The organism is Candidatus Pelagibacter communis (genome assembly GCF_001179945.1).
Classification (GTDB): Bacteria; Pseudomonadota; Alphaproteobacteria; order Pelagibacterales; family Pelagibacteraceae; genus Pelagilacustribacter; species Pelagilacustribacter ubique_A.
In genome coordinates, this window is sequence record NZ_CVSG01000012.1 from 1 (window position 1) to 48,534 (window position 48,534).

Annotated in this window: 47 protein-coding genes; 8 read left to right on the forward strand and 39 right to left on the reverse strand. The window is 32.4% G+C overall.

Annotated features, from left to right (window positions below; genetic code table 11):
• Window positions 1-269: 269 nt before the first annotated feature.
• From AMN78_RS00450 to AMN78_RS00470, 5 genes are read left to right on the forward strand one after another with little or no spacing between them, the layout of a single operon-like run.
• Window positions 270-509, forward strand: coding sequence for a hypothetical protein (locus tag AMN78_RS00450; protein WP_075533671.1), 240 nt, complete (start codon window positions 270-272; stop codon window positions 507-509).
• Between the two features lie 3 nt (window positions 510-512).
• Window positions 513-1,052 carry a nicotinate (nicotinamide) nucleotide adenylyltransferase gene (gene nadD / locus AMN78_RS00455; RefSeq protein WP_075533672.1) on the forward strand — a complete coding sequence of 180 codons (540 nt, stop codon included), beginning with the start codon at window positions 513-515 and terminating at the stop codon, window positions 1,050-1,052.
• A complete protein-coding gene (gene rsfS, locus AMN78_RS00460; protein WP_075533673.1) occupies window positions 1,052-1,399 on the forward strand; it encodes a ribosome silencing factor in 348 nt (115 codons plus the stop codon). Before nadD ends, rsfS begins: the two co-directional genes overlap by 1 nt.
• Complete coding sequence (locus AMN78_RS00465; RefSeq protein ID WP_075533674.1) at window positions 1,396-2,532, forward strand: S41 family peptidase; 1,137 nt, start codon at window positions 1,396-1,398, stop codon at window positions 2,530-2,532. The genes rsfS and AMN78_RS00465 overlap by 4 nt, the downstream gene beginning before the upstream one ends.
• Window positions 2,533-2,535: 3 nt before the next feature.
• Entirely contained in the window at window positions 2,536-3,006 is a 471-nt protein-coding gene (locus AMN78_RS00470) for an RNA pyrophosphohydrolase (RefSeq protein ID WP_075533675.1), read from the forward strand.
• Here the strand turns inward: AMN78_RS00470 and atpC are convergent.
• The 12 genes from atpC to AMN78_RS00530 all read right to left on the reverse strand — a co-directional run bounded on the left by atpC (window position 2,996) and on the right by AMN78_RS00530 (window position 19,114).
• Window positions 2,996-3,385: an ATP synthase F1 subunit epsilon gene (atpC, locus tag AMN78_RS00475; protein ID WP_075533676.1), complete on the reverse strand. Its 390-nt coding sequence runs from the start codon at window positions 3,383-3,385 to the stop codon at window positions 2,996-2,998. The genes AMN78_RS00470 and atpC overlap by 11 nt on opposite strands.
• The gene (gene atpD / locus AMN78_RS00480; protein ID WP_075533677.1) at window positions 3,385-4,803 is read right to left on the reverse strand and encodes a F0F1 ATP synthase subunit beta; all 1,419 of its coding nucleotides are present in this window, start codon (window positions 4,801-4,803) and stop codon (window positions 3,385-3,387) included. Before atpD ends, atpC begins: the two co-directional genes overlap by 1 nt.
• A 2-nt stretch (window positions 4,804-4,805) precedes the next feature.
• Entirely contained in the window at window positions 4,806-5,684 is an 879-nt protein-coding gene (locus tag AMN78_RS00485) for a F0F1 ATP synthase subunit gamma (RefSeq protein ID WP_075533678.1), read from the reverse strand.
• Complete coding sequence (gene atpA / locus AMN78_RS00490) at window positions 5,684-7,207, reverse strand: F0F1 ATP synthase subunit alpha (protein WP_075533679.1); 1,524 nt, start codon at window positions 7,205-7,207, stop codon at window positions 5,684-5,686. Before atpA ends, AMN78_RS00485 begins: the two co-directional genes overlap by 1 nt.
• A 1-nt stretch (window position 7,208) precedes the next feature.
• Window positions 7,209-7,766 (reverse strand): ATP synthase F1 subunit delta, encoded by a 558-nt coding sequence (gene atpH / locus AMN78_RS00495; protein WP_075533680.1) that lies wholly within the window; start codon window positions 7,764-7,766, stop codon window positions 7,209-7,211.
• A 78-nt stretch (window positions 7,767-7,844) separates the two neighbouring features.
• Window positions 7,845-9,794 carry a replication restart helicase PriA gene (gene priA / locus AMN78_RS00500; protein ID WP_075533681.1) on the reverse strand — a complete coding sequence of 650 codons (1,950 nt, stop codon included), beginning with the start codon at window positions 9,792-9,794 and terminating at the stop codon, window positions 7,845-7,847.
• 28 nt (window positions 9,795-9,822) lie between these two features.
• Window positions 9,823-11,223, reverse strand: coding sequence for a dihydrolipoyl dehydrogenase (gene lpdA / locus AMN78_RS00505; RefSeq protein WP_075533682.1), 1,401 nt, complete (start codon window positions 11,221-11,223; stop codon window positions 9,823-9,825).
• A 1-nt stretch (window position 11,224) separates the two neighbouring features.
• Window positions 11,225-12,571 carry a 2-oxoglutarate dehydrogenase complex dihydrolipoyllysine-residue succinyltransferase gene (odhB, locus tag AMN78_RS00510; RefSeq protein WP_075533683.1) on the reverse strand — a complete coding sequence of 449 codons (1,347 nt, stop codon included), beginning with the start codon at window positions 12,569-12,571 and terminating at the stop codon, window positions 11,225-11,227.
• On the reverse strand, window positions 12,572-15,463 hold the full coding sequence (locus AMN78_RS00515) for a 2-oxoglutarate dehydrogenase E1 component (protein WP_075533684.1): 2,892 nt from the start codon (window positions 15,461-15,463) through the stop codon (window positions 12,572-12,574).
• 32 nt (window positions 15,464-15,495) lie between these two features.
• Window positions 15,496-16,371, reverse strand: coding sequence for a succinate--CoA ligase subunit alpha (gene sucD, locus AMN78_RS00520; protein WP_075533685.1), 876 nt, complete (start codon window positions 16,369-16,371; stop codon window positions 15,496-15,498).
• On the reverse strand, window positions 16,372-17,535 hold the full coding sequence (gene sucC / locus AMN78_RS00525; RefSeq protein WP_075533686.1) for an ADP-forming succinate--CoA ligase subunit beta: 1,164 nt from the start codon (window positions 17,533-17,535) through the stop codon (window positions 16,372-16,374).
• Window position 17,536: 1 nt separating this feature from the next.
• The gene (locus tag AMN78_RS00530) at window positions 17,537-19,114 is read right to left on the reverse strand and encodes a hypothetical protein (protein WP_075533687.1); all 1,578 of its coding nucleotides are present in this window, start codon (window positions 19,112-19,114) and stop codon (window positions 17,537-17,539) included.
• 113 nt (window positions 19,115-19,227) lie between these two features.
• Between AMN78_RS00530 and AMN78_RS00535 the strand changes: the two genes are divergently transcribed.
• Window positions 19,228-19,986: a class I SAM-dependent methyltransferase gene (locus AMN78_RS00535; RefSeq protein WP_075533688.1), complete on the forward strand. Its 759-nt coding sequence runs from the start codon at window positions 19,228-19,230 to the stop codon at window positions 19,984-19,986.
• Here the strand turns inward: AMN78_RS00535 and mdh are convergent, their stop codons facing one another.
• Genes mdh through ffh form a run of 14 tightly spaced genes read right to left on the reverse strand, consistent with a single transcriptional unit; the run spans window position 19,987 to window position 32,976 of the window.
• Window positions 19,987-20,943, reverse strand: a complete 957-nt coding sequence (mdh, locus tag AMN78_RS00540; RefSeq protein WP_075533689.1) for a malate dehydrogenase — start codon at window positions 20,941-20,943, stop codon at window positions 19,987-19,989. It lies immediately after the preceding gene.
• Window positions 20,944-20,953: 10 nt separating this feature from the next.
• Window positions 20,954-22,447 (reverse strand): CoA-acylating methylmalonate-semialdehyde dehydrogenase, encoded by a 1,494-nt coding sequence (locus AMN78_RS00545; RefSeq protein ID WP_075533690.1) that lies wholly within the window; start codon window positions 22,445-22,447, stop codon window positions 20,954-20,956.
• A 23-nt stretch (window positions 22,448-22,470) separates the two neighbouring features.
• Window positions 22,471-23,247, reverse strand: coding sequence for a succinate dehydrogenase iron-sulfur subunit (locus tag AMN78_RS00550; RefSeq protein WP_075533691.1), 777 nt, complete (start codon window positions 23,245-23,247; stop codon window positions 22,471-22,473).
• A gap of 3 nt (window positions 23,248-23,250) precedes the next feature.
• Entirely contained in the window at window positions 23,251-25,026 is a 1,776-nt protein-coding gene (gene sdhA, locus AMN78_RS00555) for a succinate dehydrogenase flavoprotein subunit (protein WP_075533692.1), read from the reverse strand.
• Window positions 25,023-25,352 carry a succinate dehydrogenase, hydrophobic membrane anchor protein gene (gene sdhD, locus AMN78_RS00560; RefSeq protein WP_075533693.1) on the reverse strand — a complete coding sequence of 110 codons (330 nt, stop codon included), beginning with the start codon at window positions 25,350-25,352 and terminating at the stop codon, window positions 25,023-25,025. The genes sdhA and sdhD overlap by 4 nt, the downstream gene beginning before the upstream one ends.
• On the reverse strand, window positions 25,352-25,735 hold the full coding sequence (sdhC, locus tag AMN78_RS00565) for a succinate dehydrogenase, cytochrome b556 subunit (RefSeq protein WP_075533716.1): 384 nt from the start codon (window positions 25,733-25,735) through the stop codon (window positions 25,352-25,354). The genes sdhD and sdhC overlap by 1 nt, the downstream gene beginning before the upstream one ends.
• 20 nt (window positions 25,736-25,755) lie before the next feature.
• Complete coding sequence (locus tag AMN78_RS00570) at window positions 25,756-26,748, reverse strand: aspartate-semialdehyde dehydrogenase (RefSeq protein ID WP_075533694.1); 993 nt, start codon at window positions 26,746-26,748, stop codon at window positions 25,756-25,758.
• 11 nt (window positions 26,749-26,759) lie between these two features.
• Complete coding sequence (gene leuB / locus AMN78_RS00575) at window positions 26,760-27,866, reverse strand: 3-isopropylmalate dehydrogenase (protein ID WP_075533695.1); 1,107 nt, start codon at window positions 27,864-27,866, stop codon at window positions 26,760-26,762.
• Window positions 27,859-28,467, reverse strand: coding sequence for a 3-isopropylmalate dehydratase small subunit (gene leuD / locus AMN78_RS00580; RefSeq protein ID WP_075533696.1), 609 nt, complete (start codon window positions 28,465-28,467; stop codon window positions 27,859-27,861). Before leuD ends, leuB begins: the two co-directional genes overlap by 8 nt.
• Entirely contained in the window at window positions 28,467-29,867 is a 1,401-nt protein-coding gene (gene leuC / locus AMN78_RS00585) for a 3-isopropylmalate dehydratase large subunit (protein ID WP_075533697.1), read from the reverse strand. The genes leuD and leuC overlap by 1 nt, the downstream gene beginning before the upstream one ends.
• Window positions 29,868-29,873: 6 nt before the next feature.
• Window positions 29,874-30,383, reverse strand: a complete 510-nt coding sequence (gene rplS / locus AMN78_RS00590) for a 50S ribosomal protein L19 (RefSeq protein WP_075533698.1) — start codon at window positions 30,381-30,383, stop codon at window positions 29,874-29,876.
• Window positions 30,370-31,071 carry a tRNA (guanosine(37)-N1)-methyltransferase TrmD gene (trmD, locus tag AMN78_RS00595; RefSeq protein WP_075533699.1) on the reverse strand — a complete coding sequence of 234 codons (702 nt, stop codon included), beginning with the start codon at window positions 31,069-31,071 and terminating at the stop codon, window positions 30,370-30,372. The genes rplS and trmD overlap by 14 nt, the downstream gene beginning before the upstream one ends.
• 17 nt (window positions 31,072-31,088) lie before the next feature.
• Complete coding sequence (rpsP, locus tag AMN78_RS00600) at window positions 31,089-31,613, reverse strand: 30S ribosomal protein S16 (RefSeq protein WP_075533700.1); 525 nt, start codon at window positions 31,611-31,613, stop codon at window positions 31,089-31,091.
• 10 nt (window positions 31,614-31,623) lie between these two features.
• On the reverse strand, window positions 31,624-32,976 hold the full coding sequence (gene ffh, locus AMN78_RS00605) for a signal recognition particle protein (protein ID WP_075533717.1): 1,353 nt from the start codon (window positions 32,974-32,976) through the stop codon (window positions 31,624-31,626).
• Between the two features lie 167 nt (window positions 32,977-33,143).
• On the opposite strand from ffh, the gene dapF reads away from it, so the two are divergent.
• Together dapF and ftsY are read left to right on the forward strand one after the other, a co-directional pair.
• Window positions 33,144-33,974 carry a diaminopimelate epimerase gene (gene dapF, locus AMN78_RS00610; protein WP_075533701.1) on the forward strand — a complete coding sequence of 277 codons (831 nt, stop codon included), beginning with the start codon at window positions 33,144-33,146 and terminating at the stop codon, window positions 33,972-33,974.
• A complete protein-coding gene (gene ftsY, locus AMN78_RS00615) occupies window positions 33,975-34,895 on the forward strand; it encodes a signal recognition particle-docking protein FtsY (protein ID WP_075533702.1) in 921 nt (306 codons plus the stop codon).
• Here the strand turns inward: ftsY and AMN78_RS00620 are convergent.
• From AMN78_RS00620 to AMN78_RS00680, 13 genes are all read right to left on the reverse strand, one after another.
• On the reverse strand, window positions 34,878-35,681 hold the full coding sequence (locus AMN78_RS00620; protein WP_075533703.1) for an alpha/beta hydrolase: 804 nt from the start codon (window positions 35,679-35,681) through the stop codon (window positions 34,878-34,880). The two genes, ftsY and AMN78_RS00620, sit on opposite strands and share 18 nt — an antisense overlap.
• The gene (locus AMN78_RS00625; protein WP_075533704.1) at window positions 35,678-36,580 is read right to left on the reverse strand and encodes a DMT family transporter; all 903 of its coding nucleotides are present in this window, start codon (window positions 36,578-36,580) and stop codon (window positions 35,678-35,680) included. The genes AMN78_RS00620 and AMN78_RS00625 overlap by 4 nt, the downstream gene beginning before the upstream one ends.
• The gene (locus AMN78_RS00630) at window positions 36,555-36,734 is read right to left on the reverse strand and encodes a hypothetical protein (RefSeq protein WP_075533705.1); all 180 of its coding nucleotides are present in this window, start codon (window positions 36,732-36,734) and stop codon (window positions 36,555-36,557) included. Before AMN78_RS00630 ends, AMN78_RS00625 begins: the two co-directional genes overlap by 26 nt.
• Window positions 36,724-38,058, reverse strand: coding sequence for an amidase (locus tag AMN78_RS00635; RefSeq protein ID WP_075533706.1), 1,335 nt, complete (start codon window positions 38,056-38,058; stop codon window positions 36,724-36,726). The genes AMN78_RS00630 and AMN78_RS00635 overlap by 11 nt, the downstream gene beginning before the upstream one ends.
• An 8-nt stretch (window positions 38,059-38,066) precedes the next feature.
• The gene (locus AMN78_RS00640) at window positions 38,067-39,428 is read right to left on the reverse strand and encodes a TRAP transporter large permease (protein ID WP_075533707.1); all 1,362 of its coding nucleotides are present in this window, start codon (window positions 39,426-39,428) and stop codon (window positions 38,067-38,069) included.
• Window positions 39,418-40,002, reverse strand: coding sequence for a TRAP transporter small permease subunit (locus AMN78_RS00645; protein WP_075533708.1), 585 nt, complete (start codon window positions 40,000-40,002; stop codon window positions 39,418-39,420). Before AMN78_RS00645 ends, AMN78_RS00640 begins: the two co-directional genes overlap by 11 nt.
• Before the next feature lie 84 nt (window positions 40,003-40,086).
• Window positions 40,087-41,235, reverse strand: coding sequence for a TRAP transporter substrate-binding protein (locus tag AMN78_RS00650; RefSeq protein WP_075533709.1), 1,149 nt, complete (start codon window positions 41,233-41,235; stop codon window positions 40,087-40,089).
• A 112-nt stretch (window positions 41,236-41,347) separates the two neighbouring features.
• Window positions 41,348-42,304 carry a 2-hydroxyacid dehydrogenase gene (locus AMN78_RS00655; RefSeq protein ID WP_075533710.1) on the reverse strand — a complete coding sequence of 319 codons (957 nt, stop codon included), beginning with the start codon at window positions 42,302-42,304 and terminating at the stop codon, window positions 41,348-41,350.
• 1 nt (window position 42,305) lies between these two features.
• Entirely contained in the window at window positions 42,306-43,604 is a 1,299-nt protein-coding gene (gene glcF, locus AMN78_RS00660) for a glycolate oxidase subunit GlcF (RefSeq protein WP_075533711.1), read from the reverse strand.
• Window positions 43,605-44,858 carry an FAD-binding protein gene (locus AMN78_RS00665; protein ID WP_218836529.1) on the reverse strand — a complete coding sequence of 418 codons (1,254 nt, stop codon included), beginning with the start codon at window positions 44,856-44,858 and terminating at the stop codon, window positions 43,605-43,607.
• Window positions 44,818-46,314, reverse strand: a complete 1,497-nt coding sequence (locus AMN78_RS00670) for an FAD-linked oxidase C-terminal domain-containing protein (RefSeq protein ID WP_075533713.1) — start codon at window positions 46,312-46,314, stop codon at window positions 44,818-44,820. Before AMN78_RS00670 ends, AMN78_RS00665 begins: the two co-directional genes overlap by 41 nt.
• Window positions 46,315-46,322: 8 nt before the next feature.
• On the reverse strand, window positions 46,323-47,486 hold the full coding sequence (locus AMN78_RS00675; RefSeq protein WP_075533714.1) for a pyridoxal phosphate-dependent aminotransferase: 1,164 nt from the start codon (window positions 47,484-47,486) through the stop codon (window positions 46,323-46,325).
• 49 nt (window positions 47,487-47,535) lie between these two features.
• On the reverse strand, window positions 47,536-48,534 hold a 999-nt coding region (locus AMN78_RS00680; protein ID WP_075533715.1), incomplete at its 5' end, for an alpha-hydroxy acid oxidase.

A 48,534-nucleotide genomic window follows, 5' to 3' on the forward strand; every position in this document is an offset into this window, starting at 1 on the left:
CATCAATAGGGGAAATTACTTTTACTACTCCTGACTCCATCCCAATCTCTATTCCCAAGCCCTAAACTCACATGCTAAACAAATAATAGATACTCTTTTAAATTCAGGCTGTGAGGTCAGAGCTGACAAAAAAGTTAATAAAATTTTTAAAGGAAAATTAAAAAACTTCAGAGAAAGACTGGAAAACTGAATATTTAGATGCCATTATTTCAATTAAGACAGTTAAAAATGTTCATGGAGCTGTCGATCACATTTTGAAATATGGCACAATGCATACCGATAGCATTATTACTGGTACTAAAAAAAATGCCGAGATTTTTTTAAATGGTGTTAATAGCTCAATAGCAATGCATAATGTTTCAACTCAATTTGCTGATGGTGGAGAATTTGGTTTTGGTGGGGAAATCGGTATCTCAACTAATAAGCTTCCACCTAGAGGTCCTGTAGGAATAAATCAACTAACTTCTTATAAATATATTGTTTCTGGAAAAGGAATTGTTAGACAATAGTTGATGGCAAATACCCAAAAAAAAAATATTGGTTTATTAGGTGGTAGTTTTGATCCAGCACATAAAGGGCATTTGGGGATATCAAAAATTACTATACAAAAATTAAAACTAAAAAGAATTTACTGGGTTATTACAAGAAAAAATCCTTTTAAAAATAAAACATTTTATTCTTTAGAAGAAAGAATCAAGTTTGCCAAAAAAATAGCTAAAACTGAAAAGAAGATTAAATTAATCTATTTAGAAAATATTATTAAATCCTCTAGAATTATTGATGTGATTAATTACTTTATGAAAAAAAAGAAGATAAAAAATATCTATTTTGTAATTGGCTCTGATAATTTAGCTCAATTTCACAAGTGGAAAAGCTGGAAAAAAATACTAAAATTAGTAAAATTAATAGTTTTTTCTAGAAGAGGATATGATAGAAAGGGTATGAAATCTACTGTGGTTAAAAATTTTAAAAATAGAATAATTTTTATAAAAAACAAACCAATAGTTATATCATCAACACTTTTAAAAAAGCATTCAAAATCAAGTACTTAATGGGAATTATTGATATTAAAAATAATATTGAAAAAATATTAGACGATAATAAAGCGCTAAACATTATGAGCATTGACTTAAAAAATAAATCATACATTGCAGATTATATGGTCATTGCTTCTGGAACATCTTCAAGACATTTACAGGCATTATCTGAAATACTTGTTACCCAATTAAAAAAATTAGGTATAGATAATTGTCGTATAGAGGGAAAAAATAGTAATGATTGGAAATTAGTTGATGCACATGATGTAATTGTTCATATTTTTCATCCAGAGAAAAGAGAGCTTTATGACTTAGAAAAAATGTGGTCAGAAGAAATTCCAAAACAAAAGGCAATCATATGAAAAAAATTTTTGTAATTTCTATTTTTTTTGTCAATATATTGTTATCTCCAGTTTATTCAAAAAGTGATCTCTATGAAAAAATAGATTTATTTGGTGAGGTTTTAGAAAATATAAAAAAGGATTATGTTGATGATGTGGATCAGGCAGAGATGATGGACTCTGCTATTAATGGAGTTCTTCAGTCTCTAGACCCATATTCGGCATACATGAGCCCAGAACTTTTCAAAGAGATGCAAACCGATACAAGAGGTGAGTTTGGAGGCTTGGGAATAGAGATTGGGATGGAGTCAGGAGTAGTAAAAGTAATTTCCCCTATTGATGATACTCCCGCTGCTAAAGCTGGTATTAAAGCTGGTGATTACATTGTGAAAATTGGGAATGAACAAGTTCAAGGAAAATCTTTATTAGAAGCAGTAAAATTAATGAGGGGTCCCGTTGGCACATCTATAGACCTTACTATTAGACGTAAAAATGTAAAAAAACCATTAGAATTTAAAATAGTTAGAAAAATTATTGAGGTTCAATCTGTCAGTTCAAATACAATCGGTGAGAAAAAAAATCTTGGCTATATAAGATTAAAATCATTTAATGAAAATAGTGATAAACAATTTTTGAAATCTGTGAAAGAATTTGAAAAAAATCAAAAAATGAAAGGGTATGTGCTTGATCTTAGAAACAATCCAGGAGGTTTACTTCAGCAAGCAATTAATATTACAGATTTTTTTTTAGAAGACGGTGAAATAGTATCTACTAAAGGAAAGAAAATTTCTGAAACTAGAAAATTTTTTGCCAGAAAAGGAGATGAAATAAAAGGCAAACCAATTATAGTCTTAATCAATAATGGTTCTGCATCTGCATCGGAAATTTTTGCCGGAGCATTAAAAGATCATAAAAGAGCGATTATATTAGGTGAGAACTCATATGGTAAAGGCTCTGTTCAGTCTATTATTCCTTTGAGAAACGGTGGAGGCATGAGGTTAACTATATCGAAATATTACTTGCCATCTGGAAAATCTATTTCTGAAGTGGGAGTGACACCTGATATTTTAGTAGAGGAAAAAGGTGAAGATTTTTTAATAAACTCAGAAAAAGATAACCAGCTTAATTACGCTATTAAACTTTTTAATTCTTAAAATATGAAAAGAAAAAAATTACCCATGCGAGACGGGGTGGGTATAATAATTCTTAATAAAAAAAATCATGTTTTTGTTGCTAAGAGAAAAGATAATCCAATAGATAAGTGGCAAATGCCTCAAGGTGGAGTTAATTCAGGAGAAAGTTATCTATCAGCGATGAAAAGAGAACTTTTAGAGGAAACTAGTATAAAAAGCATTGAAATTTTAAAGGAGATAAATGGTTTTTTTGAATATGAACTACCAGATAATCTCGTAGGAATTATTTGGAAAGGTAAATTTCGAGGTCAAAGACAAAAGTGGTTTATAACAAAATTTACTGGGGATGAGAATGAAATAAATCTCAGTACAAAACACCCAGAGTTTATAGAATGGAAATGGATTTTACCTGATGAGCTTCCGAATGTAATTGTTAATTTTAAAAAAAAATTATATTTAGATTTATTAAAAAATTTAAAAAAATTTATTGATTGATATTTTTTAGGGTATTTATTTTATAGGAAAGTACGTATTTTTCTTTGTCTGATAATTTATTGTCACTCATTTTTTTTTCTACTTCAATAACACTATTTTTAATAAAGTTTTGATCAATATCCGTTAATTCTTTAGCTGTTGATGTTAAGATTAAAAGACTATTGTTTACAAACTCTACCGTGCCCTCCTCAACAAAAAAACTTTTTTCCTCATTATCTTTTATTTTTATAATCCCAGGCCTCAAGAAAGTTATAAGCGGAATGTGCTCTTTTAAAATACCCATTTCGCCCTCATAGGAGGGAATTATTACCTCGCTGGTCTCACTTTTTAATAGAGTCCCATCGGGTGAAATAATTTCAACTGTAAATTTCTCCGACATTATTTGTTTTCTTTAGCTAGCTTATCTGCCTTTTCTACTACTTCTTCTATACCACCAACCATATAAAAAGCTGCCTCTGGCAAATGATCATATTCTCCTTTGCAAATAGAGTCGAAGCCTTTTATAGTTGCATCTAAATCCACTAACTTTCCCGGAGATCCTGTAAAAACCTCTGCAACAAAGAAAGGTTGTGATAAAAATCTTTGTATTTTTCTTGCTCTAGCAACAGTTAATTTATCTTCCTCGGAGAGTTCGTCCATTCCTAGAATAGCAATAATATCTTGAAGAGATTTATATGCTTGTAAAATTTTTTGCACATCTCTAGCTACTCTATAATGCTCTTCTCCAACTACTCTTGGATCTAATATTCTTGAAGTTGAGTCTAACGGATCTACAGCAGGATAAATTCCTATTTCTGCGATTTGTCTTGATAATACTGTTGTTGCATCTAAGTGCGAGAAAGATGTAGCGGGCGCTGGGTCTGTTAAGTCATCAGCAGGAACATAAATAGCCTGAACAGAGGTAATTGAACCTTTGTCTGTAGAAGTAATTCTTTCCTGTAAATTACCCATATCTGTAGCAAGTGTTGGTTGATATCCAACGGCTGAAGGAATTCTTCCTAATAGAGCTGATACTTCCGAACCGGCTTGAGTGAATCTAAATATATTGTCTACGAAGAATAAAACGTCTTGACCTTCTTTATCTCTAAAGTATTCGGCAACCGTCAATCCAGTTAAAGCAACTCTTGCTCTTGCTCCTGGGGGTTCATTCATCTGTCCATAAACTAGTGCTGCTTTTGATCCTTTTCCATCAGTTTTTATTACTCCTGACTCAATCATTTCATGATACAAATCATTTCCTTCTCTAGTTCTTTCGCCAACACCTGCAAAAACTGAAAATCCTCCATGTGCTTTTGCAATGTTATTAATTAATTCCATGATCGTTACAGTTTTTCCAACTCCGGCTCCACCAAATAATCCAATTTTTCCACCTTTCGCATATGGTGCTAAAAGATCGATAACTTTTATGCCTGTTACTAATTGTTCAGTTTCAGTTGCTTGATCAGTAAATTTTGGAGCTTCTCTGTGTATTGGCCATTTTTCTTTTGTCTTAACTTCACCTTTTTCATCTATAGACTCACCAACAACATTAATAATCCTTCCTAGTGTTTCAGGACCAACTGGCACACTAATCGGCGCTTCAGTATTTATGACTTCATCACCTCTTTTAAGACCTTCTGTTGCGTCCATCGCAATTGTTCTTACATCGTTTTCTCCTAAGTGCTGAGCAACTTCTAAGATCAGTTTATTTCCTGAATTGTTTACTTCTAAAGCTGTATAAATTTCCGGTAAGTCAGAATCAAAATTTACGTCAACTACTGCACCAATGATTTGTGTTATTTTTCCTTTTTTGCTCATAATTATAAACTTTCTGCTCCTGATATAATTTCTATTAATTCTTTTGTAATAGAGGCTTGTCTGCTTCTATTATAATCAATTGTAAGTTTATCGACTAAATCCCCAGCATTTCTCGTTGCATTATCCATCGCCGTCATTCTTGATCCTTGTTCACTTGCTGCATTTTCAAGTAGAGCTTTGAAAACTTGAGTTGAAATATTTTTTGGTAACAAGTCCTCTAAAATTTCATCTTCTTCTGGTTCAAACTCATATGAAAAGTTTTCGTTATTGTTTTCTTTTAAATTTTTTGTCTCCGCTGGAATTATTTGTTGAGCTTGGGGTATCTGTGTAATTACATTTTTAAAATTGTTGTAAAATATAATACATTTATCAAATTTATTTTGATTGAATAAAGATATTATTTCTTTTCCTACCTCATCCGCTTCGTTAAAGCTTATGTTTTTTTTATCTTTAAAACTGAATTTTTTAATCACATATTTTTCATATTCTCTTTTAATTTGATCATGTCCTTTCGAACCAACTGTAATAATATTAAGTTCTTTTCCTTCACCTAGAATTTTTTTAAAATTAGTCTTAGCTAATTTACAAATATTTGAATTAAATCCTCCGCAAAGCCCTCTGTCAGCAGTTAAAACTACACACAAATACTTTTTATCTTCTCCTGTTCCGACCAAAAGTTTTGGGGCATTTTGAGGGTCATTGATGGATTTAGTCAAATTCAATATTATATTTTGCATTTTTTGACTGTAAGGTCTGCCTTTCTCTGCACTTTCTTGAGCTTTTCTTAGTTTAGCAGCGGCAACCATCTTCATTGCCTTAGTAATTTTTTGCGTAGATTTTACACTTTTAATTCTTTTTTTTAGATCATCTAAACTAGGCATTATTTTTTCTTATATTCCTCTATAATTTGTTTTAATTGATTTTCTGTATCTTCATCTAATTTTCCAGATGATTGAATTGCTTCAACTATTTCTGGTTTATCATTTTTGACTTTTTCGATTATATCTTTCTCAAATCCCTTAATTTTTACTAAATCAATGTCATCCAAATATCCTTTTACTCCAGCAAAAACTGAGATTACTTGTTCTGCAACAGTCATTGGAGAGTATTGGTCTTGTTTTAATAATTCTGTTAATTTTGCACCTCGATTCAATAGCTGTTGAGTAGAAGCATCTAAGTCTGATCCAAATTGAGCAAAAGCTGCCATTTCTCTATATTGGGCAAGTTCTAATTTGATTGAGCCAGCTACTTTTTTCATCGCTTTAGTTTGTGCTGCTGATCCTACTCGCGATACTGATAAGCCAACGTTAACTGCAGGTCTTATTCCTTGGTTAAATAATTCAGTTTCTAAAAATATTTGTCCATCAGTAATAGAAATTACATTTGTAGGAATATAAGCAGAAACATCGCCTGCTTGAGTCTCAATAATTGGTAATGCAGTTAATGATCCCCCTCCATTTGCGTCACTTAATTTTGCAGATCTTTCTAAAAGTCTACTGTGAAGATAAAAAACATCTCCAGGGTAGGCTTCTCTTCCTGGAGGTCTTCTAAGTAAAAGTGACATTTGTCTGTATGCTACTGCTTGTTTTGACAAGTCATCGTAGACTATTAAAGCATGCATTCCATTATCTCTAAAATATTCACCTATCGTGCAGCCAGTATATGGAGCTAAAAACTGAAGTGGCGCAGAATCTGATGCTGTTGCAGCAACTATGGTTGTGTATTTAAGTGCGCCTGCTTCTTCTAAAGTCTTAGTTATTTGAGCTACAGTTGAACGTTTTTGTCCAATTGCCACATAAACACAATAAAGTTTTTTCTTCTCGTCAGAAGACTCATTAATTTTTTTTTGATTAATAATTGTATCAATAGCAACTGCAGTTTTACCTGTTTGTCTGTCACCAATAATTAATTCTCTTTGGCCTCTGCCTACAGGTATTAGCGAGTCGATAGATTTTAGTCCTGTCTGCATTGGTTCACTTACAGATTGTCTTGGAATTATACCTGGGGCTTTTACTTCAACTCTTTTTCTTTCTTTTGTAGAGATAGCTCCTTTTCCGTCTATTGGATTTCCTAAACCATCTACAACTCTTCCTAATAATTCTTTTCCAACTGGAACATCAACAATTGCATTGGTTCTTTTAATTGTATCACCTTCTTTAATTTTTCTATCATCTCCAAAAATTACAACTCCGACATTGTCATTTTCTAAGTTTAGAGCCATGCCTTTAGAGCCATCTTCAAACTCGACCATTTCTCCAGCCTGAACATTATCCAAACCGTAAACTCGCGCTATTCCATCACCAACTGATAAAACTTTTCCAATTTCTGAAACTTCAGCTTTTTCACCAAAATTTTTAATTTGATCTTTAAGTAATTTAGTAACTTCTGAAGGGTTTATAGACATATTAACTTTCTAACATCGCCTGTTTGTATTTATTTAATTTATTTTTTATTGAGGTATCGATCATAAAGCTTCCAAGTTGAAGTTTTAATCCTCCAATAAGTTCTTTATCAACCTTATAGTTAAGTTTTATAGTTGAGCTTGTTGAAGAAGATAGTTCTTTACTTATATTCTCAAGTTCAGTCTCTGATAATTCTTTAGAAGATATTAAAGAAGCTTTAACTTCTCCTCTTTTTTTTGCACATAATTTTAAAAAACTATCAACAATTTTTTCAACAAAAAATATCCTTCTTTTTTCAATTAATAAAAACATAAAGTTTTTTAAATTTTTTGAAAGACTCAGCTTTTCAGCCAATAGTTTTAATACGTTATTTTGATTTTGTTTACTTTGAGTTGGATTGTGTATGAAATTTTTTATCTCAAGGCTATTATTCAATAGAGAGGCAAAGTTCTTGATGTCATTTTCTATTTTCTCTAATTCATTAGCTTCTTGGGCTACTTCAAAAAGTGCGCGAGAGTATCTTTCTGAAGTTTCTGTTGAGAAAGATTTATGTGTGCTCATTTTTTATTGAAATTATTGTGAAATAATGAAGGTTTCGTATCATAAGAGTTTACCTTGATCAAGTTACCAATTTATAAATTAACCAAAATTTACAGGATCGACATCAACCGTAAGTTTAATTTTACTTGAGATTTTCAATGAATTTAGAAGGTTAGAAACCATTTTTTGCTTTAAGCTTTTCTCATTAAACCTAATTAATAATCTTGATCTAAATTTTTTTTTTATCTTCAGTAAAGGCGAGTCTACGGGACCCATGATTTCTAAACCAATAATTTTACTTAGATGTCTTTTAATTTGTCTAGCTCCTTCAATACTTAAAGATTGATTATTTGCCGATACGATAATTGCAATGAGTCTACAAAAAGGAGGTAGAGAATTTTCTTTTCTAGAAATAAGTTCTTTTTTTAAAATTTCATCAGGATTACTTTTGATTAACTCATTTAAAGTAATATCCTCTGGAGATAATGTTTGATAAACAATTAAAGACTCAGAACTAAATCTACCAGCTCTTCCACTTAACTGGTTATATAATTGAATATTTTTTTCAGTAGTTCTTAAATCGTAACCTCTTCCCGAAAAATCTGCATCGATTACAACTATACAATTTAGTTTAGGAAAATTAAAGCCTTTCGAAATCATCTGAGTTCCAACTAAAATATCTACCTGATTATTTCTGATTCTATTAAACAAAGAATTAATATGATCTTTTTTTTTCATATAATCACTTGAAAAAATTTCTATTTTGCTAGTAGGAAATAATTTACTTACTTCCTCATAGATTTTTTCAACACCTGGACCATACATTATAAAATCACAATTTTTTTTATCTTTACATTTATTTGTTATTTTTTTTTCAGAAGAACAATGATGGCAGATAGCTTTATTTTTATTTTTATGAAATGTTAAATACATTGAGCAATTATTACATATCTGTTTATATCCGCAGTTTTTACAAATCAGATATGGGGCATATCCTCTTCTATTTAAAAAAAATAAAACCTGTTCATTTTTCTCAAGGAACTTTTTAACTATTTTAATACTCTCATCAGAAATAAAACTATTTTTAATTTTTCTTAAATTTAAATTAACAATTTTTGTTTTTGGTAAAGGATAGTCAGCGTATCTTTTGTTAATTTTAAAATGTCTAAATTTTTTATTTTGAATATTATTAAAAGTTTCAAGTGATGGTATCGAAGTAATCAAGTGGATTGGTATTTTTTCAAAGGAAGCTCTGGCTATTGCCATGTCTCTTGCATGATATATTACACCTTCATCTTGCTTATAAGAAGTGTCATGTTCTTCATCAACAATTATAACTCCAAGTTTTTTAAAAGGTAAAAGTAAAGAAGATCTTGCTCCAACTACTAGTTTAATATTATTATTAATTATGCCATTCCAAATAATTTTTTTATTTTTTGGCGTTATTTTTGAGTGCCAAATTGCAGGTTCGAAACCAAAAAAATCATAGAATCTTGATTTAAATTCATTAGTTAAAAAAATTTCAGGAAGTAAAACCAAAGCTTGCTTATTTTCAGCAATAATTTTTTTTATTCTCTCAAAATATACAAGTGTTTTACCTGAACCAGTTATTCCTTGAAGGACAGAAACATCAAATCTATTATTTTTTAAATTTAGAAATTTAAAAGCATTATTCTGTTCTTGATTTAAGTTAAATTTTTTCGCTTTAATAATTCTTAGATCAAAATTTTTGTCATTTTTTATAAATAAATTTTTATTTCCTCCAATGACCATTTTAAGAACGAGCCCTAAGGGTGTTACGTTGTACATCGCAAACCATTTCATAAAATTAATGAAATTTTTATTTAAAGAAATTTTGCCTATCTTTTTATGGATATTTTTAATTTTTATGTCTTTTGGCGCAAAAATTTTATCTGGCCACACAACACCAGTCGCCTTTTCTTTTCCAAACGGGACTTCAACAATATCACCTGGAGTCAATTTTTCTTTTTTTGTTTCGTATGTGAATGAAAAATTAAATATTTTAGGCAGCAGTACTTGTGCTTTCATATTTTAATAGTAGTTGAATTTTACTTTTTTAAAAATGAATTGGTCTTTTATCAACAGCTAAAGCTGCTTCTTTAATGGCTTCTGTATGTGTAGGATGGGCATGACACGTTCTAGCAATATCTTCTGAACTTGCTCCAAATTCCATCGCTAAAGCCATCTCTGCAATCATATCTCCACAATGCGGGCCAATTATATGCACGCCTAGTACTTTATCAGTTTCACTATCAGCTAAAATCTTTACAAATCCATCTGTTTCGTTGTTAACTTTCGCTCTCGAATTAGCTAAAAAAGGAAATTTTCCAACTTTGTAAGATTTTTTTTCTTCTTTCAGTTGTTCCTCTGTTTTGCCAACCGTGGCTACTTCGGGAGATGTATAGATAACTCCTGGAATTACATCATAGTTTACATGACCTGCTTGACCTGCCAAAATTTCAGCAACTGCGATCCCTTCCTCCTCTGCTTTGTGAGCTAACATTGGTCCTTTAATCACATCTCCTATCGCATAAATATTTTTAATTGATGTTTGAAGCTTACTATTAACTTCGATTCTACCTTTGCTGTCTTTTTTTATTCCGACTTTTGTCAAATTTAATCCTTCTGTGTATGGCTTTCTACCAACCGAGACCAAAACTTTATCAAATTCTAATGACTCAGCTTTCGACGTTTTTACATCTGTAAAATTTATTAAAATTCCTGTTCCATTAGTCTTAACAGAATTCACTTTTGAACCCATCTTAAACTTTATTCCTTGTTTAGTTAAAATCTTTTTAAATTCGTCAGATATTTCTCTATCCATACCAGGAGTTATATGATCGAGATATTCAATTACAGTAACCTCTGAGCCTAGTCTTGACCATACCGAACCCATTTCTAAACCTATATAACCTCCGCCAATAACTGCTAATTTCTTTGGCACCTCATTCAAAGACAATGCTCCAGTTGAAGAAATTATATTTTTTTCATCAATTTCTATGCCTGGTAGAGAAACAACTGCAGACCCTGTAGCTATAACAATATTTTTTGCTTTATAATTCGCTCTCTTGTTATTTTCATAAACTACAATATCATTTTTTGAAAACAAAACACCTTTGCCTTTGATATATGTAACTTTATTTTTTTTAAATAAAAACTCTACACCCTTTGTTAGCACTTGAACTGATTTGTTTTTGTTTGACATCATTTTTTCTATATTTAATTTAATACCTTCAATTTCTATTCCTTGCTTGTTGAAATCTTTTTTTGCTTTATGGAAGTTTTCAGATAAATTAAGTAGACTTTTTGATGGTATGCAACCAACATTCAGGCAAGTCCCACCTAATGTTCCTCTGGATTCCACACAGGCAGTTTTAAGACCTAATTGTGCAGCTCGTATCGCACAAACATAACCTCCAGGTCCTCCGCCAATAACTATTAAATCAAAATTATCCATATTATATATTTAAAAAAAGTCTCTTTGGCTGTTCAAGAGACTCTTTTACAATTTTCAAAAATGAGACAGCTTCTTTTCCATCAATTATTCTATGATCATAAGATAGAGCCAAATACATAACCGGTCTAACTTCTACGTTGCCATCTACAGCAATTGGCCTTTGAATAATATTGTGCATACCAAGAACAGCGGATTGGGGCGGATTTAAAATTGGTGTAGATAACATCGATCCATATATGCCTCCGTTTGTAATCGTGAAAGTACCACCTTGTAAATCTTCAATAGTAATTTTTCCGTCTCTAGCTTTTTGCCCTAACTCTCCAATATTTTTCTCAATATCAGCAAATGACATTTCATCAGTTTGTCTTAAAACAGGTACAACTAAACCTCTGTCAGTTCCTACTGCTATACTTATATTGTAATAATTTTTATAAACTATCTCTTCGTTTTGAATTTCAGCGTTAATTGCTGGATAATTTTTTAAACCTATTACACATGCTTTTACAAAAAAAGACATGAAACCTAATTTAACACCATAGTTTTTTTGAAATTCATCTTTGTATTGATTTCTCATTGCTATTACTTCGCTCATATCTACTTCATTAAATGTTGTAAGCATAGCTGCATTTTCTTGTGCTTCCTTGAGTCTTTTGGCAATAGTTAATCTCAATCTAGTCATCTTTACTCTTTCTTCTGGTCCATGTTTGACTTTTCTTTCCGATGGAGACGGTTTAGATCCCATTAAACTCATTATATCCTCTTTCAATATCACTCCATTTTTACCGGTCCCACGTATTTCATTAATATCTACATTAGCTTCATGTGCCATCTTGCGAGCAGCAGGAGACATTAAAGTATCTTGTTTTACAGAACTTGTTTTTTGTACAGCTTTTTTTTCTTTATGAAGTTCATTCAAAATCAAAGGAGCTTCCTCATTAGTAATACTCTCGTTATCCAATTTTAATACTGGTTCTGCTAATTTAGGTTTATTTATTTTTTTTGAGGTAGGTTTTTTAATTTCTTGTTCAAATAATTTTGGCTCATTTGAAACCTGTTTTTTTGGTGGATTATAGTTTTTTATTTCTTTTGGTGTATTTGTCACTTGACTTGACTTATCGTTTATTGTGCCTAACAATGATCCAACGTTTACAGTTTCTCCCTCTTTTACGGCAATGCTCCCTAAGATACCGTTTGATGGTGCCGGCACCTCAACATTGACTTTATCTGTTTCTAATTCAACAATAGGTTCATCGGCAACTACTTTGTCCCCTTGAGATTTAAGCCATTTAGAAACTGTCGCCTCAGTGACTGACTCGCCTAGTGTTGGTACTGTAATTTTTTCTGACATTTAAACTTTAAATACCTTTTCTAATATTTCTTTTTGTTGTGCAAGATGTTTGTTTGCATTTCCAGTCGCAGTTGATGAAGAAGCTTGTCTACCTACATATTTTACGTTGATATCTCTGAAGTTTATCATCTCTAGAGTTCTATCTATATAATTTCTAACAGTATTCCATCCACCCATATTTTTTGGTTCCTCTTGACACCAAATGAAATCAGCATTTTTGTATCTTTTTAATATACTCGCTAGAGTTTTAGCTGGAAAAGGGTACAACTGCTCCAAACGAACTATTACTACATCTTTATATTTTGATTTTTCTCGTGCATCTATTAAATCATAATATATTTTTCCCGAGCAAATAATCACTTTCCTAATTTTATTATCTTTATTTAAAGTTAGTAGATTATTTATTTTTTTATAAGCATCATCTTCTAAAACTCTATGAAAAGTACTTTTTATTGAAAATTCTGATATATCAGACATACATCTTTTATGTCTTAACAATGATTTTGGTGTCATGATGACAAGTGGTTTTCTAAATTCTCTGTGCATTTGCCTTCTTAATACGTGAAAATAATTAGATGGTGTAGTACAATTTACCACTTGTATATTTTCGCCAGCACATAACTGTAAAAATCTTTCTAATCTTGCAGATGAATGCTCGGGTCCTTGACCTTCATAACCATGGGGTAGTAACATTACTAAACCACTAGCTCTCCCCCATTTTGACTCTCCTGAAGTTATAAATTGATCTATAATTATTTGTGCACCATTTGCAAAATCTCCAAACTGAGCTTCCCAAAGAACCAATGTCTCTGGTTCAGATAGAGAGTAACCGAACTCAAAACCTAAAACTGCTAACTCAGATAATAGACTATCAATTATTTCAAATTTTTTTTGATTTGCTTCTATATTGTTATGAGGAATGTATCTTTCGTGATTATCTTGATTTCGTAAAACAGCATGTCTTTGACTAAAAGTTCCTCTACCTGAATCTTGTCCAGATAATCTTACTGAGAATCCCTCAGTTAATAATGTTGCAAATGCTAAATTTTCAGCTGTTGCCCAATCAACTTGTTTTGTTTTATTGAAAATTTCAAATCTTAATTCAAAAATTCTTTTCAGTGTTTTGTGAACATTAAAATTTTCCGGTATTGTCGAGATTTTTTTTCCGATCTTAATTAATTTTTTCTCATCAAAGCCGCTGGCACCTCTTTTGTCTTTTCCTAAACCTGGTTTAAACCTTGACCAAACACCATCAAACCACTTCAGCTCAGATTTATAATTTTTCGATGTTTCAAATTCTTTTTCTAAATACTTTTTAAAATTTAATTTCTCCGTCTGAAGTTTTTCATTAGATATGAGGCCCTCATCGTTTAGTTTGTTTCCGTAAATATTTAACGTAGTGGGGTGTGATTTTATCTTTTTATACATTAAAGGTTGAGTAAATGAAGGTTCGTCACCTTCGTTATGTCCAAAGCGTCTGTAACAAACCATATCTATAACAACATCACGATTAAATTTTTGTCTGTACTCTGTTGCTATTTTTGCGCAATGAACCACTGCCTCGGGGTCATCTCCATTGACATGAAATATGGGAGCCTGGGCAATTTTAGCAACATCGGATGGATACGGAGATGAGCGAGCAAATCTAGGTGCTGTAGTAAATCCAATTTGATTGTTTACAATTACGTGGATAGTTCCTCCAATATTATGTCCTGGCAAACCTGACATTGCAAAACACTCTGCAACTATTCCTTGACCAGCAAAAGCAGCGTCTCCATGCATTAAAACTGGAATAACTTTTTTTCTATTTTTATCTTGATGAAAAAATTGTTTAGCTCTCACCTGACCTAAAACAACTGGGTTTACTGCTTCGAGATGAGAAGGGTTATCAGTTAAGCTAATATGAACCAGATTCCCATCAAACTCTCTATTTGAAGATGCTCCCAAATGATATTTGACATCTCCTTCAAAATCTTTACTAGCATTAACTGATTTTCCAAAAAATTCACTAAAAATTGCTTTATAAGGTTTACCCATTACATTTGCTAATACGTTAAGTCTACCTCTGTGAGGCATTCCAATTTTTATCTCTTTAGCACCAAGGTTTCCTCCCCTTTTAATAATTTGTTCTAAAGCTGGTATTAAAGACTCTCCACCGTCTAAACCAAATCTTTTTGTTCCTACAAATTTCACATGTAAATACTTTTCAAATCCTTCTGCTTCTATAATTTTATTTAAAATTGCTTTTTTTCCATTATCAGTAAAGGTTATATCTTTTTCTGGACCTTCAATTCTATTTCTTATCCAAGCTTTTTCCTCTGGATCACCTAAGTGCATAAATTCGTAACCAATAGTAGAACAATAAGTTTTTTTAAGAAGTTTAATAATCTGACTTAAATTGGCATATTGAAGTCCAAGCACTCCATCCAGAAATATTTTCCTTTGATAGTCTCTTTCAGTAAAACCATAACTTTCAGGTTTTAATTCTGGATGTTCATTTTTTTTTTGTAGGGAAAGCGGATCTAAATTTGCTATAAGGTGACCTCTTATCCTATATGCTCTGATTAACATTATAGCTCTTACTGAGTCTTGTGAAGCTTGTTTTATTGAAGAAGAGTCAAATTTCTTTTTTTCTTCTTTCTCTTTTTCAATTTCAGGTACTAGAATGTTTAGTCTATTAATCTTTTTTGTAGGAGACCAGCTTGGACCATTCAAATCGTTTAAAACAAGTTTTTCATCCTCACTCAATCCTTCAAAGAACTTTCTCCATCCCTGAGGTAAAGATTTTGGATCTGATAAATAGTCAGAATAAAATTGATTAATAAACTCAGAATTAATTCCAGATAAAAAAGAGGTTTTTTTGTAAGTAGTATTGTTATTTGAAGAGGACATAAGATGTTTATTTTAACACAAAATTTTAAAAATCAACTATTTAGTTTATCAAATAAAGTTCTACCAATGTCTGCTGGTGATTTTGATATAGAAATTCCAGCAGATTTCATCATTTCAATTTTATCTTCAGCTCCACCTTTTCCCCCAGATATAATCGCGCCTGCATGTCCCATTCTTCGACCAGGAGGCGCTGTAAGCCCTGCAATAAAACCAACCATCGGTTTTTTTATTTTTTCTTTTTTAATGAATTCTGCAGCCTCCTCTTCAGCAGATCCGCCTATTTCCCCTATCATAACTATTGATTTTGTTTCTTCATCTTTAAGAAAAAGTTCCAAACAATCTATAAAATTTGTTCCATTTATCGGGTCACCACCAATACCGATACAGGTTGACTGTCCAATACCATTAGATGTAGTTTGAGCTACAGCTTCGTAAGTGAGTGTTCCAGATCTTGAAACAATTCCTACAGAACCTTTTTTATGAATATTACCTGGCATGATACCTATTTTACATTCATCAGGTGTTATTATGCCTGGACAATTTGGTCCAATTAGTCTTGACTTACTATTTTTTAAAATCTTTTTTACTTTTAACATATCAATGACAGGTATCCCTTCAGTTATACAAACTATTAAATCCATCTTTGCCTCTATTGCCTCAATAATTGCAGCGCCAGCAAATTGAGGAGGAACATAAATCATTGTTGCATTTGCTGAAGTATAATCTTTAGCCTCTTGAACAGTGTTAAACACTGGTAAATTTAAATGTTTTTGCCCACCTTTTTTTGGAGTAACTCCTCCCACGAGCTTCGTTCCATATTTTAATGCTTGCTCTGAATGGAAGGTTCCATGAGTTCCAGTGAAACCTTGGCAGATAACTTTTGTATTTTTATTTATTAATACTGACACTTATTTTATAGCCTCCACAATTTTTTTAGCTGCATCATTCAAATCAGCTGCTGATAAAATTTTTAAATTTGATTTGTCTAAAATTTCTTTACCTTCTTTATAATTAGTTCCTGCTAATCGAACTACTAAAGGCACCGAAAGGTTTACTTGTTTTGCAGCCTCAACTACACCTGAGGCTAAAACATCACATCTCATTATTCCTCCAAAAATATTGATTAGAATCCCTTTTACATTTTTGTCAGCTAAGATTAGCTTAAATGCTGCAGTTACTTTTTCCTTTGAAGCCCCACCGCCTACGTCTAAAAAATTTGCGGGCTCTTGACCATATAATTTTATTATATCCATTGTAGCCATTGCTAGACCTGCACCGTTTACCATACAGCCAATTGTACCATTTAATTTTATGTAAGCTAAATCATGTTTGCTTGCCTCTATTTCTGCCGATTCTTCCTCGTTCAAGTCTCTTAATTTTAAGATCTCTGGTCTTCTAAAAATTGCGTTATCATCAAAATTCATTTTTGCATCTAAACAAATAATTTTATTTTCTTTTGTAATTATAAGTGGATTTATTTCTATAAGACTAGCATCCTTCTCAATTAAAATTTTATAAAGTGATTGCACTAATTTTGAAGCAACGTTATTTTGTGATTCATCGAAATTAAATATTGAAATAATATTTTCAATTTCCTCTTTACTTGGACCTTCACTTTTTAAATCTATTTTTGTTGTAATTATTTTATTAGGTGTTTCTTCAGCTACTTTTTCTATGTCCATCCCTCCTTCGGTACTACTAATAAAAGCTATTTTTGATGACTCTCTATCAATTAAACATGAAAGATAAAATTCTTTTAAAATATCTGATGCTTCTTCAACATAGAGTCTTTTGACTTCCTTACCTTCAGGCCCTGTTTGATGAGTGATCAAAATTTTTCCCATCATTTTTTTTGCCTCTGATACTAAGTCAGATACATTTTTAATAAGCTTAACCCCGCCGGCTTTACCTCTTCCTCCTGCATGGATTTGGGCCTTTAGAACATACTGTTTGCCTTTAAGAATTGAAATTTTATCTTCAATTTCATCTTTAGAATAAATTACTATTCCGTTTGAAACTGGGGCTTTAAACTCTTTTAAAATTTCTTTAGCCTGATGTTCATGAATATTCATATTATTTATTACAACTAACTATTTCATGGATTGAAAATTTATTTTCCATGAGCGTTTTACTTTTAAAACAAACATCGGTAAAGTAATTTTTAACTTTATCAAAAGTTATCTCATTTTTTTGCCCTAAAAGATAAATAACCTCAACATTATTAGATTTAATGTTTTTATTTACCAAAGATTTGTAATTATCAAAATATTTATGGTTTTCTGTGGGATGAGTATTGTTGTCCCAAAGATACCATCGATTAAGTATATTAAGATTTTCATCCAATACCGTAGATATAAACTGGTAGTGAGTTATCAATGTTTTTTCCCTTTTATCATTTTCTATTACTCGGATTGCTTTTTGTAAAACTTCTGCCTCAATTCCAGGTACATCATTTTTACTTATCCATTTAAGACTATTCAAATTTTGATGTATTTGTTTTGCTTCTACAGCTTTACTTTTATCTAAGCTTTCTAAATCATGAAACTTTCTTTCTACATTATATCTGTAATGAAATTTTATTGTTGCAAACAAAACTACGAAAAAAAGCAAGAAAACTACTTTTCGATTTACCTTTGATAATTCAATATTTAAATGAAGTAATGCAGCTAAAATAGGAATAAGACTAAATATATAAATCTGATTTGCAGTAATTAATTGATTAAATAAAAATGCAAATACAGATATTATGAATATAGAATTAAGATAATTAATTATTTTTTTATTTTTGTCAAAATTTTTAAAAGATAAGAATATTAAAGGTATTAAAATCAAATGAATAAATTTAAAATCACCTACTAATCTTTTAAAATTAATTTGGTCTAATAAACTTACATAAGCAGCTGTGTCACTTGAAATTCTTCCTTCTCCGATCGTTAATGGAAATAATATATACTGATAGATAAAATTTTCAAAAGGTGTATTTGTGATATATAAAAAAAAGAGAAACATCAATGTAGCACTAAAAGAACCTGCTAAAAAGATCTTAAAACTTTCAAAATCTTTTGTAGTTGAAAAATAGCTAATCAAGCTAAGTAGTAAAATTAATAATATATAGCCAGACGGCGTTTGCATCGAAAAAAAAGAAAAATAACAAATAAATGGAAACAAGAACCAAGTAATTTTATTTTTATTTTTAATTGCTAAAATAAAAAACATAATTGCTACCAAAGAGAAAATGTATGAATGAATATAGGCAAATGGTGTACCAGAAACTGGGTAACATAGTGTTGCAAATGAAATACAATAGGCGATAATATATTTTTTTTGAAATTTAAAATCTTTTAGAAAATAATACAAAACTAATACAGCAAAAATATTCATAGACGATGAGTGGATCAAATGGCTGTTCCAGCTGTTTCCAAATATGGTTAAGAAAAAGGCTTCCATATAATCGACTAACAAACCAGTGAATATCCAAAAATCTCTTATCGGCAGTTTACCCTTTAAAATACTGTGACCAGTATCTAAAAACCCGAATGAGTCGATAGGCAAAACGCCGATGTTACCGCTGAACCAATTGATGTAGAAAGCATAAATTGAAATTCCTGCTATTATCGGAAGTTCTTTTAATGTGGTTTTTTTTAAAAACATGTTTTGAAAAGATCAACTGTATTATAAACATATAATCTATTTTTTAAATTTATATAATTACAAATATGATAAAGATATTTAAAAAAGTTCAGTTTTCCCATAACGAAAATCGAATGAAATCTATAGCAGATACCAAAATTGCTAGGGAATTGTATTATTCATCAAAATCAAAAAACGTAAAGTTTCTTTTAAGTGAAAGGTTTTCTTGGATGAATGATTTTATTCAAGATAAAGAGACTGGGATAGAAGTTGGGTCTGGTGCAGGTTTTTCAAAAGATTTTATAAAAAATAAAAATTTCAAACTAACTGATATAGGAGAAGATGATCATTTAGATTTTAAGAAAATAGATGCTCAAAGTACAGGTTTTGAAGGTGAAAGTTTCGACTACGTAATCGCCTCAAATATGATTCATCATATTCCATATCCTATTAAATTTTTTAAGGAAATGAATAGAATTTTAAAAAAAGGTGGGAAATTAATCATATTCGAGTCTTATTGCTCATTAATATTTCAGTTGGCTACCATAATTATGAAACATGAAGGTTTCGATTTTACTCTTGATGTATGGGATGAAAAAAATCCAAAAAGTGATGAAAAAAATGCTTGGCATGGCAATATTGCTGTTCCACACTTAATATTTGATGATAAAGCAAAATTTGAAAAAAATTTAGGTAAACATTTTAAAATTGAATATGAAAAACTCACGGAATGTTTTATTTTTTTAAACTCAGGTGGAGTTACTTCAAAAACTAAATGTATACCTTTAAATAATTTCTTTTTAAATTTATTAAACAAAATTGATAGAATATTAGTAAAGTTGTTTCCTAAAATATTTTGTATGGGAAGAAGAATAGTTCTTAAAAAAAACTAATTATAAAGAGGGGTCAATTTTTTTTGCAGCATTAAAAAGTTCTTTCACAGCATCAATAGATTTTTTAAAATTTTCCTTTTCTTGATTAGATAATTTAATCTCAACCACTTTCTCAACTCCGCTAGACCCAATTATTACAGGAACTCCAGCATATAAATCTTTTGTGCCATACTCTCCATTTAAATAAGCTGCACAAGGAAGTTGTTTTTTTAAATCTTTTAAATAGCTCTCTGCCATCTCAACTCCTGAAGCTGCAGGTGCATAAAATGCAGATCCGTTTCCAAGTAATTTTACTATTTCAGCTCCACCACTTTTAGTTCTATCCACTATTTCATTTAATTTTTGCTGCTTAACTTTTCCCTCTTTCACTAGATCTAAGATTTTTTTTCCATCAATTTCTGTGGACTCAAGCATAGCAACCATGGTATCCCCGTGTCCACCTAGTACAAATGATTTTATTTTTTGGACAGGGACTTTTAATTCTTGTGATAAAAAATAAATAAATCTAGAGGAGTCTAGAATTCCAGCCATACCTATAACTTTATTCTTAGGTAAACCAGAATATTTTTGTAACGCCATAACAATAACGTCTAACGGGTTAGTAATACAAATAACAAAGGCATTAGGTGACGTTTTTCTTATACCATTAGCTACTTGTTTAATTATTTTTAAATTAATGCCAAGTAAATCATCTCTTGTCATTCCTGGTTTTCTAGGAACACCTGCGGTGATAATGATTACATCAGAGTTTTTTGTGTCTTCATAATTGTCTGTTCCCAGTAAATTAATATTGAATTTGTTAATTGGAGAAGATTGAGCAATATCTAAAGCTTTTCCTTTTGCAATACCTGCTGCTACATCAAATAAAACAACATCTCCAAGTTCTTTTAATGCGATTAAATGAGCTAGAGTCCCTCCAATTTGCCCAGCACCAATTAATGTAATTTTTTTTCTCATTATTTTAACCTCATTTCATTGTAGGCATCACAAATTCAGGATCTGATCTGAGTCCAGATGGCCATCTAGAGGTTATCGTTTTTAATTTGGTATAAAATCTCACTCCCTCAGGACCGTGCATGTGTTGGTCCCCAAATAAAGATCTTTTCCAGCCACCAAAACTATGAAACGCCATAGGCACGGGTATAGGTATATTAATTCCAACCATTCCTATTTTTGCTTTGTTATAAAATGTTCTTCCTGTATCTCCATCTCTTGTAAATATACTAACTCCATTTCCGTATTCGTGATCATTAACTAATTTAAGAGCTTCATCAAAATTTTTGGCTCTTACTACTGATAAAACTGGCCCAAAAATTTCCTCCTTATAAATCCTCATATCTTTTTTTACGTGGTCAAATAAACATCCTCCAATATAAAAACCTTTTTCATATCCCTGTATCCTAAATTTCCTTCCATCAACAACTAATTTTGCTCCCTCCTTAACGCCAATATCAACATATCCTTTTACTTTTTCTAAATGCTCTTTTGTAACAAGTGGCCCCATCTCAGACTCTTTATCCATACCGGGTCCAACTTTTAAAGCTTCAACTTTCTTTGATAATGCATTCACTAATTTATCGCCAATTCCTCCAACTGCAACTGCAACTGATTGAGCCATACACCTCTCTCCTGCTGAACCGTATGCCGCTCCCATAAGACCATTAACTGCTTGGTCCAAATCACAGTCTGGCATAACAACACAATGATTTTTAGCTCCACCTAGAGCTTGAACTCTCTTTTCATTTTTAGCACAATTTTCATAGATATATTTAGCGATTGGAGTTGAACCAACAAAACTCATTGCTACTACGTCTTTGTTATTTATTAAAGCATCAACTGCCTCTTTATCTCCATTTACAACATTGAATACTCCATCTGGTAATCCTGCCTCTTTTAATAATTCAGCAAGTCGGATTGAACATGTTGGATCTTTCTCTGAGGGTTTTAATACAAAGGTGTTTCCACAAGCTATTGCCATGGGAAACATCCACATTGGAACCATTGCAGGGAAGTTAAAAGGAGTAACACCCGCACAAACTCCAAGAGGTTGTCTAATTGACCAACTATCAACATTCGAGCCAACGTTTTCAGTAAACTCACCTTTAAGCATTTGTGGAATTCCACATGCATACTCTACTACCTCTAGACCACGAGTTAGCGAACCTTTTGCATCTTCATAAACTTTCCCATGTTCTGAAACTATAATCTTTGTCAATTCATCATAGTTTTTTTCGATTAGCTCTTTAAACTTAAACATAACCCTGGCTCTTTGAAGAGGTGGTTTTTCAGACCAAGAAACAAAAGCATTTTGCGCATTAGAGACTGCATCGTTAACATCTTTTGTTGATGCTAATTTAACTTCAGCGCTTTGTTCGCCTGTTGCTGGATTGAACACTTTACTTGTCCTTTTAGACTGACCTGAAAAGCTTTTGCCACCAACAAAATGTTGTATTGTTTTCATGATGTTATTGATTAAATAAGCTTTTAGCTTGTTGCAAGCATTTTTTTAATAGAACCAATAGCTTTAGCAGGATTCAAGCCTTTGGGACATGAGTTTGTACAATTCATAATAGTATGGCATCTATATAATTTTAACTCGTCTGCAACTTTTTTTAATCTTTCTTTTTTATCTCCATCCCTACTATCATTTATCCAACGATAAGCCTGTAACAGAACTGCCGGACCTAAATATTTTTCTCCATTCCACCAATAACTTGGGCAAGAAGTTGAGCAACAAGCGCATAAAATACATTCATAATAACCATCTAGTTTTTCTCTGTCTTTTTGAGATTGTTTTAATTCTATTTTTTCTTGACCTGTTTGATCTACTTTTAACCAAGGTTGAATAGACTCATATTGTTTATATAAATTTGTTAGATCGCCAATTAAATCTTTAACCACCTTTAAGTGTGGTAAAGGGTAAATATTTAAGTTTCCTTTAATATCTGTGTGAGATTTAATACATGCAAGTCCGTTGACTCCATCGATATTCATAGCACAAGAGCCGCAAACGCCATGAGCACAAGATCTTCTAAAAGTTAAGGATGGATCTATTTCATTTTTTATTTTAAATAATATATCCAAAACTTTAGGGCCACAATTATCCATATCTACTTCAAATGTATCTATTCTGGGATTTTTTCCAGTAGAAGGGTCCCATCTATATATATTTACTTTTTTTAAATTTTTAGAGTTTGTATTATCTTTGAAGTATTTTCCTACCTCAATTTTTGAATTTTGTGGTAGGTTAAATTGAACCATTTCTTAGTAAACTCTCTCCTTTGGAGGGAAATATTGAACATCGTTTGTAAGAGTTCTGGAATGAACATCTCTGTATTTAATCTCCACTTCTTTTCCTTTTTGCCATGCCAATGTATGCTTCATGAAATTTTTATCATCTCTTTCAGTAAAATCTTCTCTAGCATGTGCCCCTCTACTCTCTTTTCTATGGTACGCAGAATCCATAGTAGTTAACGCTTGACTGATCAAATTATCAAACTCCAGAGTCTCAACCAAATCTGTATTAAATAATAATGATTTATCTTTTACAGATACGTCTTTCATCCCCTCAAAAGGTTTTCTAATTTGGTTAACACCCTCCTTTAAAGTTTTTTCAGTTCTAAATACAGCGCATTTAGACTGCATTGTTTTTTGCATTTCCACTCTTAGTTCTGAGGTTTTCGTTGATCCGTTTGAATTTCTGATTTTGTCAAATCTTTCCAAACATTTGTCTGTTTCAGAACTAGAAATCTCTTCATGCGCACTACCTGGTTTAACAAGTTCAGCAGCTCTTTTGGCGGCAGCCCTTCCAAAAACAACTAAATCAATCAGAGAATTTGAGCCTAATCTATTAGCTCCGTGAACTGAAACGCAAGCTGCCTCGCCTATTGCCATCAAACCAGGCACTGTTTTTTCAGAACCATTTAGTGTAAGAACTTCTGCTTTATAATTTGTTGGAATGCCACCCATATTATAATGAACTGTTGGCACCACAGGAATAGGTTCCTTGCTTACATCCACATTAGCGAAAGTTTTCGCCGCCTCTGATATTCCTGGGAGTCGTTCATCTATAACTTTTTTATCTATATGATCCAAATGTAGATTAATATGATCTTTATTTTTTCCTGCACCCCGTCCCTCATTTATTTCTACTTCCATTGACCTGCTAACTACGTCTCTAGAGGCTAAGTCTTTTGCGTTTGGAGCATATCTTTCCATAAACCTTTCACCTTTACCATTAACCAAAAATCCGCCTTCACCTCTTACTCCTTCAGTTATCAAACAACCAACTCCATAAATACCCGTAGGATGAAACTGAACAAATTCCATATCTTGTAATGGTAGGCCAGCTCTTAATACCATGGCATTACCATCTCCTGTACAGGTATGAGCAGACGTTGCTGAGTAATATACTTTTCCATACCCTCCAGTAGCAATTATAGTTATGTGAGACCTAAATCTATGAATTGTTCCATCAGTTAAATTCCAGGCAATCACACCTTTACATTGACCATTCTTCATAATTAAATCCAAAGCGAAATACTCTATAAAAAATTCTGTTTGCTGTTTCAAAGCTTGACCGTAAAGCGTGTGTAAAATCGCATGTCCAGTCCTATCCGCAGCTGCACATGTTCTTTGAGCCGTACCATTCCCATAATTTTTAGTCATACCTCCAAAAGGTCTTTGATAAATCTTACCATCATCAGTTCGGCTGAAAGGAACTCCGTATCTTTCTAGTTCTACAACTGCTCTGGGAGCTTCTTTACATAAGTATTCAATTGCATCTTGATCCCCAAGCCAATCAGATCCTTTGACTGTATCGTACATGTGCCATCTCCAATCGTCTTCTCCCATGTTACCTAGAGCTGCTGAAATACCTCCTTGTGCCGCTGATGTGTGGCTTCGAGTTGGAAAAACTTTTGATATGCATGCTGTTTTCAAACCTGACTCAGATAAGCCTACGGCTGCTCGTAATCCTGATCCACCCGCTCCAAGAACTACAACATCATATTCATGGTCTATAATTTTATAAGTGCTCATATGTTAAGAGTATATATACCTAAAATAGTTAATAATGGAATAGCTATAGCAAATAAATACAGCACTTTGTTTGCGACATTTTTGATTTTTTCATCGTGTAAATAGTCTTCAAATATCTCACTTATAGTTAAAGCTGAAAAAAAGAAAGCAATTACAATAAATATAGAAAATAATATTTTAGATGGTTGTTTAGTAAAAAATTCTAAAATTTTATTGTATTCTTTGTCGTAAATAGAGACGAAATTTATCAAGAACCAAATCATTAAGGGAATTAGAATCAATGAACTAATTTTAGTAAATAACCATTTTTTTGTAGACACATGCATTAAAAAAAATTTCTCCCTAATAAATATATTAAAATTGTTAATACAAAGGAACCAATCAGCGCTACTACCCCAGTAATTTTTGCTACTTTTAAATCGAATCCATAACCTGCATCCCAGATTAGATGTCTTAATTCGTTTAAAATATGGAAACTAAAGGTCCAGCATAATGAAATTATCAAAAATTTCCCAAAGGTAGAGTTAAAAATATTAAAAATAACTTGATAATTATTTTGACCAAAAATAATAAGTGTTACCCAACTACAAATTAAGATTATTGCAAAAAAGTTTATAACCCCAATAATTCTATGCGTAATTGATAATAAAGAAGATATTTGCCATTTATAAATTTGTAAATGTGGGCTTAAAGGATTTTTATTTTCCATATTCAACTTATAAACTAAAGTTACTTTTTTTTCATCAAACACTCTGCAATTTGCACAGTATTTAAAGCCGCTCCTTTAAGCAAATTATCTGAAACTACCCACAAATTAATTGCTTTAATATTAGTATTATCTTTTCTTACCCTGGAAATATAAGTTGTATAATTACCCTCTGCCTCAATGGGAGTAATATAACCGCCATCTTTTCTCTCATCGATTACTTTACATCCCGGAGCTGTTTTTAAAATTCTAATAATATTTTCAAAATCGTAAAGATTATCGAATTCAATATTAATCGACTCAGAATGACCTGTTCTTACTGGAACTCTCACACAAGTCGCAGTAACATCAATTGAGTCTTCCAAAATTTTTTTTGTTTCGTTCGTCATTTTCAATTCTTCTTTCGTATACCCATCTTTATCAAAAGCATCAATATGAGGAATCAAATTAAAAGCGATTTGTTTTGTAAAATTTTGAGAATTAATTTTTTTTCCGTCTAAATATTTTCTGGTCTGTTCAAAAAGCTCATCCATAGGTGCTTTGCCTGCACCAGAAACTGCTTGGTAAGTTGAAACCACTACTCTTTTAATCTTATACTCATCATGCAGAGGTTTTAATGGCAGTACCATCTGCATTGTAGAACAATTTGGATTTGAAATAATATTATTGTGTTTATCAAGTGCGTCAGAGTTTACTTCTGGAACAACTAGCGGAACATCACTGTTCATTCTAAAATAACTTGAATTGTCAATTACAATAGTTTTTTTTGCTGCTTTTGGGACCCAGTCTTTAGCAATTTGGCTTCCGACAGCAAAAAAAGTTATTTCCGCTTTTGAAAAGTCATAATTTTCTAAATTTTCGATTTCAATTTCTTTTTTTCTAAATATTATTTTTTTCCCAGAACTTTTGGAAGAAGCTACTAGGTATAAATTATTAAATGATAAATTGGATTTTTCCAAAATTTCAATAGTTTTTCTCCCAACGTTTCCAGATGCGCCAATAATTGCAAGATTCATAATTTAATAGTTTATTTCAATTTGGAGATAATTGCATCACCCATATCCGAGGTTGAAACCTCTTTCATATTTTTAGACATGATATCTTTTGTTCTCAAACCATCATCAAGAACACTTTGAACAGCTTTATCGATTTGCTCTGCTTCTTTATCCAAGTCCAACGAGTATTTTAAAGCCATAGATAAACTGAGAATAGTTGCTATTGGATTTGCAATATTTTTCCCGGCAATATCAGGTGCTGAGCCATGTACAGGTTCGTACATTGATCTTGTTTTACCATTTTTGTCTCGAGCGCCTAGAGATGCTGAGGGAAGCAATCCTAATGATCCTGTAAGCATTGCCGCTTCATCAGATAAAATATCTCCAAAAAGGTTATCGGTAACAATCACATCGAATTGTTTTGGATTTCTAAGTAGTTGCATTGCACAGTTATCCGCAAGCATGTGTTCTAGTTCAATTTTTTTATACTCTTTATCTTTTAAAGATTGAACTTCTTCTCTCCACAAAATACCTGCTTCCATTACATTGGATTTTTCGCAAGACGTAACTTTATTTTTTCTTTTTTTCGCCAAGTCAAAAGCTACTCTAGCAACACGTTGGATTTCGTTTGTTGTGTATGTATGTGTATTAATTCCTTTTCTCTCATTATTTTCTATTGGCTCAATACCACGAGGTTCACCAAAATAAATTCCACCTGTCAGCTCACGTACAATCATTATATCTAACCCAGAAATTATTTCTGGTTTTAATGAAGAAGCGTCGACTAATTGTTTAAAACAAATAGCCGGACGTAAATTAGCAAAAAGCTTTAATTCTTTTCTTAATTTTAATAGGGCTCTTTCAGGACGTTTTGAAAATTCAAGATTGTCATATTTTGGACCCCCAACTGCACCAAGAATAACAGCTTCGCTTTCTAGTGCTTTATAGAATACCTCATCAGTAATTGGGGTTTTATGTTTGTCGTACGAGGCGCCTCCAACTAAACCTTCCTCAATTTTAAAATCTAAAGATTTATTTTTATTGAACCATTCTATTATTTTTCTTACTTCTCTTACTACCTCAGGTCCAATTCCATCTCCAGGTAAAAGTAAAAGTTTTCTATCTTTTACCTTAATCATTTTTAAGCAGCCAAGGCCTATCTTCCTCTACTTTTTTTTCAAAATTTTCAACTAGATTTATTTTACCCATAGATAAAGCTATATCGTCTAGACCTTCCAACAAACACTTTTTTTTAAATCCGTCTACTTCAAAATTTACAATTTCATTCCCAAATTTTACTACTTGGTCCTCTAAATCTACTTCAATTTCTTTTTTTCTATTAGAGTATTCAGCCAATTGTAAGATTACTTTTTCATCTAATCGGATTGGTAAAATTCCGTTTTTAAAACAATTGTTGTAAAATATATCTGCAAAGCTTGAGCTAATTACACACTTAATACCAAAGTCTAAAAGCGCCCATGGAGCATGTTCTCTTGACGAACCACATCCAAAATTTTTACCAGCGATTAAAATTTTTGATTTATTATATGGGTCTTTGTGTAAAACAAAATCTTTTATCATCTGTCCTTTTTCATCATATCTCATCTCATAAAATAAACCTTTGCCTAAACCAGTTCTTTTTATAGTTTTTAAAAACTGTTTTGGTACTATCATATCTGTATCTATATTTTGTAATGGTAAATATGATGGTATGGAATTTAATTTGTTAAACTTTTCCATTATTGTAATTCTCTAACGTCTGTAAGATGTCCTCTAATAGCTGCTGCAACAGCCATGCCAGGACTAACTAGGTGAGTCCTTCCTCCTCTTCCTTGCCTTCCCTCGAAGTTTCTATTTGATGTGGAGGCGCATCTTTCTTTTGGTTTTAATTGATCAGGGTTCATTCCTAAACACATAGAACAACCAGGTTCTCTCCATTCAAATCCAGCGTTTTTAAATACTTTATCTATACCTTCTTTTTCAGCCTGCTCTTTAACTAATCCAGAACCAGGCACTACCATTGCGCTTACATGGCCTGCAATTTTTTTTCCTTTTAGAAGCTCTGCGGCTAATCTTAAGTCTTCTATCCTTCCATTTGTGCAGCTTCCTATAAAGATTTTATCTATTTTTATTTCAGAAATTTTTGTGTTTGGTTTTAGACCCATATATTCTAAAGATCTTTTAATGGCCATTTTTCTATCCTCATTTGTCTCTTTATCTGGATCTGGTACAAAGCCACTAATAGGTGAAATATCATGAGGAGAAGTTCCCCAAGTTACTAAAGGTTCTATATCTTGACCCTCAATATTTATTTCTTTATCAAAATTACAATCTTTATCAGAGTATAAGGTTTTCCAATAATCTAAAGCTTTGTTCCAGTTTTCTCCCTTAGGCGACATTTTTTTTCCTTTTAAATAATCGAATGTTTTTTGATCTGGAGCTATCAATCCAGCTCTTGCGCCGGCTTCTATAGTCATATTACAAACGGTCATCCTTTCTTCCATGCTGAAATTTCTGATCACATCACCAGCGTATTCTATTACATAACCAGTACCTCCAGCGGTGCTAATAGTGCCTATAATTTTTAAAATTACATCTTTGGCTGTAACACCTTTCGGTAAAGTACCGTTAATATTAATTCTGAAGTTTTTTGATTTCTTTTGCATTAATGTTTGAGTGGCTAAAACGTGCTCAACCTCTGATGTTCCTATACCAAATGCAAGAGCTCCAAAAGCTCCATGTGTAGCTGTATGACTATCTCCACAAACAATAACAGAACCTGGTTGTGTAAAACCTTGTTCTGGACCTATAATATGAACTATACCTTGCCTTTTGTCATTAACGTCAAATAATTGCACACCAAAGTCTTTACAATTTTTTCTTAGTGTTTCTATTTGTATTTTAGCTTCTTTGTCATCAATTCCTTTTGACCTATCGGTTGTAGGAATATTATGGTCTGGCACAGCTAAAGTTAAATCAGGTCTTCTCACTTTTCTATTGTTTAATCTCAATCCTTCGAAAGCTTGAGGACTTGTTACCTCGTGAACTAAATGTCTATCTACGTATATTAGGGAGGTACCATCTTCTTGTTCGTGTACAAGATTTTTTTTCCAAAGTTTGTCGTATAAAGTCTTTGACATCAAATTTTATTTTTTTTCAGTAGTTGTTTTTTCAGTTTTAGTTTCAGATTTTAAAGGTATTTTTTTTTCTTCGTCAGATTTATCCTCTTTTTTAACTTCTGAAGTGGGACTCGCTTTAGGGTCTTCTAGCTTCACTGAAACATCAACACCAATTTTTTTTTTAATTTTTTCAGCAATTCTTGCGGATTTTCCTTTTCTATCTCTTAAATAATATAGTTTTGCCCTTCGAACTTTTCCAGATCGAATAACTTTTATTGAGTCAACGTTCGGGCTATAAAGAGCGAAAGTTCTTTCAACTCCCTCACCAAAAGAAATCTTTCTAACAGTAAAAGAGGAGTTTATGTCTCTATTTTTTTTAGCAATACAGACACCTTCAAAAAATTGAATTCTTTCTCTTTTTCCCTCTATAATTTTAACACCAACTTTAATTGTATCACCTGGAGAAAAATCCGTAATTTTTTTGTCAGCGAGTATTTTTTTAATTGCTGCTTTATTAATATCTTCAATGTTTTTCATTTTTTTTCTCTAAATATTTTTTCCAAAGATCGGGTCTCTGGCGACGTGTTATAGCCTCAGATTGAGATAAACGCCACCCTTTTATTTTGGCATGATCACCTGAAAAAAGGACCTCTGGTGGGCTTTTACCTTCCCATTCTCGTGGTTTAGTATATTGAGGATATTCTAAAAGAAAATTTTCAAAACTTTCTTCTTTAACAGATTCTTTATTTCCAAGAACTCCCGGTAATAATCGAACTAAAGCATCAATTATTACAAAAGAAGCTGGCTCTCCTCCTGATAGGACAAAATCACCCAAACTATATTCTTCAATATTTCTTGTCTCTAAGAGTCTTTGATCAACACCCTCAAAATGACCACAGATAAGGTTTACATTTTTTTCTTTACTTAAAGATTTAGCAACGTTTTGATCAAATTTTTTACCTCTAGGAGATAAGTAGATAATCTTTTCACCCTTTTTTATATTATTATCAAGCGCTGATGCTAATATATCAGGACGTAAAAGCATTCCACTTCCTCCGCCAAAAGGAGTGTCGTCTACAGTACCGTGATTATCTTTAGAGTAATCTCTGATATTAATTACTTTTAAATCCCAAATCTTGTTTTCCTTTGCCTTTTTAAATATCCCTATGTCTAAAGGTCCAGGAAATATATCTGGATATAAAGTAAAAATTTTTACCTCTAACATCTCTAATTACCTTTTGGTTAAGACTTTTTCTCTTCCTTCTTTGGCTCTTCCTTTTTAGCCTCTGCTTTAGGTTGCTCCTTTTTAGGTTCTTCCTTCTTTGGCTCTTCCTTTTTAGCCTCTGCTTTAGGTTGCTCCTTTTTAGGATCCTCTTTTTTTACTTCATCTTTTTGATCTGGCTTTTTACCGTCAGCTGCTGGAGTATCCTTGTTTGTTTCTTCTTTTTTATCTCCTTCAGCTTTTTTTCTATCTTTTTTAGGAATAGCCTTTTGAGGATTGTTTCCAGGTTTAGGCATTGGCATCAACTGCACTTCTCCTAGTAGTCTAGAAACTCTCATGGTTGGCTGAGCTCCTTTACTCATCCAATATTTTACTCGTTCGGCTTCTACTTTAATTCTTTCCTTTTTGTCTTTTGGAAGTAAAGGATTGTATGAGCCAATTTTTTCAATAAATTTTCCATCTCTAGGATATCTACTGTCGGCAATTACAATTTTATAAATGGGTCTTTTTCTTACGCCGCCCATTGATAGTCTTATTCTTAACATTTTATACCTTTCATTTTAGTTGATTGAGCATTTCATCTGGAATCATCCCAGATGGAATTTTTTTTCCTTGAGACATTTTTTTCATCATGTCTGACATCATTTTAAATTGTTTTAACAATTTATTAATTTTTGAAACATCTACACCTGCTCCTTTAGAAATTCTTTTACGTCTTGATCCGCTAATAATTTTTGGATTTTCTCTTTCATTTTTGGTCATTGATAAAATAATTGCTTCATTTTCCACTAACATTTTTTCATCTATATTTGCTTGATCCATTTTTGCTTTCATTTTATTCACTCCTGGCAACATAGACATAACCCCTTCCATTCCACCCATTTTTTTCATTTGCCTTAACTGTGAAAGATATGAGTCCATTGTGAATATTCCTTTTTTTAATTCATCTTCTGTCTCTTTAATTTTTTCCTCACTTAAATCTTGTTGAGCTTTTTCTACTAAAGTTACTACATCACCCATTCCTAAGATTCTATTAGCTAATCGGTCAGGATGGAAAAGTTCAAGGTCAGTAATTTTTTCTCCCACTCCAATATATTTAATCGGTTTGCCTGTAACGTGTTTCATGCTTAATGCTGCGCCTCCTCGAGCATCTCCGTCAACACGTGTAAGAATAATTCCAGAAAGATTAACAGCAGTGTCAAATTCCTTTGCAACATTTACAGCAATTTGTCCCGTCAATGAGTCAGCTACTAAAATTGTTTCTGCTGGTTTTGTAATGTCTTTAATTTGCTTAATCTCAGACATCATTGGTAAATCTATCTGGGTTCTTCCTGCAGTATCAAATATAATAACATCTGAGCCATTAAGATTAGCTGCATTTAATGCTCTTTTAGTAATGTCAATTGGTTGTTGCTTGTCGACTATAGGCAAACATTGAATTCCGTTTGTTTCGGCGAGTAATTTAAGTTGTTCTTGAGCAGCTGGTCTGTAAACGTCTAAACTAACTACCATTACTTTTTTTTTATAGTTCTTTTCTATATTTTTTGCTAGCTTTGCTGCAGAAGTTGTTTTACCTGAACCCTGTAATCCAACCAATAAAAGTGAGACTGGTGGAACAGCTTTAAAGTTAAGTTCCTCATTTTTAGAGCCTAAAATATTTACAAGTTCATCGTAAACGATTTTAACTATCATCTGCCCAGCAGATGTTGATTTTATTATTTCTTTACCAATTGCTTTTGGTTTAACATTGGCTATAAATTCTTTAGTGACTGGAAGAGCCACATCAGCCTCTAATAAAGCTAATCGTATCTCTTTTAAGCCAGAGTCAACTTGTTCCTCCGTCAATGAGGGAGCGCTTTTTAGTTTAGAAAAAATACTTTCTAATTTATTTGTTAAATTTTCAAACATTTTTAAAACATCCAACACCTATCGCACTAGTGGGCGAACCTTCGCTGACTAGTGTCGACACTCTTGTTTTCAAGAGCACCGCAAAAACATGTGTATTTGCGGAAAGTTTGTGGAAACTACAATTTGGGGTTTTAAAAGTCAATGAATAATTATACTAATCTACTAATATGCCTTTGATTAATGCTTTTAGAATGGATGGTTTAGGTAATAGATTTATTATCGTAGATAGAAGAGAAAAATCCATAAATATACCCAAAGAAAAAATAATTCATTTGGGAAATCTAAAGTCTTTTCATCGTAGTATCGAATTTGATCAAATTATATTCATTGAAAAAGAAATTAATAATGCTTTTCCAATAACCATTTTTAATTCAGATGGAGGTGAGGTAAGTGCGTGTGGAAACGGAAGTAGGTGTGTTGCTTACTTATTAAGCAAAGATTTAAATAATAAAGAAATCAAATTAAAAACAAATAATAGATTTCTTAATGCAAAAATTATTGGAGAGTCAGATGTTCAACTTGAAATGGGGAAACCTATATTTGAATGGACTAAGATTCCATTAAAAGAAAAGTTAGATCACAAAAATATAACTCTTGATATTGATGGTAAAAAATTCACTGATGGGTTTAGCCTCAACGTGGGAAACCCTCATATAATTTTTTTTGTCAAAGATTGTTTTGAATATGATCTAAAAATATTAGGACCAAAAATAGAGAATCATGAATTATTTCCTGATAGAACCAATGTTACTTTTGCTCAAATAGATGATGAGAATAACATTACAGTTAATGTTTGGGAACGAGGTGCAGGATTAACAAAAGCATGTGGAACTGCTGCCTGTGCTACTGCTGTTGCAGCATTTATCAAGAAGTTAACTAAAAACGATATCAATATTAAATTTGAAGAAGGAAGTTTAAATATAAAAATGGATGCAGATTTTAATATACTTATGAGAGGTCCAGTTTCAGAAATAAAACATACTAAACTTGAGATCTGAATGAGTTTATTTGATAAATTTAAAATAGGATTAGGTAAAAGTTCTGATGGGCTCAGTACAGGTTTTAAAAATATATTTTCCAAAAAAAAAATTGATGAAAATGTTCTTACAGAATTTGAAGAGTTAATTATTTCATCTGATGCTGGTGTTGATGTGGCTAAAGAGCTTCGAAAAGATTTTGAAAATTTTAAAATAGATAAAAAATTAGACGATCATAAAGAAATTTTAAAACTTTTAGCAGATAAATTAGCAATAAATCTACAGAAGTATGAAAAAGATTTAAGTCTAATGGGAAACGCAAAATCTTCTGTAATCGTTGTGTCTGGTGTAAACGGTGTTGGAAAAACTACAAGTATTGGAAAACTTGGCAAATATTTTAAAGACAATAATCGATCTGTTGTCTTTGGAGCTGCAGACACTTTTAGGGCAGCAGCTATAGATCAGCTACAAGTTTGGGCTGCGAAAGTAAAAGTAGATATAATTAAGTCAGAGATAAATAGTGACCCGGCTTCTGTTGCTTTTAAAACTGCTGAATTTGCAAAAAAAAATGAAATTGATGTTGCTTTAATCGATACAGCAGGAAGACTACAAAATAAAAAAAATCTAATGGAAGAATACAAAAAAATTATCAATGTCCTGAAAAAAATAGATGAGTCTTTTCCAAATGAAGTAATTCTAGTTCTTGATGCTACTACTGGTCAAAATGCACTGAATCAAGTTGAAGAGTTTAGCAAAATACACAATCTCACAGGTCTTATAATTACAAAACTTGATAGCACTGCAAAAGGCGGGGTGGTTCTTGCTATTTGTAAAAAATATAATTTACCTATTGTAGCAATCGGAATGGGAGAAAAAGAAGATGACTTACAACCTTTCAATGCTGAATATTTTTCAAAAGCTCTTTTAGGTATTGAAACCTAAAAAATTTCTCAAAGCATTCATTAATTGATCATTAAATTCCATCATATGATCGTCATTATCAGAAAAGTAACTAAATTTTGGGTTATTCGCCTTCTCGAATAATTCTAAACCCATTTTAAAGGGAACAACATCATCTTTCTTACCGTGCATGATTAAAATAGGAATATTTATATTCTTAATCTTTTTTAAAGAATCGTACCTGTCTTTAATCAATAAATCGATAGGTAAATAAGGATAATAAATTTTTGCTGCATCAGCGATTGAGGTAAAAGGTGACTCTAAAACAATGCCTGCAAAAGAATTGTCCTGGCCCAACTCTGTAGCAACACCTGTGCCTAGTGACTCACCGTAAAGAATTATATTTTTATTAATTACTCCAGTATTATTAAGCCATTCAACAGATTTTCTAGCATCATTGTACAAATTTTTCTCTGTTGGTTCGCCTAGATTACCACTGAACCCTCTCCATGAAATAATAAGAATATTTACATTTAATTTATTTAACTCATTAAGTTTATGAACCCTATTGGTTAGATCACCTGCATTACCATGGAAGTATAAAATTGTTTTATATTTTTTTAAGTCTTTTTCCAAAAACCACGATTTAAGTTTTATATCTTTATCAACCCCAATAAAAACTTCTTTATATTCAAATTGAATTTCATCTCCCGTGTAGTTATTTTCACTTGGGTGATAAAGTAATTTTCTTTGGTACAAATAAGTGAAAAGTACAATTATTACGTATGCTAATAAAATAGATGATAGCGCTAAGTAAAGATACTTCATACTTTTTTTCTAGCGAAATAAACTCCAGTAAAAACTAATAAACCACCTAAATAATGAAAACTTAAGAGAGGTTCTTCAAAAATTATAATTCCAAAGATAGATCCATAAACTGCGAATAAATATAAAGTAAACCCAGCAAAGGATGCGCCTACATATTTTTGTAACCGTGTATATAAGGAGAAAGCAATAATACTAGGTGAAATAGCAGCAAAAACAATCCAGAACAAAAATGTCTGATTGTAAGTAGTCTTAGCAAAATAAATATTTTCTAAAATAAAAAATGGGAAAAGCGATATAAATCCAAACATTGCGATTAAAGTAAATCGAGCCATTAAACTAAATTTTGATTTCCAATTTAATAAATAAATTGAGTAAAGAGCCCAACCTAAAGCTGCTCCCAAAACCCATAAGTCACCTATTGTAAAATTTAGGTTTATTAAAAAATCTAAATTACCTTTAGATATAATTGTAAAAACACCTGCAATACAAATAAATAAGCCTAATAATCTAAAAAAATTAATTTTTTCTTTAAAGAATAATATCGATAAAAAAATTATTATTACTGGTGAAGATGTATAGATTATACCAATATTTGCCATTGTTGTTGTCATGCCTGCAAGATTTGGAAAAGCCCCACATATACCGCAACCCATTGAGCCTAAGAAAAAAAGCTTAAAAAACTCTTTATTAAAGTATTTTTTATTTTTTAAGATTTCGTTAAAAAAAAATGGAAATAATATAGTGAATACTGTAAGCCATCGCCAGAATGCTAGAGAAATAGGAGGTACTGACTCAACGCCACCTCTTGCTACAATAGTGTTTGTAGCCATAAAAATTGGCTGGATTAACAAAAGTAAATAAGGAGCGTAAGGATTATTTTTTGTCAATGAAGGCTTCATAGAACATCATTACAATTACCATACCCATTAAAATATAAACAGGAAGCACATCAAAAAATCCTATCATCATTGATCTAGTTAGTGTTGTGGCTAAACCAATTAAAAAAAGGGTACAGAGACCAACGCCAATTATTATTGTAATTTTATCCTTCATCTCTACAATTTTTCTCCAGCCAGTTAGCTGTACCTAAAAATCTTAAATCATCAAGCTTATCACCAACCAACTGAACTCCTAATGGTAAGTCATTTTCACCTGTAAGTAAAGGTAATGAAATTGTGGGCAAACCAAGATAAGTCCAGATTTTTTGGAAGTCCGCACTTCCAGTAGATTTTAATCCTTTGTCAGCAACTCCGCTTGATGATGGAGTAATAATTCCGTGGTAATCTTCAAAAACTTCTTTATAAGACTCATAACTTTGTTTCATAAAATCTGAAGCATCACCATATTCTTTTGCTGAATATTTTAATCCTCTTGAGATAGCTTCTCTCATTTCTTTTGAAAGTTTAGTTTTATCTTTTTTATAATAAACTTGAAAATTATTTGCCATATCAACTTCATGAATGATTTGATGATACTTTGGAATATCGTCAAAGTATGACGGTGTATCAAACACCTCTATGTTTTTTTTGAAGTTTTTAATTAGAAATTCAAAAGCTTGCTGTGATTTTTTATTTATATTATTCCAATTTTTCGTTTTATAAAAAATAAACTTTGGATCAAAAACTGGTCCTTTCTCACATTCCTGAATCATGTTATCAGCAGCGAAATAAATTGTTGAGGGGTCATGTAAATCTTTTCTAATTAGTGATTTAGCTAATAATGCAACATCTTTCACACTTTTACCAAATACGCCCATTGTATCTAGTTTATCAGAAACTTTTAAAACACCGTTTCTAGAGATTAATCCATATGAGGGTTTATATCCAACTACACCACAATATGATGCTGGTCTGATTACTGATCCTCCAGTTTGAGAACCCACAGATAAAGGTGCCATATGAGCTGCAACTGCTGCTGCTGATCCACTTGATGATCCCCCTGGTGTTCTTGAATAATCATGAGGATTTTTTGTTTTAGATGGATGTATATATGCAAGTTCACAAGTAACAGTTTTACCCATGATAATTGCCCCTGAATTTTTTAATAGGTTTACGATTTCCGAGTCTTGTGAATTAGACATTTTTTTTCTAAAGACTGTCCCACATTCAGTTGGCATATCATAAGTACCTATAATATCCTTGATTGCAACTGGCATACCGTGCAATGGCCCGAGGGGTTTTCCAGATTTTCTATAAGTGTCCGCTTCTTCAGCTTTTTCTAATAAAAGTTTTTTGTCTAAAAATTGCCAAGCCTGGACGTCTTTTTCAAATTTTTTAATCCTATCTAAATAAGCTTTACAAAGATCTAATGAAGAAATTTCACCAGAATGAAGTTTTTGCGACAAATCGTAAGCACTTAAAGATGTAACGTCTATCATTTAAATTGTTAATTAGCGAATAATGTATCTGGCAACCAAAGAGCTATTCCTGGAAATAGATACATTAAAAACATGGCAAATATAACAATACCTAGGAAAGGCATAATGCCTCTAAATATTTCCATTAACTCTACATTTTTAGATTGGACACCTTTTAAATAGTAGGCGGACATTGCCATCGGCGGTGTTAAAAATGAAGTTTGTAAATTCAAAGCGATAAGCATTGCGAAAAAATATGGATTTACCTCGAAGAAAGCTACTAAAGGTAAAAATATTGGAACAAATATAATTAAAATTTCTGTCCACTCTAATGGCCATCCTAATAAGAAAATAATTATTTGTGTGATTACTAAGAATTGCCATGGTTGTAAATTCATTGATTTAAAGAAATGCTCAAAAACTTCATGGCCACCTAAGTAAGAAAAAACAGATGCGAAAGTCCAAGAGCCAATGAATAACCACATTATCATTGCAGTTGTTTTTGCTGTTAGAAATACAGACTCTTTAAAATTTTTCCATTTTAAAGTCTTGTAAAAATAAGAAAGCACTAATGCACCAAAGGCTCCTACTGCTGCAGCCTCTGCAGGTGTAGCAAGCCCTCCTAAAATAGTTCCTAATACTAATATAATTAATGAGAAAAGAGGTAAGAACGAAACCATAACCTCTTTTAAAATTTCAGATCTTGGCGGAATATCCTCTTTTGGAGGTTTAGGCGCTATTGATGGATTAAAATAAGCAAGTGTAACTGCGTACATTATATAAAGACCAGCTAATAATAATCCTGGGAAAATTGCTGCTGCAAACAATCTTAAAGGAGAAAGCTGAGCAATAACTGAGTAAACAATTAACATGATACTTGGAGGAATCAAAATTCCTAAACATCCACCAGAACAAATTACTCCTGAAGCAAATTTTTTATCATATCCTGCCCTTATCATTGCAGGCCATGCAAGTAATCCCATTAGTGTAACAACAGCACCAATAATTCCTGTCGCTGTTGAGAATAAAGCGCAAGTTACAAGAGCGGCAACAGCCATAGAAGCTGGTAATCTATGAGATGCTAGTCTTATCGCAAAAAACAATCTAGAAACAATTCCGGCTCTCTCAACTAAGTAGCCCATAAATAAAAAGAGTGGGACGGCGGTTAAAACAGTATTATCCATCACTGTATAAGTATTCTGAACAAATAATTGGAAAATTCTATTATCAAAAAAATGTTCCATTCTAGAGGGATCAAAATAAGCGTAGTAACCAAAACCAACTCCCATTGCCATTAATGTAAATGCAATTGGAAAACCAAGTAGAACTGCAAACAGGAATATGCTCATCATTAGAATTGCGATTTCAGGATTGGTTAAACTAAATAACATCTTTTTGATCCTCGTCTTGTGAAGTTCTCATTAACATTTTTTCTGTTTCCTCTGCCACAACCATTCTTGCAGGCCAGTGACCGGTTTGAATACAAATAATTGCTCTACATACTTCGCTGATGCCCTGGATAACTAATAATATTCCTGCTGCAGGTATCAAAGATTTTGCCATATAAATTTGGATTTGTGCCGGACTATTCCAGCTTGTTTCTTTTATCTTCCATGCAAGCGAAGCATATTCATAACCGTAAAACGCAAGCGCGAGTACACCAGGGAAGAAAAATATAAAATATAAAACTAAATCGATATAACCTTGTGTTCTTGGTTTAAAAAGTCTGTAAATTACGTCACCTCTAACATGAGCTTCTGTAGATAAAGTGTATGCGCCTGCCATCATAAAAATTGCACCGTACATTTGTAAACTAAAATCGAAATTCCACAAAGTAGGAGCATTGAAGGCATATGCCATAACGACTTCATAACAAGTTCCTCCCATTAAAATTACAATGCACCAAGAAAATGCCTTTCCTACGGAAGTACTTAAAGTATCTGCAAAATGAATAAATCCCCTCATGAAATTTTAAACTATTCTAATTTTTTTATAATTTCCATAAAAAAAGGGGGCGCAAATACGCCCCCTTTTATGTTTAAAATATAATTAAATTTTAACTTTTGCTATTGAACCGAACTCATTCTCGTAAGCCAACTTGTAATTAGGTTGGTTCATGAGTAAGTATTTCATAACTCTCTTAGCATAAGCTTTTTGTGAGTCTACAATCTTTTTAAAGAATGGATCTTTCTTATTGAAATCACCAATTACTTTATCCCAACCTTTTAGTTGTTGAGCTAAGATCGCATCTGACGTTTGATACACATTTACTTTGTGCTGATTCATCAATTTAGATAAGTCAGCTGAGTATCTTACTAATGCTTTAAAGTAGTTATCACTGTTCGCAGCATAAGCAGCATTTTTTAGGATAGCCTGATGTTTAGGCGATAATCCGTTAAATGTCTTCTTATTTACTGGGATTTCAAACATCTCTTGAGATTGGTGGAAGCTTCCTAAGTGATAATGCTTAGAAACATCTTGCATACCAAACTGAGAGTCTGAAGTTGGGTTGTTAAACTCAGCAGCTTCAATCAAACCTGTCTTCATTGCAGGCTGAATTTCTCCACCTGGTAATTGTCTTACAACCATTCCCATTGCTGTTAATACGTTAGTAGCTAATCCTACTGTTCTGTACTTCATACCTTTTACATCAGATACTTTTGTTACGTTCTTTTTGAACCATCCAAAAGGCTGTGCAGGCATTGGCATATGGAAGAAACCAATATAGTCGAAACCAACTTTTGCAAGTGTTTCATCATAAAGTTTTCTACCTCCACCATACTCTATCCATCCCATAATTTCTTGAGATGACATTCCGTATGACGGACCAGTACCGAATAGAGAAGCTGCTGGATTTTTTCCATACCAGTAAGCTGTTACCCAGTGTCCCATATCAAGCACACCTGAACTTACCGCTTGTCCAATTTCCGAAGTCTTAACTACAGCTCCAACTGGCTGAAGATCAATCTTTAATTCACCTCCAGACATGTCGCCTACCATTTTTGCGTAGTCGCCAGCCATTTCAAAGAAAATGTTAGCGCCTGACGGCCAAGCCGCTTGCATCTTTAAAGTTTGCGGAGCACCAAATGCAATGTTAGGCATTGCAACTGTTGCTGCTGCTGCAGCACCCGTAGCTGCTGCTGCTTTAAAGAACTTACGTCTTGATGGAGTTTTTACTCCTTTTTTTATTTTTGACATATGTCCTCCGTTAGTTAATTAACTGAAATATTTAAGCACAATCTCAAATCAGAGTCTCGACTTATTTTAGAATAATTTTAAAGTAAAATAATAGATTCAATCTATAGGTGTGCTAATTAACTTGATCTTGTGGTTTATTTCCAGAGAAGAAGTCTTCTAAATTTTTCGTAGCTCTAAACGCCATGTCCCACCTAGTTCTTTTTGTTGCGCTTCCTAAATGTGGAAGTAAGAAAATATTTTTTAATTTTAAATACTCTGGATGAATTTTTGGCTCACCATTGTAAACATCTAAACCGTAAGCAAATACTTTTCCACTTTTCAATGCTTCGATCATAGCATCATCGTCAACTATATCTCCTCTTGCTGCGTTACCTACAACAGTATTTTCTTCTAGATAGCTTAGCGTTTCTTTATTCACAAGTTTTGTTGTTTCTGGAGTTGCAGGACAATTAATTGATAAAAATTCACTTTGTTTAAAAAGGCTTTTTAAATCTTTATGATAAATTGCACCATCTTCCAATTCTGGTGAAAGTTTAGATCTATTATGATAATGAATTTCCATATTAAAAGCCTTAGCTCTTTTAGCAACTGCCCTTCCTATTCTACCCATTCCTAATATTCCTAGTTTTTTATTAGACATTTGTTTTCCTAACAAGAAATCCCATGACCATTTCCAATTTTGAGTTTCAGCTGCTAGACGTCCCTCATAAGCTTTTCTAGAAGCACCTAGTAAAAGTAAAATCTGAATATCTGCTGTAGCATCTGTAAGTACGTCGGGTGTATTCGTTACAGTAATTCCTTTTTCTTTTGCAGCTTTTATATCTATATTTCCAAAACCAACTGCGCCATTAGCAATAATTTTTATGGAACTCGAAAGTTTAGAGATGGTATCAGCGCTGATAGGATCAGATACAGAACTTAATATCCCGTCAAAATTTTTGGAGCCATCTATTATTTCTTGAGGTTTATAAATCTTATCGTCTTTATTTAAAGTAACTTCAAATAATTCTTTAAGTTTCTCCTCATTTTCTTTGAGAAGTCTTCTTGTAACGAAAATCTTTTTTTTCATTTTAAAAATTATTTAGTTTATACGGCTTGGGTCCTCCGGTAAACCAATCAAGTAACTCTACGGTATGGATAATTGGTATTCGAGTACCAGCTGAAATTTGTGTCATACAACCAATATTACCTGTTGAAATAAAATCAGGTGAAATCTTTTCTATATTATTTACCTTATTCTTTAAAAGTGATTTAGCCATTTTTTGATGTAAAATATTGTAAGTACCAGCAGACCCACAGCATAAATGTCCCTCAGGAATATCCAATACCTCGTTACCAGTTTTTGAAATTAAATCTTTTGGTTGATCATGAACTTTCTGTCCATGTTGCATTGAACATGCTGAATGGTACGCTATCCTGTATTTTTTTTCAGAATTTAAATTTATGTTTAGCTTTAAGTTTTCATCAAGATACTCAGTAATATCTTTAGTTAGTTCTGAGATTTTTTTAGCTTTCTTTTTTAGGTCTTTATCATTTTTAAAAATATGACCATAATCTTTTAATGTTGTACCGCATCCAGATGTGTTACTTATTATCGCATCTAATCCATTTTGTAGATACTCGTCGTGCCAGCTTTCAATATTATTTTTAAATGAATCGTGTGCTAATTTTTGTTTACCCAAATGATGATTTAAAGACCCACAACAATTAATATCTGGCATCACAACAACTTCAACATTGTGCCTATTAAGAAGTCTTATAGTAGCTTCGTTTATTTCAGGAGAAATAACTCTTTGAACACAACCAGTCAATAAAGCGACCCTTGAAACCTTCTTGCCTTTTTTAACTTCGTAAACTTTCTGCTCTTTCAATTTTTTTCCTGGGATCTTATCTGGCATTAAATTTAATGCGTTTCTAATAAATTTTGGAAATAAAAAACTAAATGGTTTTATTAATTTAGAAGATAATGCCATTAACAAAAAGACTTTTGGTCTTGGCAAAACAAACGAAAGTATATTTCTAAATACTCTATCCAAAAAAGGTCTCTTGTAAGTTTCCTCAACGTAATTTCTGCCATGGTCAATTAAATGCATATAGTTTACCCCTGAAGGGCAAGTCGTCATACATGAGTAACAGGATAAACAGCTATCAATGTGTTTTGCTATTTCTTTTGTGGCTGGTTTTTTATTCTCTAACATATCTTTAATAAGATATATTCTTCCTCTTGGTCCTTCTAACTCCTCTCCATTTACTTGATAAGTAGGGCAAGTAGCATTACACATTCCGCAATGAACACATTTTCTTATAATTGTTTCACTTGTTTTATTGTCTTTGTTTAAAAGTTGTTTATCAGTAAATGAAGTTTGCATTTAAATTCCTGTGTACATTTTTCCCGGGTTAAAAATTCTCTTAGGATCAAAACTCCTTTTTATTTTTTCACTTATTTTATACTTAATTGGATCTATTGTAAAAACGTCTGCAGAAGCCTTTAGATCCTCCTCAATTTTAATGATTGTGTAATAACCATGATGTTTTTTCACTATTTGTTTAGTTTCATTAAGTATTTTGCTATTAATCTCATTAAAGGCCATCCAAACCAAACTTCCTCCCCAATCTATAAAATAATTTACATCATTGCTTTTAAGTTTTTGGATGACTTGTAGGGTCTCACTTATTGGTACAACTATTCTGAGTAAATTGCTTTTTAAATTTTTAAAAACTTCTAAATTTTTTGTTCTATTCCAAAAAATATTACTTTGTTCAGTGTCTAAAATTGATATTTCCTGGCTTAAGAGTTTAAGTTCTTTAGATAACCTATCAATTCTTTGGTCCACAGAGTTTGTCGGGCCTTCAATCCTTATAGCTGTTAAGCCACCTTCATGGGTAAGATCATTTAAAATAAAATTTTTTCCAAAATAATCCGGGTAAAATACACCTCCAGATGGATCTGTTGAAGAAGAAAGAGATTGACCGAGATAGCTCAGTGCTTTTTTAAGGTGAGGATTTTTTATAACCAAAGTTTTACTTGTCTCGGGTTTTGGTAAAACTTTAATTGAAAGCTCTGTTAATATGGAAAGTGTTCCGAATGATCCTGATAACAGTTTACATAAATCATACCCAGTGACATTTTTTACAACAGTGCCCCCGGATTTAATAGTTTCACCTTTTCCATTTAAACCTTGAAAACCTAATACATGATCCCTAACACTTCCAACTTTAAATCTTCTTGATCCAGCAAAATTACAAGAAACAACTCCACCGATAGAACCGCTATTGCTTTCTCCACTAAACAAATAACCGAAATCATTAGGTTCAAATGCTAATTGTTGATTATTTTTATCCAATTGCTTAACTATTTCTTTTATTGGAGTTCCTGCTTTAACTTTTATATAAAGTTCTTCAGGCTTATACTCGATTACGCCGCTGTAACTCGAAAGGTCTAGTGTTTTTTCGGATTGAAAGTTTCTACCAATTTTATTTTTAGATTTTAGGCCATTAATTTCTAGAGGGATGTTTTTTTTGAAACAATTTTTTACTATTTCAACTATCTCCTCTCTAGTTGATGGTTTAAAAACGTTCTGATTAAAATCTAGGGATGTCTGGGAACTTTGTTTTTCCTCCATGGACATGAACTCTTCCTTCCTCAGCACATTTTCTAAGTATTGGATAAACTTTGCCTGGATTTAATAATGAATTAGGATCTAAAGCTACCTTAATTGTCAATTGTTGTTGAATATCTTTATCATTGAAAGCTTCGCACATTAATTCTCTTTTCTCTATTCCAACACCATGTTCACCAGTAAGTGCGCCACCTACTTTTACGCAGTATTTAAGTATATCCGCCCCAAACTCCTCACATTTCCTTAAAGACTCTTTATCATTTGCATCAAACATTATTAAGGGATGAAGATTTCCATCGCCTGCATGAAAAGCGTTAGCAACTGGCAAATTATATTTTTTAGACAACCTTGTGATTTCATTCAAAACCTCTGCTAATTTTCCTCTTGGTATCGAACCGTCCATACACATATAATCAGGTGCTAAAACACCACAAGCTGGGAAAGCTGCTTTTCTTCCTGCCCAAAATTTTAATCTTTCCTCTTTTGATTTATTTACTTTTAGACTTGAAGAATTATTTTTTTCTGCAATCTCTTTTACTTTTTGAATATAAGCTTCAACCTCATGCTCTGTTCCATCAAATTCTATTATCATTATTGCCTCAGCGTCTGTTGGATAACCAGCTTTGGAATAATCATTAGTAGCTTTCGTTAAAGCCTTGTCCATTATTTCGCAGCCTGCAGGTATACAACCTTTAGCAATTATTTCTGCAACACAATTACCTGCATCTTCAATAGTTGGAAAACCTATCAAAGCTGCTTTCACAACCTCAGGAGACTTTAAAATTTTTACAGTGACTTCCGTGATCACTCCTAGAAGACCCTCTGAACCTGTCATCAAACCTAAAAAGTCATAGCCTTCAGCGTCCATCGCTTTTCCTCCGAATCTAGTAATTGTGCCATCCATCAAAACTACTTCGATACCTAAAAGGTTATTTGTAGTAGCTCCATACTTTAAAGAGTGAACACCCCCAGAATTTTCAGCAACGTTTCCACCAATTGAACAAGCAATTTGGCTAGATGGATCTGGAGCATAGTAAAAACCTTTGTCTTGAACAGCATGAGTGATTGCTAAGTTTGTTACACAAGGTTGAGTAACTACGCATCTGTTTTCGTAATCAATTTCAATAATTTTGTTGAATTTTCCCATTGCCATTAGAACACAGTCCTCTAAAGGTAAAGAGCCGCCTGACAATCCTGTTCCGGCTCCTCTCGGAACTACTTTTACTTTATTTTCATTACAGTATTTTAAAATTTTGCTAACTTCATCTACAGTTTCAGGCATGACTACAACTAATGGCATTTTTCTATAAGCAGTCAAAGCGTCTGTTTCGAAAGGTCTCAATTCATCAAGGTGATGAAGTACATTTTTAGATTTTATAATTTCTTTTAGATCTGAAACAATTTTGTCTTTTTTAGACATTACTACTTCATCAACTTTTGGCATTTGTAAACTACTCATAATCAATTCTACTTAAGCATTTTTGAGATTTTTTCTAGTGCTTTTTGAATGTTATCCCTAGAGGCTGCAAAGCTAAAACGAACGTAATCTGTAGATGTTTTTCCAAAAGCTGTTCCAGGTACAATTGCCACACCAGCCTCGTGCATACATTTTTTTGAAAATTCCGACCCACTCATGCCTGTTCCTTTAACATTTGGAAAAGCATAAAATGCTCCTCCTGGCATGCTACATGTTACTCCTGGTAAATCATTTAATCCTTTGTGAATTAATTTTCTTCTTTGATCAAATTTTTCCATCATATGATGAATGGAGTCGTCGGGCCCATCAAGTGCCGCTATTCCAGCAAACTGGGAAGGGGCATTTACGCAAGAAAAACTATTAATTGCTAATTTTGTTACATGAGAAATTAGTTTTTCTGGCCAGACACTCCAACCCATTCTCCAACCAGTCATTGAGTAAGCTTTACTCCATCCATCTAAAACTATTAACCTGTCCTGCAAATCAGGATAATTGAAAAAAGTAGGCATTTCTTTTCCATCGAAAATTTGCCTACTATAAATTTCATCACTTAAAATTGTGACATGAGGATGTTTCTTTAAACCTTCTGCAAGAAAGTCGATTGCTGGTTTTTCAACAAAACTTCCCGTAGGGTTGTTAGGGTTGATCAAAATTACAAGGCGAGTCTTATCTGTAATTAAAGATAAAATTTTTTCAGGATCAAACTTTAGGTCTTTTTCTTTTGTTAGGTCATATGGAACTGCTTTAGCGCCAGTATAATTTATCATGGACTCATAAATTGGAAAACCAGGAGTTGGATGAACTATCTCTGCACCAGGTTCACCAATCATTTGAATAGCAAAATACATTGTAGGTTTACCGCCTGGCATAATCATAATTCTTTCAGGATCAACTTCTTTTTTATAAAGACTTTTTATTTTTCGAGAAACTGCCTGTCTACATTCTGTGATACCATTTGCTAAAACATATCCGTGGTGACCGTCATCAATAGCTTTTTTCGCTGCATCCATTATGTGTTGAGGTGTTTTAAAATCAGGTTGGCCAAGTCCTAAGTGAATCATTTCTTTTCCTTGGGCTTCAAGTTTTTTAGCTTCAGCTAAAACGCTAAACGCTGTTTCTGTTCCAAGTCTGTCTAAATTTTTTGCTAATTTCATAATCTAAACCTAGTATTTATTGACGCTTTTGCAAACTAGTTTTTTTGCATCACCTATAGGCGATTTTCGTTTTATTTAGCTCTTTTATGCTTTTACAGCCTAATAAAATCATGTCTCTTCTTATTTCATCTCTCATTCTAGTCAGAATCTGCTCTACGCCTTTCTGACCACCTGCGCCTAACGCAAATAAAAAACCTTTTCCAAAACTACATGCCGTTGCTCCTAAAGAAAGTGCTTTGAGAACATGTGTCCCCCTTCTAATTCCACCATCTAAAATAATTTCTATTTTTCCTCCAACTGCATCTGCTATTGCAGGTAATTGGTCGAACGGAGATCTCGATCCATCTAGTTGTCTTCCCCCGTGATTTGAAAGCATAATTGCAGATGCTCCAATATCAACAGCTCTTTTTGCATCTTCAACAGACATAACTCCTTTTAAAGCAAACGGTCCACCCCATTTTTTTACAACATACTCAGCGTCTTTCCAGCTCATTGCAGGATCATATTGTTCATTGATATAATCCATTACTCCTTTAGCGATGCTAGATCCTTTTTTTGTCCAATGAGATACGTTTGATAATTGGAATTTTTCATGTGTTAAATAATTAAATGACCATTTCGGATGCATTGCAAAACTCATCAGACTTTTTAAAGTTAGTTTTGGAGGAGTAGTGAAACCCCATCTGTGATCTCTTTCACGATTTCCTGCAACGACAGTATCAACAGTCAAACACATTGCTTTAAAGCCAGAGCTTTTACATCTATCAATTAAATTGTCTGTTAAGCCTTGGTCCTTGTGAATATAGAGTTGAAAAAGTTTTGGACCTCCAGAAATATTTGCTACTTCTTCAATTGAGGAAGTTGCCATTGTGGACATGCTATAAAAAGTTCCAAATTTTTCTGCTGCCCTTGCTGAAGCCTTATCTCCATCATGATGGTAAAGTCTTTGCATTGCTGTAGGTGATAAAAAAATTGGTAAATCGATCTTCTGTCCGAACACCGTCGTTGATAAGTCAGGTTCACCAACACTTGCAAGAATGTTTGGCAC

Bases quoted from the DNA above. Each gene is read 5' to 3' on its own strand.
- AMN78_RS00450 (WP_075533671.1), top strand. From the start codon at position 270: ATGCATACCGATAGCATTATTACTGGTACTAAAAAAAATGCCGAGATT.
- nadD (WP_075533672.1), top strand. From the start codon at position 513: ATGGCAAATACCCAAAAAAAAAATATTGGTTTATTAGGTGGTAGTTTT.
- rsfS (WP_075533673.1), top strand. From the start codon at position 1,052: ATGGGAATTATTGATATTAAAAATAATATTGAAAAAATATTAGACGAT.
- AMN78_RS00465 (WP_075533674.1), top strand. From the start codon at position 1,396: ATGAAAAAAATTTTTGTAATTTCTATTTTTTTTGTCAATATATTGTTA.
- AMN78_RS00470 (WP_075533675.1), top strand. From the start codon at position 2,536: ATGAAAAGAAAAAAATTACCCATGCGAGACGGGGTGGGTATAATAATT.
- atpC (WP_075533676.1), bottom strand. From the start codon at position 3,385: ATGTCGGAGAAATTTACAGTTGAAATTATTTCACCCGATGGGACTCTA.
- atpD (WP_075533677.1), bottom strand. From the start codon at position 4,803: ATGAGCAAAAAAGGAAAAATAACACAAATCATTGGTGCAGTAGTTGAC.
- AMN78_RS00485 (WP_075533678.1), bottom strand. From the start codon at position 5,684: ATGCCTAGTTTAGATGATCTAAAAAAAAGAATTAAAAGTGTAAAATCT.
- atpA (WP_075533679.1), bottom strand. From the start codon at position 7,207: ATGTCTATAAACCCTTCAGAAGTTACTAAATTACTTAAAGATCAAATT.
- atpH (WP_075533680.1), bottom strand. From the start codon at position 7,766: ATGAGCACACATAAATCTTTCTCAACAGAAACTTCAGAAAGATACTCT.
- priA (WP_075533681.1), bottom strand. From the start codon at position 9,794: ATGAAAGCACAAGTACTGCTGCCTAAAATATTTAATTTTTCATTCACA.
- lpdA (WP_075533682.1), bottom strand. From the start codon at position 11,223: ATGGATAATTTTGATTTAATAGTTATTGGCGGAGGACCTGGAGGTTAT.
- odhB (WP_075533683.1), bottom strand. From the start codon at position 12,571: ATGTCAGAAAAAATTACAGTACCAACACTAGGCGAGTCAGTCACTGAG.
- AMN78_RS00515 (WP_075533684.1), bottom strand. From the start codon at position 15,463: ATGTCCTCTTCAAATAACAATACTACTTACAAAAAAACCTCTTTTTTA.
- sucC (WP_075533686.1), bottom strand. From the start codon at position 17,535: ATGAATATTCATGAACATCAGGCTAAAGAAATTTTAAAAGAGTTTAAA.
- AMN78_RS00530 (WP_075533687.1), bottom strand. From the start codon at position 19,114: ATGTTTTTAAAAAAAACCACATTAAAAGAACTTCCGATAATAGCAGGA.
- AMN78_RS00535 (WP_075533688.1), top strand. From the start codon at position 19,228: ATGAAATCTATAGCAGATACCAAAATTGCTAGGGAATTGTATTATTCA.
- mdh (WP_075533689.1), bottom strand. From the start codon at position 20,943: ATGAGAAAAAAAATTACATTAATTGGTGCTGGGCAAATTGGAGGGACT.
- AMN78_RS00545 (WP_075533690.1), bottom strand. From the start codon at position 22,447: ATGAAAACAATACAACATTTTGTTGGTGGCAAAAGCTTTTCAGGTCAG.
- AMN78_RS00550 (WP_075533691.1), bottom strand. From the start codon at position 23,247: ATGGTTCAATTTAACCTACCACAAAATTCAAAAATTGAGGTAGGAAAA.
- sdhA (WP_075533692.1), bottom strand. From the start codon at position 25,026: ATGAGCACTTATAAAATTATAGACCATGAATATGATGTTGTAGTTCTT.
- sdhD (WP_075533693.1), bottom strand. From the start codon at position 25,352: ATGCATGTGTCTACAAAAAAATGGTTATTTACTAAAATTAGTTCATTG.
- sdhC (WP_075533716.1), bottom strand. From the start codon at position 25,735: ATGGAAAATAAAAATCCTTTAAGCCCACATTTACAAATTTATAAATGG.
- AMN78_RS00570 (WP_075533694.1), bottom strand. From the start codon at position 26,748: ATGAATCTTGCAATTATTGGCGCATCTGGAAACGTTGGGAGAAAAACT.
- leuB (WP_075533695.1), bottom strand. From the start codon at position 27,866: ATGATTAAGGTAAAAGATAGAAAACTTTTACTTTTACCTGGAGATGGA.
- leuD (WP_075533696.1), bottom strand. From the start codon at position 28,467: ATGGAAAAGTTTAACAAATTAAATTCCATACCATCATATTTACCATTA.
- leuC (WP_075533697.1), bottom strand. From the start codon at position 29,867: ATGTCAAAGACTTTATACGACAAACTTTGGAAAAAAAATCTTGTACAC.
- rplS (WP_075533698.1), bottom strand. From the start codon at position 30,383: ATGAAAAACATTGAAGATATTAATAAAGCAGCAATTAAAAAAATACTC.
- trmD (WP_075533699.1), bottom strand. From the start codon at position 31,071: ATGTTAGAGGTAAAAATTTTTACTTTATATCCAGATATATTTCCTGGA.
- rpsP (WP_075533700.1), bottom strand. From the start codon at position 31,613: ATGTTAAGAATAAGACTATCAATGGGCGGCGTAAGAAAAAGACCCATT.
- ffh (WP_075533717.1), bottom strand. From the start codon at position 32,976: ATGTTTGAAAATTTAACAAATAAATTAGAAAGTATTTTTTCTAAACTA.
- dapF (WP_075533701.1), top strand. From the start codon at position 33,144: ATGCCTTTGATTAATGCTTTTAGAATGGATGGTTTAGGTAATAGATTT.
- ftsY (WP_075533702.1), top strand. From the start codon at position 33,975: ATGAGTTTATTTGATAAATTTAAAATAGGATTAGGTAAAAGTTCTGAT.
- AMN78_RS00620 (WP_075533703.1), bottom strand. From the start codon at position 35,681: ATGAAGTATCTTTACTTAGCGCTATCATCTATTTTATTAGCATACGTA.
- AMN78_RS00625 (WP_075533704.1), bottom strand. From the start codon at position 36,580: ATGAAGCCTTCATTGACAAAAAATAATCCTTACGCTCCTTATTTACTT.
- AMN78_RS00630 (WP_075533705.1), bottom strand. From the start codon at position 36,734: ATGAAGGATAAAATTACAATAATAATTGGCGTTGGTCTCTGTACCCTT.
- AMN78_RS00635 (WP_075533706.1), bottom strand. From the start codon at position 38,058: ATGATAGACGTTACATCTTTAAGTGCTTACGATTTGTCGCAAAAACTT.
- AMN78_RS00640 (WP_075533707.1), bottom strand. From the start codon at position 39,428: ATGTTATTTAGTTTAACCAATCCTGAAATCGCAATTCTAATGATGAGC.
- AMN78_RS00645 (WP_075533708.1), bottom strand. From the start codon at position 40,002: ATGAGGGGATTTATTCATTTTGCAGATACTTTAAGTACTTCCGTAGGA.
- AMN78_RS00650 (WP_075533709.1), bottom strand. From the start codon at position 41,235: ATGTCAAAAATAAAAAAAGGAGTAAAAACTCCATCAAGACGTAAGTTC.
- AMN78_RS00655 (WP_075533710.1), bottom strand. From the start codon at position 42,304: ATGAAAAAAAAGATTTTCGTTACAAGAAGACTTCTCAAAGAAAATGAG.
- glcF (WP_075533711.1), bottom strand. From the start codon at position 43,604: ATGCAAACTTCATTTACTGATAAACAACTTTTAAACAAAGACAATAAA.
- AMN78_RS00665 (WP_218836529.1), bottom strand. From the start codon at position 44,858: ATGGAGGAAAAACAAAGTTCCCAGACATCCCTAGATTTTAATCAGAAC.
- AMN78_RS00670 (WP_075533713.1), bottom strand. From the start codon at position 46,314: ATGAGTAGTTTACAAATGCCAAAAGTTGATGAAGTAGTAATGTCTAAA.
- AMN78_RS00675 (WP_075533714.1), bottom strand. From the start codon at position 47,486: ATGAAATTAGCAAAAAATTTAGACAGACTTGGAACAGAAACAGCGTTT.